The organism is Mesorhizobium sp. IMUNJ 23232 (assembly GCF_044326205.1).
GTDB lineage: Bacteria > Pseudomonadota > Alphaproteobacteria > Rhizobiales > Rhizobiaceae > Kumtagia.
Genome location: NZ_JBIRCY010000020.1, coordinates 56,280 through 109,586 on the forward strand (window position 1 = coordinate 56,280; position 53,307 = coordinate 109,586).

General features: G+C 63.3%; 64 protein-coding genes and 2 pseudogenes (2 of these 66 running past the window's edge). 46 read left to right on the top strand and 20 right to left on the bottom strand.

Annotated features, from left to right (window positions below):
* Positions 1-1,028 carry the 3' portion of a phosphoribosylamine--glycine ligase gene (purD, locus tag ACH196_RS16650; protein ID WP_396648026.1) on the top strand. It extends 247 nt beyond the left edge of the window, so 1,028 of the gene's 1,275 nt are visible here — the last part of the coding sequence; its start codon lies off the left edge, out of view; the stop codon is at positions 1,026-1,028.
* Complete coding sequence (gene arsC, locus ACH196_RS16655) at positions 1,025-1,375, top strand: arsenate reductase (glutaredoxin) (RefSeq protein ID WP_396648027.1); 351 nt, start codon at positions 1,025-1,027, stop codon at positions 1,373-1,375. The genes purD and arsC overlap by 4 nt, the downstream gene beginning before the upstream one ends.
* A gap of 172 nt (positions 1,376-1,547) precedes the next feature.
* Here arsC and ACH196_RS16660 read toward each other — a convergent pair whose 3' ends face one another.
* Both ACH196_RS16660 and ACH196_RS16665 read right to left on the bottom strand, forming a co-directional pair.
* The gene (locus tag ACH196_RS16660; protein WP_396648028.1) at positions 1,548-2,174 is read right to left on the bottom strand and encodes a hypothetical protein; all 627 of its coding nucleotides are present in this window, start codon (positions 2,172-2,174) and stop codon (positions 1,548-1,550) included.
* A 128-nt stretch (positions 2,175-2,302) separates the two neighbouring features.
* The gene (locus ACH196_RS16665) at positions 2,303-2,527 is read right to left on the bottom strand and encodes a hypothetical protein (RefSeq protein WP_396648029.1); all 225 of its coding nucleotides are present in this window, start codon (positions 2,525-2,527) and stop codon (positions 2,303-2,305) included.
* 146 nt (positions 2,528-2,673) lie between these two features.
* Between ACH196_RS16665 and ACH196_RS16670 the strand changes: the two genes are divergently transcribed.
* Together ACH196_RS16670 and ACH196_RS16675 are read left to right on the top strand one after the other, a co-directional pair.
* Positions 2,674-4,446: an acyl-CoA dehydrogenase gene (locus tag ACH196_RS16670; RefSeq protein ID WP_396648030.1), complete on the top strand. Its 1,773-nt coding sequence runs from the start codon at positions 2,674-2,676 to the stop codon at positions 4,444-4,446.
* A 14-nt stretch (positions 4,447-4,460) separates the two neighbouring features.
* Positions 4,461-5,216, top strand: coding sequence for a crotonase/enoyl-CoA hydratase family protein (locus tag ACH196_RS16675; RefSeq protein ID WP_396648031.1), 756 nt, complete (start codon positions 4,461-4,463; stop codon positions 5,214-5,216).
* 113 nt (positions 5,217-5,329) lie between these two features.
* Here ACH196_RS16675 and ACH196_RS16680 read toward each other — a convergent pair whose 3' ends face one another.
* Positions 5,330-5,749 (bottom strand): BA14K family protein, encoded by a 420-nt coding sequence (locus ACH196_RS16680; protein WP_396648032.1) that lies wholly within the window; start codon positions 5,747-5,749, stop codon positions 5,330-5,332.
* Between the two features lie 230 nt (positions 5,750-5,979).
* Here ACH196_RS16680 and ACH196_RS16685 point away from each other — a divergent pair, with 230 nt between their 5' ends.
* Positions 5,980-6,924: an adenylate/guanylate cyclase domain-containing protein gene (locus ACH196_RS16685; RefSeq protein ID WP_396648033.1), complete on the top strand. Its 945-nt coding sequence runs from the start codon at positions 5,980-5,982 to the stop codon at positions 6,922-6,924.
* 71 nt (positions 6,925-6,995) lie between these two features.
* Here ACH196_RS16685 and pdxH read toward each other — a convergent pair whose 3' ends face one another.
* Complete coding sequence (gene pdxH / locus ACH196_RS16690; protein ID WP_396648034.1) at positions 6,996-7,610, bottom strand: pyridoxamine 5'-phosphate oxidase; 615 nt, start codon at positions 7,608-7,610, stop codon at positions 6,996-6,998.
* A 66-nt stretch (positions 7,611-7,676) separates the two neighbouring features.
* Here pdxH and ACH196_RS16695 point away from each other — a divergent pair, with 66 nt between their 5' ends.
* A complete protein-coding gene (locus ACH196_RS16695; RefSeq protein ID WP_396648035.1) occupies positions 7,677-8,114 on the top strand; it encodes an RT0821/Lpp0805 family surface protein in 438 nt (145 codons plus the stop codon).
* Positions 8,115-8,215: 101 nt separating this feature from the next.
* The gene (locus tag ACH196_RS16700) at positions 8,216-9,133 is read left to right on the top strand and encodes a DnaJ C-terminal domain-containing protein (RefSeq protein ID WP_396648036.1); all 918 of its coding nucleotides are present in this window, start codon (positions 8,216-8,218) and stop codon (positions 9,131-9,133) included.
* A gap of 45 nt (positions 9,134-9,178) precedes the next feature.
* Here the strand turns inward: ACH196_RS16700 and ACH196_RS16705 are convergent, their stop codons facing one another.
* Positions 9,179-10,021 carry a TetR/AcrR family transcriptional regulator gene (locus ACH196_RS16705; RefSeq protein ID WP_396648037.1) on the bottom strand — a complete coding sequence of 281 codons (843 nt, stop codon included), beginning with the start codon at positions 10,019-10,021 and terminating at the stop codon, positions 9,179-9,181.
* Positions 10,022-10,196: 175 nt separating this feature from the next.
* Between ACH196_RS16705 and mddA the strand changes: the two genes are divergently transcribed.
* The 4 genes from mddA to ACH196_RS16725 all read left to right on the top strand — a co-directional run bounded on the left by mddA (position 10,197) and on the right by ACH196_RS16725 (position 13,418).
* Complete coding sequence (gene mddA, locus ACH196_RS16710; protein ID WP_396648038.1) at positions 10,197-10,931, top strand: methanethiol S-methyltransferase; 735 nt, start codon at positions 10,197-10,199, stop codon at positions 10,929-10,931.
* A 106-nt stretch (positions 10,932-11,037) separates the two neighbouring features.
* Positions 11,038-11,841 carry a class I SAM-dependent methyltransferase gene (locus ACH196_RS16715; protein ID WP_396648039.1) on the top strand — a complete coding sequence of 268 codons (804 nt, stop codon included), beginning with the start codon at positions 11,038-11,040 and terminating at the stop codon, positions 11,839-11,841.
* A 128-nt stretch (positions 11,842-11,969) separates the two neighbouring features.
* Positions 11,970-12,788: an enoyl-ACP reductase FabI gene (gene fabI, locus ACH196_RS16720; protein ID WP_396648040.1), complete on the top strand. Its 819-nt coding sequence runs from the start codon at positions 11,970-11,972 to the stop codon at positions 12,786-12,788.
* A gap of 42 nt (positions 12,789-12,830) precedes the next feature.
* Positions 12,831-13,418 (top strand): histidine phosphatase family protein, encoded by a 588-nt coding sequence (locus ACH196_RS16725; RefSeq protein WP_396648041.1) that lies wholly within the window; start codon positions 12,831-12,833, stop codon positions 13,416-13,418.
* Positions 13,419-13,466: 48 nt separating this feature from the next.
* Here ACH196_RS16725 and ACH196_RS16730 read toward each other — a convergent pair whose 3' ends face one another.
* Positions 13,467-13,715 carry a DUF1344 domain-containing protein gene (locus ACH196_RS16730; protein ID WP_396648042.1) on the bottom strand — a complete coding sequence of 83 codons (249 nt, stop codon included), beginning with the start codon at positions 13,713-13,715 and terminating at the stop codon, positions 13,467-13,469.
* Positions 13,716-13,876: 161 nt separating this feature from the next.
* Here ACH196_RS16730 and aroC point away from each other — a divergent pair, with 161 nt between their 5' ends.
* From aroC to ACH196_RS16755, 5 genes and pseudogenes are all read left to right on the top strand, one after another.
* Entirely contained in the window at positions 13,877-14,977 is a 1,101-nt protein-coding gene (gene aroC, locus ACH196_RS16735; RefSeq protein ID WP_396648043.1) for a chorismate synthase, read from the top strand.
* Between the two features lie 7 nt (positions 14,978-14,984).
* The gene (locus tag ACH196_RS16740; protein WP_396648044.1) at positions 14,985-15,674 is read left to right on the top strand and encodes a hypothetical protein; all 690 of its coding nucleotides are present in this window, start codon (positions 14,985-14,987) and stop codon (positions 15,672-15,674) included.
* Positions 15,675-15,679: 5 nt separating this feature from the next.
* A complete protein-coding gene (gene ribB / locus ACH196_RS16745) occupies positions 15,680-16,780 on the top strand; it encodes a 3,4-dihydroxy-2-butanone-4-phosphate synthase (protein ID WP_396648045.1) in 1,101 nt (366 codons plus the stop codon).
* 70 nt (positions 16,781-16,850) lie between these two features.
* On the top strand, positions 16,851-17,147 hold the full coding sequence (locus ACH196_RS16750; protein ID WP_396648046.1) for a CopG family ribbon-helix-helix protein: 297 nt from the start codon (positions 16,851-16,853) through the stop codon (positions 17,145-17,147).
* Positions 17,144-17,335, top strand: a pseudogene (locus tag ACH196_RS16755) (type II toxin-antitoxin system RelE/ParE family toxin); the annotation flags it as partial. The gene ACH196_RS16750 and the pseudogene ACH196_RS16755, both read left to right, overlap by 4 nt.
* A gap of 206 nt (positions 17,336-17,541) precedes the next feature.
* Here the strand turns inward: ACH196_RS16755 and ACH196_RS16760 are convergent.
* The gene (locus ACH196_RS16760) at positions 17,542-18,762 is read right to left on the bottom strand and encodes an MFS transporter (RefSeq protein ID WP_396648047.1); all 1,221 of its coding nucleotides are present in this window, start codon (positions 18,760-18,762) and stop codon (positions 17,542-17,544) included.
* 122 nt (positions 18,763-18,884) lie between these two features.
* Between ACH196_RS16760 and ACH196_RS16765 the strand changes: the two genes are divergently transcribed.
* The 8 genes and pseudogenes from ACH196_RS16765 to ACH196_RS16800 all read left to right on the top strand — a co-directional run bounded on the left by ACH196_RS16765 (position 18,885) and on the right by ACH196_RS16800 (position 23,072).
* Positions 18,885-19,514: a TetR/AcrR family transcriptional regulator gene (locus tag ACH196_RS16765; protein WP_396648048.1), complete on the top strand. Its 630-nt coding sequence runs from the start codon at positions 18,885-18,887 to the stop codon at positions 19,512-19,514.
* 95 nt (positions 19,515-19,609) lie between these two features.
* Positions 19,610-20,593 carry a hypothetical protein gene (locus ACH196_RS16770; RefSeq protein ID WP_396648049.1) on the top strand — a complete coding sequence of 328 codons (984 nt, stop codon included), beginning with the start codon at positions 19,610-19,612 and terminating at the stop codon, positions 20,591-20,593.
* A 22-nt stretch (positions 20,594-20,615) separates the two neighbouring features.
* Positions 20,616-20,714: pseudogene (locus tag ACH196_RS16775) on the top strand (NAD(P)-dependent oxidoreductase); the annotation flags it as partial.
* A 91-nt stretch (positions 20,715-20,805) separates the two neighbouring features.
* Positions 20,806-21,732 carry a histone deacetylase family protein gene (locus ACH196_RS16780; RefSeq protein WP_396648097.1) on the top strand — a complete coding sequence of 309 codons (927 nt, stop codon included), beginning with the start codon at positions 20,806-20,808 and terminating at the stop codon, positions 21,730-21,732.
* Between the two features lie 2 nt (positions 21,733-21,734).
* Positions 21,735-21,986, top strand: a complete 252-nt coding sequence (locus ACH196_RS16785) for an exodeoxyribonuclease VII small subunit (RefSeq protein ID WP_308058327.1) — start codon at positions 21,735-21,737, stop codon at positions 21,984-21,986.
* Between the two features lie 85 nt (positions 21,987-22,071).
* Positions 22,072-22,338, top strand: a complete 267-nt coding sequence (locus ACH196_RS16790; protein ID WP_396648050.1) for a type II toxin-antitoxin system Phd/YefM family antitoxin — start codon at positions 22,072-22,074, stop codon at positions 22,336-22,338.
* The gene (locus ACH196_RS16795) at positions 22,322-22,711 is read left to right on the top strand and encodes a type II toxin-antitoxin system VapC family toxin (RefSeq protein ID WP_396648051.1); all 390 of its coding nucleotides are present in this window, start codon (positions 22,322-22,324) and stop codon (positions 22,709-22,711) included. The genes ACH196_RS16790 and ACH196_RS16795 overlap by 17 nt, the downstream gene beginning before the upstream one ends.
* A gap of 70 nt (positions 22,712-22,781) precedes the next feature.
* Entirely contained in the window at positions 22,782-23,072 is a 291-nt protein-coding gene (locus ACH196_RS16800; RefSeq protein WP_396648052.1) for a DUF2277 domain-containing protein, read from the top strand.
* Positions 23,073-23,132: 60 nt separating this feature from the next.
* On the opposite strand, the gene ACH196_RS16805 is transcribed toward ACH196_RS16800, so the two are convergent.
* Positions 23,133-23,369 (bottom strand): type II toxin-antitoxin system RelE/ParE family toxin, encoded by a 237-nt coding sequence (locus ACH196_RS16805; protein WP_396648053.1) that lies wholly within the window; start codon positions 23,367-23,369, stop codon positions 23,133-23,135.
* A 53-nt stretch (positions 23,370-23,422) separates the two neighbouring features.
* Positions 23,423-23,572, bottom strand: a complete 150-nt coding sequence (locus tag ACH196_RS16810) for a hypothetical protein (RefSeq protein WP_396648054.1) — start codon at positions 23,570-23,572, stop codon at positions 23,423-23,425.
* A gap of 132 nt (positions 23,573-23,704) precedes the next feature.
* On the opposite strand from ACH196_RS16810, the gene ACH196_RS16815 reads away from it, so the two are divergent.
* The 6 genes from ACH196_RS16815 (at position 23,705) to ACH196_RS16840 (ending at position 30,214) form a co-directional block, all read left to right on the top strand.
* The gene (locus tag ACH196_RS16815) at positions 23,705-24,625 is read left to right on the top strand and encodes a pirin family protein (protein ID WP_396648055.1); all 921 of its coding nucleotides are present in this window, start codon (positions 23,705-23,707) and stop codon (positions 24,623-24,625) included.
* A gap of 133 nt (positions 24,626-24,758) precedes the next feature.
* Positions 24,759-26,672, top strand: a complete 1,914-nt coding sequence (dxs, locus tag ACH196_RS16820; RefSeq protein ID WP_396648056.1) for a 1-deoxy-D-xylulose-5-phosphate synthase — start codon at positions 24,759-24,761, stop codon at positions 26,670-26,672.
* A gap of 123 nt (positions 26,673-26,795) precedes the next feature.
* Positions 26,796-27,155 carry a hypothetical protein gene (locus tag ACH196_RS16825; protein ID WP_396648057.1) on the top strand — a complete coding sequence of 120 codons (360 nt, stop codon included), beginning with the start codon at positions 26,796-26,798 and terminating at the stop codon, positions 27,153-27,155.
* Between the two features lie 798 nt (positions 27,156-27,953).
* Entirely contained in the window at positions 27,954-28,721 is a 768-nt protein-coding gene (locus ACH196_RS16830) for a TlyA family RNA methyltransferase (RefSeq protein ID WP_396648058.1), read from the top strand.
* Positions 28,718-29,956 carry a class I SAM-dependent RNA methyltransferase gene (locus ACH196_RS16835; RefSeq protein ID WP_396648059.1) on the top strand — a complete coding sequence of 413 codons (1,239 nt, stop codon included), beginning with the start codon at positions 28,718-28,720 and terminating at the stop codon, positions 29,954-29,956. Before ACH196_RS16830 ends, ACH196_RS16835 begins: the two co-directional genes overlap by 4 nt.
* 105 nt (positions 29,957-30,061) lie before the next feature.
* On the top strand, positions 30,062-30,214 hold the full coding sequence (locus ACH196_RS16840) for an antitoxin Xre/MbcA/ParS toxin-binding domain-containing protein (RefSeq protein ID WP_396648060.1): 153 nt from the start codon (positions 30,062-30,064) through the stop codon (positions 30,212-30,214).
* Between the two features lie 13 nt (positions 30,215-30,227).
* Here ACH196_RS16840 and tldD read toward each other — a convergent pair whose 3' ends face one another.
* Positions 30,228-31,643 carry a metalloprotease TldD gene (tldD, locus tag ACH196_RS16845; protein WP_396648061.1) on the bottom strand — a complete coding sequence of 472 codons (1,416 nt, stop codon included), beginning with the start codon at positions 31,641-31,643 and terminating at the stop codon, positions 30,228-30,230.
* Positions 31,644-31,760: 117 nt separating this feature from the next.
* On the opposite strand from tldD, the gene ACH196_RS16850 reads away from it, so the two are divergent.
* The 3 genes from ACH196_RS16850 (at position 31,761) to ACH196_RS16860 (ending at position 32,756) form a co-directional block, all read left to right on the top strand.
* Positions 31,761-32,123 (top strand): VOC family protein, encoded by a 363-nt coding sequence (locus ACH196_RS16850; protein WP_396648062.1) that lies wholly within the window; start codon positions 31,761-31,763, stop codon positions 32,121-32,123.
* Between the two features lie 116 nt (positions 32,124-32,239).
* Complete coding sequence (locus ACH196_RS16855) at positions 32,240-32,485, top strand: type II toxin-antitoxin system Phd/YefM family antitoxin (protein ID WP_396648063.1); 246 nt, start codon at positions 32,240-32,242, stop codon at positions 32,483-32,485.
* Positions 32,475-32,756 carry a type II toxin-antitoxin system RelE/ParE family toxin gene (locus ACH196_RS16860; RefSeq protein WP_396648064.1) on the top strand — a complete coding sequence of 94 codons (282 nt, stop codon included), beginning with the start codon at positions 32,475-32,477 and terminating at the stop codon, positions 32,754-32,756. Before ACH196_RS16855 ends, ACH196_RS16860 begins: the two co-directional genes overlap by 11 nt.
* A 46-nt stretch (positions 32,757-32,802) precedes the next feature.
* Here the strand turns inward: ACH196_RS16860 and fae are convergent, their stop codons facing one another.
* Together fae and ACH196_RS16870 are read right to left on the bottom strand one after the other, a co-directional pair.
* Entirely contained in the window at positions 32,803-33,342 is a 540-nt protein-coding gene (gene fae, locus ACH196_RS16865) for a formaldehyde-activating enzyme (protein WP_396648065.1), read from the bottom strand.
* Positions 33,343-33,449: 107 nt separating this feature from the next.
* Positions 33,450-33,962: an invasion associated locus B family protein gene (locus ACH196_RS16870; RefSeq protein ID WP_349004308.1), complete on the bottom strand. Its 513-nt coding sequence runs from the start codon at positions 33,960-33,962 to the stop codon at positions 33,450-33,452.
* A gap of 268 nt (positions 33,963-34,230) precedes the next feature.
* Between ACH196_RS16870 and coxB the strand changes: the two genes are divergently transcribed.
* From coxB to rnhA, 11 genes are all read left to right on the top strand, one after another.
* On the top strand, positions 34,231-35,100 hold the full coding sequence (coxB, locus tag ACH196_RS16875; protein WP_396648066.1) for a cytochrome c oxidase subunit II: 870 nt from the start codon (positions 34,231-34,233) through the stop codon (positions 35,098-35,100).
* A gap of 44 nt (positions 35,101-35,144) precedes the next feature.
* A complete protein-coding gene (gene ctaD, locus ACH196_RS16880) occupies positions 35,145-36,800 on the top strand; it encodes a cytochrome c oxidase subunit I (RefSeq protein WP_396648067.1) in 1,656 nt (551 codons plus the stop codon).
* Between the two features lie 74 nt (positions 36,801-36,874).
* The gene (locus tag ACH196_RS16885; RefSeq protein WP_396648068.1) at positions 36,875-37,819 is read left to right on the top strand and encodes a heme o synthase; all 945 of its coding nucleotides are present in this window, start codon (positions 36,875-36,877) and stop codon (positions 37,817-37,819) included.
* A 5-nt stretch (positions 37,820-37,824) separates the two neighbouring features.
* Positions 37,825-37,980 carry a hypothetical protein gene (locus ACH196_RS16890; protein ID WP_396648069.1) on the top strand — a complete coding sequence of 52 codons (156 nt, stop codon included), beginning with the start codon at positions 37,825-37,827 and terminating at the stop codon, positions 37,978-37,980.
* A gap of 3 nt (positions 37,981-37,983) precedes the next feature.
* The gene (locus ACH196_RS16895) at positions 37,984-38,607 is read left to right on the top strand and encodes a cytochrome c oxidase assembly protein (protein WP_396648070.1); all 624 of its coding nucleotides are present in this window, start codon (positions 37,984-37,986) and stop codon (positions 38,605-38,607) included.
* Position 38,608: 1 nt separating this feature from the next.
* A complete protein-coding gene (locus tag ACH196_RS16900) occupies positions 38,609-39,499 on the top strand; it encodes a cytochrome c oxidase subunit 3 (protein WP_396648071.1) in 891 nt (296 codons plus the stop codon).
* A 143-nt stretch (positions 39,500-39,642) separates the two neighbouring features.
* Positions 39,643-40,029 (top strand): DUF983 domain-containing protein, encoded by a 387-nt coding sequence (locus ACH196_RS16905; RefSeq protein WP_396648072.1) that lies wholly within the window; start codon positions 39,643-39,645, stop codon positions 40,027-40,029.
* A gap of 2 nt (positions 40,030-40,031) precedes the next feature.
* A complete protein-coding gene (locus tag ACH196_RS16910; RefSeq protein WP_396648073.1) occupies positions 40,032-40,793 on the top strand; it encodes an SURF1 family protein in 762 nt (253 codons plus the stop codon).
* A 43-nt stretch (positions 40,794-40,836) separates the two neighbouring features.
* A complete protein-coding gene (gene ispH, locus ACH196_RS16915; protein ID WP_396648074.1) occupies positions 40,837-41,847 on the top strand; it encodes a 4-hydroxy-3-methylbut-2-enyl diphosphate reductase in 1,011 nt (336 codons plus the stop codon).
* Between the two features lie 3 nt (positions 41,848-41,850).
* Positions 41,851-42,810 carry a homoserine kinase gene (locus tag ACH196_RS16920; protein WP_396648075.1) on the top strand — a complete coding sequence of 320 codons (960 nt, stop codon included), beginning with the start codon at positions 41,851-41,853 and terminating at the stop codon, positions 42,808-42,810.
* Between the two features lie 11 nt (positions 42,811-42,821).
* On the top strand, positions 42,822-43,370 hold the full coding sequence (gene rnhA, locus ACH196_RS16925; protein ID WP_396648098.1) for a ribonuclease HI: 549 nt from the start codon (positions 42,822-42,824) through the stop codon (positions 43,368-43,370).
* Between the two features lie 55 nt (positions 43,371-43,425).
* On the opposite strand, the gene ACH196_RS16930 is transcribed toward rnhA, so the two are convergent.
* From ACH196_RS16930 to ACH196_RS16940, 3 genes are all read right to left on the bottom strand, one after another.
* A complete protein-coding gene (locus tag ACH196_RS16930; RefSeq protein WP_396648076.1) occupies positions 43,426-43,767 on the bottom strand; it encodes a hypothetical protein in 342 nt (113 codons plus the stop codon).
* Positions 43,768-43,793: 26 nt separating this feature from the next.
* Positions 43,794-44,279, bottom strand: a complete 486-nt coding sequence (locus tag ACH196_RS16935; RefSeq protein WP_396648077.1) for a peroxiredoxin — start codon at positions 44,277-44,279, stop codon at positions 43,794-43,796.
* Between the two features lie 108 nt (positions 44,280-44,387).
* Positions 44,388-45,191: a protein-disulfide reductase DsbD domain-containing protein gene (locus ACH196_RS16940; RefSeq protein WP_396648078.1), complete on the bottom strand. Its 804-nt coding sequence runs from the start codon at positions 45,189-45,191 to the stop codon at positions 44,388-44,390.
* Between the two features lie 145 nt (positions 45,192-45,336).
* Here ACH196_RS16940 and ACH196_RS16945 point away from each other — a divergent pair, with 145 nt between their 5' ends.
* The gene (locus ACH196_RS16945; RefSeq protein ID WP_396648079.1) at positions 45,337-45,945 is read left to right on the top strand and encodes a YqgE/AlgH family protein; all 609 of its coding nucleotides are present in this window, start codon (positions 45,337-45,339) and stop codon (positions 45,943-45,945) included.
* On the opposite strand, the gene ACH196_RS16950 is transcribed toward ACH196_RS16945, so the two are convergent.
* Genes ACH196_RS16950 through thrC form a run of 4 tightly spaced genes read right to left on the bottom strand, consistent with a single transcriptional unit; the run spans position 45,936 to position 52,134 of the window.
* A complete protein-coding gene (locus ACH196_RS16950) occupies positions 45,936-48,824 on the bottom strand; it encodes an EAL domain-containing protein (RefSeq protein WP_396648080.1) in 2,889 nt (962 codons plus the stop codon). The two genes, ACH196_RS16945 and ACH196_RS16950, sit on opposite strands and share 10 nt — an antisense overlap.
* Before the next feature lie 3 nt (positions 48,825-48,827).
* Positions 48,828-49,424: a GNAT family N-acetyltransferase gene (locus ACH196_RS16955; protein ID WP_396648081.1), complete on the bottom strand. Its 597-nt coding sequence runs from the start codon at positions 49,422-49,424 to the stop codon at positions 48,828-48,830.
* 8 nt (positions 49,425-49,432) lie between these two features.
* Positions 49,433-50,725, bottom strand: coding sequence for a M16 family metallopeptidase (locus ACH196_RS16960; RefSeq protein ID WP_396648082.1), 1,293 nt, complete (start codon positions 50,723-50,725; stop codon positions 49,433-49,435).
* Between the two features lie 5 nt (positions 50,726-50,730).
* Positions 50,731-52,134: a threonine synthase gene (gene thrC, locus ACH196_RS16965; protein WP_396648083.1), complete on the bottom strand. Its 1,404-nt coding sequence runs from the start codon at positions 52,132-52,134 to the stop codon at positions 50,731-50,733.
* Positions 52,135-52,269: 135 nt separating this feature from the next.
* Between thrC and ACH196_RS16970 the strand changes: the two genes are divergently transcribed.
* Positions 52,270-52,851 carry a hypothetical protein gene (locus tag ACH196_RS16970; protein WP_396648084.1) on the top strand — a complete coding sequence of 194 codons (582 nt, stop codon included), beginning with the start codon at positions 52,270-52,272 and terminating at the stop codon, positions 52,849-52,851.
* 8 nt (positions 52,852-52,859) lie between these two features.
* On the opposite strand, the gene ACH196_RS16975 is transcribed toward ACH196_RS16970, so the two are convergent.
* On the bottom strand, positions 52,860-53,307 hold the 3' portion of the coding sequence (locus tag ACH196_RS16975; protein ID WP_396648085.1) for an HAD family hydrolase. 242 nt of this gene lie beyond the right edge of the window; the window shows 448 of its 690 coding nt (coding positions 243-690); the start codon falls outside the window, past its right edge — the gene reads right to left on this strand; it ends in the stop codon at positions 52,860-52,862.

Below are 53,307 nucleotides of genomic sequence, written 5' to 3' on the forward strand. Positions count from 1 at the left end.
GCGTCGCTGGCATCCGCGTTTTCGGGCCGTCCAAAGTGGCCGCGCGCCTGGAGGGCTCGAAGGGTTTTACAAAAGATCTGTGTGCCCGTTTCAGCATCCCGACCGCGGCCTACGGCCGCTTCACCGACGCCGTGGAAGCCGCAGCCTATGTCCGCAGGCAGGGCGCGCCGATCGTCGTCAAGGCCGACGGACTTGCCGCCGGCAAGGGCGTGACGGTGGCGATGACAGTCGAGGAAGCGCAAGAAGCGGTGGCTGCCTGCTTCGATGGCAGTTTCGGCGCTGCCGGCGCCGAGGTCGTCGTCGAGGAATTTTTGACCGGTGAGGAAGCGAGCTTTTTCTGCCTTTGCGACGGCACGACAGCGTTGCCGTTCGGCACGGCGCAGGATCACAAGCGGGTAGGCGAGGGCGACACCGGACCCAATACGGGCGGCATGGGTGCCTATTCGCCGGCGCCGGTGATGACGCCCGAGATGATTGACCGCACCATGCGCGAGATCATCGAACCAACCATGCGCGGCATGGCCGAACTCGGCTCGCCGTTTTCCGGGGTGCTGTTCGCCGGCCTGATGATCGGCGCCGACGGGCCAAAACTGATCGAATACAATGTCCGCTTCGGCGATCCCGAATGCCAGGTGCTGATGATGCGGCTGAAGGACGATCTGCTGGTGTTGCTTTCGGCGGCGGCGGACGGCCAACTTGCGCATATGTCGGCCCGCTGGCGCGATGAGGCGGCGCTGACGGTCGTCATGGCCGCCAACGGCTATCCGGGCACGCCGGAGCGCGGCGGCGTGATTTCCGGGCTGGACCAGGTGCCCGAAGGGGTCGAAATATTCCATGCGGGAACCGCATTGAAGGACGGCGACATCGTCGCCAGCGGAGGTCGCGTTCTCAATGTCACGGCGGTCGGCAAGACCGTCACTGAGGCGCAGGCGCGCGCCTATTCGGGTGTCGATGCGATCGATTGGCCGCAAGGGTTTTGCCGCCGCGACATCGGCTTCCGGGCCGTCGAAAGGGAGAAGAACGCATGAGCGTCACGATCTACCATCACCCGAAATGCACGTCCTCGCTGCTGGCGCTCGACCTGATCCGGCAGGCCGGGATCGAGCCGACGATCATCGAATATCTGGTCACGCCGCCGACCCGTGAGAAGTTGAAGGAATTGATCAAGGCGCTCGGCATCAAGCCGCGCGGCCTGCTGCGCCAGAACGAGAAGGTCTATGAGAAGCTGAACCTCGCCGACCCGAAATGGAGCGACGATCAGATCATCGACTTCATGCTGAAGAATCCGATCCTGATCAACCGGCCGATCGTGATCACGCCCAAGGGCACAGTGCTGGCGCGGCCGGGCGACAAGGTGAAGCCGTTTCTGCGGTGACCTCTGGCGGCTAGCATCATTCGCCGTAATGCAAACGGTCCTTCAGCACTGCATCCTGCCAACGCAGCGCAACCAAGACGGCGGCGATACCGATGACAGGCACCAGCAGCGGGGGATAATTATGGACGCTCATCGATCCGATCCGTCCCGCAAATCAAGGGAGCCAGTTGGACTATTCATCATAGGGATCAATGAGGGCGCCGGAAGCAACATCCCGCCGCTCACGGCGTATAAGTGTGGCCCGCAATTCCCAATGGGGCATAAACCGGTCAAAACGGAGCGCTTCTCTTAAAGACATTCTCTCAACGAGTTCAACATGGCCAAACCGTTCTGAACGTTCAATCACACCCTCTGCCGCGCTTGAGAGGTCGAAAACTTGGACCTTCCATGTGTTGTCGTCACCCCAAACGCATCCGGCCACAAAGCCGGTCGACAGAGATTGCCACTGGCTTACTGATATTAATTCACGCCAATCGGAGTTCCTGGGCTCGCCATCCTTTTCAAGTGATTCTTCAAACCACCAATCCTCCTTTTCCTCGCCGGTTTCCCTGATTCTCCAAGTCACCTTCTTGTAGATGGGCACATAGAGTTCGACAGGGCAGAAGCCGTGGGATGCAGGCTCTTCCCCACCAATGTCCCTACAGTCAGGCAGGCTCATTATTCGTGTGGCAGTATAGTTTTTCGAGTACAGTGCGTACCAGGAGTCGCCAATCGGAAAAGGCTCAAACGTTGATTTGCCAAAACCGGGATAGTCTCGTTCGTATTCACCAACCTGAGCGCCGCCATCGAATATCTTCACCAACGTAGTTCCAGACCGGCCGCCCTGGCCTGGAATTGCGACCGTCTCCACACAAAACCGCCTGGCGTTCAGGGAAGGTTCCATAAACTGCAACCTTTATTGCAATAGAAAGTTGGTTCGGTTCCCCTTCACCGCCCGAACTCGAACGGGTTCGGCGCCGGCATGGATGGCAATGTCCCCTCCGCCTCGCGCCGTTTAAAATGCGTCAGCGAACACGCCGGCGAGCACAATATGCCTCGATCGGACCAGTAGGCCGGACCGTTCTCGATCTGTCCGTGGTGATAGTTGAAGCCCGGCATGTTGTACGGCAGGCCGCATTCGACGCAGCGGCGGGTTTCGGGTCTGGCGAGCATTTTTCGGCCTCGGGCGATCGAGCAGGAGCGTCCTCTCCCTTAGCGCAGAATGCCGCTGGTGCCGAGCCTCTTCAATTGACGTTTACGTCAAAAGAACCTATCGGAAAGGCAATGGGGCCGCCGCGTCCCGGGAGGAGAGAGTGCCGATGTACCGCGCGCCTGTCGACGAGATCGCCTTCACGCTGAAGCACGTGGCGGGCCTGAAGGCGGCGCTCGATGCGGGCGTGCTCGGCGACCTTTCCGAGGACGTGGCCGATGCGGTGCTGGCCGAGGCGGGCCGATTCGCCACTGAGGAAGTCGCGCCGTTGCGTGCCAACGGCGACCGTCAGGGTGCGGTGCTGGAAGGCGCTTCCGTGCACATGCCCGACGGCTGGAAGGAGCTTTACCGCCGCTGGATCGACGGCGGATGGAACGCGCTCTCCGGTCCGGCCGAGTTCGGCGGCCAGGGCCTGCCCACCATGCTGGCGGTCGCGGCGATCGAAATGTGGAACTCCGGCTCCATGGCCTTCGGCATCGGCCCGACGCTGACCATGGGCGCTGTCGAAGCGCTCCACAAACATGCCTCGCCGGAGTTGCAGGCGATCTATTTGGAAAAGCTGGTGTCGGGCGAGTGGATGGGGACGATGAACCTCACCGAGCCGCAGGCGGGCTCCGATCTGGCGGCATTGCGCACGCGCGCCGAGCGGGCCAGCGACGGTACCTACCGCATCTTCGGCCAGAAAATCTTCATCACCTATGGCGAGCACGATTTTTCGGACAACATCGTGCACCTCGTTTTGGCGCGGCTGCCCGACGCGCCGGCCGGCACGCGCGGCATTTCGCTGTTTCTGGTGCCGAAATTCCTGGTGAACGAGGACGGGTCACTAGGCTCCCGCAACGACGTGTTCTGTTCCTCGCTGGAACACAAGCTCGGCATTCATGCCTCGCCGACCTGCACGATGATCTATGGCGACGGTTTCGCTGAGGATCGCGAACCGGGCGCCGTCGGCTGGCTGGTGGGCGAGGAGAACAAGGGCCTCGCCTGCATGTTCACGATGATGAACAATGCGCGTCTCGCCGTCGGCATGCAGGGCGTCGCGGTTGCCGAGGCGGCGTTCCAGAAGGCGTTGGCCTACGCCAATGAGCGCCGGCAAGGCAAAGCGCCGTCCCATGTGGGTGAAGGCATGGCCCCGATCGTCCACCATCCGGACACCCAGCGCACGCTGCTCACCATGAAGGCGCTGACGCAGGCCGCGCGTTCGATCGCCTATTGCTGCGCGCATGCCATCGACATGGCGCGCGCCGGCGGCGATGAGGCGGCGTTCTGGCAGGAGCGCGCCAATCTGCTGACGCCGGTGGCGAAGGCCTTTTCCACCGATGTCGGCGTCGACGTCGCTTCGCTCGGCGTGCAGGTGCATGGCGGCATGGGTTTCATCGAGGAGACGGGCGCCGCCGCTCTGCTACGCGATGCCCGCATCGCGCCGATCTATGAAGGCACAAACGGCATCCAGGCGATCGACCTCGTCACGCGGAAACTGCCGCAGTCGGGCGGGGAGCATGTTCGCGGCTATGTCACCGAACTGCGCCATGACGCGGAGGCACTTCGAAATTCGAATCTCGCGGGGATGGGGCGCAGCGCCGAAAAGATCGAAGGCGCGCTGGACAACCTGCAAGCCGCGACCGATGCCCTGCTCGCCATGCTGGCGGAGGGTCGCATGCAGGCGGCGTTGGCCGGTGCGACGCCTTATCTCAGGCTGTTCGCGCTCGCCTCGGGCGCCGCCATGCAGGCGCGGGGTGCAGTGAAATCCGGCGCGGCGGAGCGGATCGCGCTCTGCCGCTTCTTCGCCGAAAACCTTGCGGGCGAGACGGGCGCGCTGCGCGACCGCGTCATCAATGGCGGCGAGAGTCTCGAAGCGGCCGCAAAAACCCTGATCGCCTGAACCGGAGGAACAGTGTGAGCGACCATATCATGATCGAACGGCGCGGCGCGGTGCAGGTCATCCGCCTGAACCGGCCGGACAAGAAGAACGCCATCACCCGCGCCATGTATGGCGCGTTGTCGGCGGCTCTCGCCGCCGGCGACGCCGACCCGGCGGTGCGCGTCCATGTCTTCCTCGGCGTGCCCGGCGCTTTTTCCGCCGGCAACGACCTCGCCGACTTCATGGCGGTGGCGATGGGCGGCGATGGCGGCACGGAAGTCTGGGATTTCCTGCTGGCGCTGGCGACGGTGGAAAAGCCGATGATTTCGGGTGTCGATGGCATCGCCGTCGGCATCGGCGCGACGCTCAACCTGCACTGCGACATTACCATCGCCACCACCCGCACCGCGTTCCATACGCCCTTCGTCGATCTGGGGCTGGTTCCGGAGGCGGCGTCCAGCCTGCTGGCGCCGAAACTGCTCGGTCACCAGCGCGCCTTCGCGCTGCTTGGGCTGGGCGAGCCGCTGCCGGCCGAAGGCGCGCTTGCCGCGGGGCTGATCCATGCCATCGCGCCGGAGGACCGGCTGGAGGCCGACACGCTGGCCATGGCGGACAAGATCGCAGCCAAGCCGCCGGAAGCGCTGAAGATTGCCCGCGACCTGATGCGCGGCCCGCGCGATGCGGTCGTCGCGCGCATCAACGAAGAAAACGAGCATTTTCGCGCCCGGCTGAAGTCGGACGAGGCGCGCAACGCCTTCGCCGCCTTCCTATCACGCAAGAAACAGGGTTGACGCCGAAAACCCCCGCCGGCCGCGATTGAACGCGGCCGGCTGCGGGTAACCGATTCGGGTCGGGTTCATGTGGCCGGCTGGCGACGACTTTTCACCCGGTTATGCCTGGATGGTCACACCGGCGCGTAGCAGATGTGCCGGTAGCCGTAACCGTCCCGAAACGTGTTGTTGTAGGGGTTGTAGTTCGCATGGTGCTCGTAGCACCAGCGGACATGCGCATTGCCGGCCGGCGCGACCCGTTCATAGACCGGCGGCGAGGCGAGCGCGTTACCGATGATGGCGCCGGTGACGAAACCGGCCGCCGGCGGAATCCACCAGCCGCCGTAGCCGCCATGGCGATAGTAGCGATGGCCCCAGTCACCGCCGCCATGCCACCCGCCACCGCCATGCCGACCATGATCGTAGCGCACATCAGTGAAGCCGGCTTGATCAGACGCCAGGGAAGGCCCACCCATCGCATAGGCGGGAGCGGTGGAAGCCATTACGGCGAGCGACATTGCCGCCGCGCAGGCAGAGCACAGGAGCTTGTACATTTCGAAACCTCATGAATCATGCGCCCGCTGGGGCCACCGGAATCAACGGCGCGGCAACCGCCAGGTTGCCATTAAATCTTTGTAATCCGTGCCGTTGAAACGCCGGCATCGTGGCTGTGGCCGAACTGTCTGGCGCCAGTTGAATGACGCCGCGTCAACACCTATTTTCGCTAGGGCTGTGCGGATATGGTCACATGGGCGTTGTCGATGCCGGTAGAGGGAAAGAGGCGATGGAGACCGCCAACCGCAAGCTGACCACCGTCTTTTCCGCCGACGTGCAAGGTTTTTCGCGGCTGATGGAAGCCGACGAGGAAGGCACTTTCGCGACCCTAAAGGCCTATCGCGACGCGATGGCTCGCCTGATAGCCGGACATGGTGGGCGCGTCGTCAACACCTGGGGCGACGGCGTGATTGCCGAGTTCCCGAGCGTGGTCGCGGCGGTGCGCGCGGCGGTCGACGTCCAGAACGAACTGGCGACGAACAATGCCGAGCGCCCCGACGGCGAGCGCATGTTCTTCCGCATCGGCATCAATCTCGGCGACGTCATCGTCGACGGCAACGACATCTACGGCGACGGCGTCAACATCGCCGCGCGGCTGCAGGCCGAAGCCAAGGCCGGCGGCATCCTGATCTCCAACACCGTTTACGACCAGGTGCGCAACAAGATGCCGGTCGGCTTCGAGTTTTTGGGCAACCTGTCGGTCAAGAACATCGACGAGGCGATTCCGAGCTACGCGGTGCGCATCGGCGAGCCGGCCGCCGCGCAGGCGGCGAACTGGGGCCGGCAGGCGGCCGAACGGGCGGCGCGGCCAATGCCGGCGATGGCGGAGGAGCACGCTTCCGGGTCACGCCTCAACGTGCTGGGGTTTCGCCTCGACCGCAAGCAGGCGACCCTCGTCGTGATCGGCGTCGCGCTGGTGGCGATCAACCTCATCGCCTCGCCGCAGGTGTTCTGGGCGCGCTGGCCGCTTCTCGTGTTCGCTCTGATTGCCGGCCTCGACTGGGCGCGCCGCACCACACGTTTCGGCCGTACCCATGCGATCCTGCTTGTCATGGGCCTGTTCATCACCGGCATAAACCTGGCGTCGTGGCAGGGCGAGTTCTGGGCCGTCTGGCCGCTGCTCGCCTTTGCGTTTGTCGCCGCGGCGCGCTGGCTGATGCGCAGAAGCGCGTAGCGCGCGGCTATCCTTCGGCCTTTGCCCTGTCGGTTACCGTGCCGGCTGCGTGCTGAACAAAAGAGCGCGAATCACGGATAAAGCCGCGCCTTCGCCCAGCCGTCACCGTCGCGCGTGAAAATCACGCGGTCGTGCAGGCGGAACGGGCGGTCGTGCCAGAACTCCATCGACGACGGCATGATGCGGAATCCCGACCAATATTTTGGGCGCGGGATGCTGCCGATCGGGTATTTCGCCGTGCATTCGGCCACCGCCTTTTCCAGCGCGAAGCGGCTTTCCAGCGGCCGCGACTGCTTCGATGCCCAGGCGCCGATGCGGCTGCCGCGCGGGCGGGTGGCATAGTAGTCATCCGCTTCCGCATCCGAGACGATCTCGACCGGGCCGCGGATGCGCACCTGCCGGCGCAGCGACTTCCAGTGAAAACACATGGCGGCCTTCATGGTGCCAAGAATCTCGCGGCCCTTGGCGCTCTCGAAATTGGTGTAGAAGACAAAACCGCGTTCATCAAAACCCTTCAGCAGCACCATGCGGACATTCGGCATGCCGTCGGCATCGACGGTTGCCAGCGCCACGCCGTTCGGATCGTTGGTTTCGCTCTTCGTCGCGTCCTCCAGCCATTCCGCGAAAAGCCGGAACGGCTCGGTGCTTTCGGTGAAGTCACCGCTTCTTAACGTGTCCTGGTTCATTCTCCGCCTCCATTCCGTCCGGCAGTGCGGGGAGATTGCCGATTGTTGAGAGGCGCGCAAGCCTCAGTGGACGTTCATTGTTGTCCGGCGCGCCGCGCCGGCCTGCTTGCAGCCGTTCTGGCCTCACTGGTTTTGGGTGGATGCGCGTCCGGCGGCTTCAGCCTTTCCAAGGCCGAGACCGATCCGACGATCCTCACGGGCTCCGTTGGCGACGCGCCCGCCGCAACGGCAAGCCCCGAACAGATTTCCGATGAGGCGACGATCCGCAACGCCGTGTCGTCGGCCGACGTCGAATCACTGAAGGGCGCACCGATCCCCTGGGCCAATGCCGATACCGGCGCGCGCGGCGCGATCAGCAGCCTGGTCGAGGACAAAAGCGCCGGCATGCTCTGCCGCCGTTTCGTCACCTCGCGGGAAAGTTTCGACGGGGTGGCGCTCTACAACGGGCAGGTCTGCATGGTCGCGCCCGGCGCTTGGCGAATGGAGCGATTTGGCGCATCCTGACCCGGTGAATCAGCTTGCTTCTTTCGTTCCGCCCTCTGGAATTTGTTCCTAGTGCGACGCATATAAGGGGCGACATCAACCCCATGCCGCAGGCAGTATGAATGCGCGATCCCTATGAGGTGCTGGGCGTTGCGAAGACCGCGACGGCCAAGGACATAAAATCGGCCTACCGAAAGCTGGCCAAGAAATACCACCCGGATCAGAATCCCGACGATCCGAAGGCCAAGGAGCGCTTCAACGCAGCGACCCAGGCCTACGACATCGTCGGCGATGACAAGAACCGCGGGGCCTACGACCGTGGCGAGATCGATGCCGAGGGCAAGCCGAAGTTCCAGGGTTTCGAGGGACATCCCGGCGGGGATCCGTTCGCCGGATTCCGCAGGCAGCAGGGACCGGGCGGGTCGCGTTTCGAGTTCCGCACCGGTGGCGGCGAAGCGGCCGACATTTTCAGCGAGATTTTTGGCCAGGGCGGTTTTCCGGGCGGCGGTCAGGGTTTTCCAGGCGGACGCGGCATGCGCCAGCCTCCGGTCGGGGAGGATCTGAACGCCACGCTCGATGTCAGCATCGAGGAACTCGCAACGGCTGCGAAGGTCAGCGCGATCTTCCCTGACGGCCGCAAGCTGGCGGTGAAACTGCCGGCCTATGTCGAGGAAGGCCAGACGATCAGGCTGAAGGGCCAGGGCGAACAGGGGCCAGGCGGCGCGGGCGACGCGCTGGTCAAAATCCATATCCGCAGGCACGCGCGCTACCGCATCGAGGGTCGCGACCTGCATGTCGACCAGCCGGTTCCGCTGGAAGACGCGGTGCTCGGCGAAAAGGTCGCCGTCGAGACGCCGACCGGCAAGGTGGCCGTCACCGTGCCACCATGGTCGAGCTCCGACAAGGTGCTGCGGCTGAAGGGCAGGGGGCTGCCTGTCAAGACCGGAGGCCATGCCGACCTCTACGTCCACCTGCGCGTCATGCTTCCGGAAACGCCGGATCCCGAGCTGGAGGCGCTGGCGCGCAAGCGGCGCGGCTGAGACGACGCTGCCGGGTTTCGCCCAAAGGCCGCGGAAAGGCGAAGCTCAGGTCTGAATTTTCGAGGAAGCTTCCTCCATCGAAGTCTCCTCGATCTGTCGGATCGTCTCGCCGAAGCGGCGAAGCGCCTGCCTGACGGGGACGTGCCTGCTCTCGATCTCCAGCAGGATCATCGTTTCGCTGCCGAGGAAAACGGCGCTGACGAGGCTGGCCACTTCGGCTGCGGAAAACTGCCCGAGACCGCCGAACTTCCGGGCGGCTTCCTCGGCTAGCCCGGCCAGCAGCTCGAACCAGCCACGCAGATCGCGGCGCACCGCCTTGGCTATTTCAGGGCTCGACCAGCTCGCTGCGATCATTTCGTGCAGGACGCGGACGTAGCCGGACGCGAGATCCTCGTCGAGATGATCGCATGCACGCTCCCAACGGCGCCACAGCGGCATATCAGCGGCGAAAGTCGCGGCCTGGCGCTTTAGCAGGCGTTCGTTCAGATGATCGAGCAAAGCCAGGATCAGGCGCTCCTTGGAGCCGAAATGATAGTGGATCTGGCTCAGCGGAACGCCGGCTTCCTCGGCGACGCGCCGCGTCGACAGCTCGGCATAACCATCGCGGTTCAGACATATCTCGGCGGCTGCCAGCAGGTCGGCCCGCGTGTCACGTCTTGCCCCAGGCGAAGTCCCGGCAGGCGATTGGCGTGAACTGTCTTTCATCAGGTATTCCCGTCGCACGATGGGACACGCTGAGGGCGGGTCATGGCATCTCCTATCCACGGCCGCGCCACCATACTCAGAGCATTTCCCGACGGCCAAGACCTCATTCTGGTTTCTCATCGGGCAAGACGGGATGAGTACTTGCTGAGCGGCCAGGCAAAGCTGTGCGCCGGGCGGGGTCATGGCGCGGGCAGGTCCCCGACGAAACACACTGCCGTCGACATATGAAGAATCGGGCTGTTCTCCGCCTCTTGGTTCGTCGCAAAATCGACAAAGTTGACATTTCCACATTGTTGTGGTTTCTATCACATATCAGTCGGTCGATCGACCGAATTCTGTCGACATTTTGGAGGAGATAATGGCCGGCGCGATAACCCTTATCTACGGCATTGCCACATACCTGATATTCCTGGGCTCGTTCCTCTATGCGATCGGTTTCGTCGGCAACTTCGTCGTTCCGAAGTCGATCGATTCCGGTGTGGCGGGCAGTCCGGTCGAGGCCCTGGTCGTCAATGTCCTGCTGCTCGGTCTCTTCGCCGCGCAGCACAGCATCATGGCGCGGCCGGCGTTCAAGCGATGGTGGACGCGGCATGTGCCGGAGCCGGCGGAACGCAGCACCTATGTGCTGCTCGCCAGCCTCGTCCTGCTGCTGCTTTACTGGCAATGGCGGCCGATGCCCGAGCCCGTCTGGACGATCGTCGATCCGTTCTGGGTCACGGTCATCAACGGCGTATTCTGGCTGGGCTGGGGGATATTGCTGATCAGCACCTTTCTGATCAACCATTTCGAACTGTTCGGGTTACGACAGGTTTTTGCCGGCCTGCACAGGAAGGAATTGCCGGCGCCAGTTTTCAGGACGCCGCTGTTCTACAAATGGGTCCGGCACCCGCTCTATGTCGGCTTTCTGCTGGCTTTTTGGGCGACGCCGTCGATGACATGGGGCCATCTCCTGTTCTCGGTTGGCACCACCGGCTACATCCTGCTCGGCATCTTCCTCGAGGAACGGGATCTCGTCGCGATGTTCGGCGATCAGTATCGCGCCTATCGCAGGCAGGTGGGAATGCTCATCCCCTGGCGCAAAGTCGCCGGATAGGCCGCATCCCCGGTCGTCGGCGGCCGGATGCAAGAGCGCCTCGCAGGAGGCTTGGGACCATTCCGCGTACGGCGAGAATACGGTCCGGTCGATCGAGGAGACAAAGATGAACAAGTCCGCCGAATTCGACGCGTGGAGCGCGGGGCAGAGCTATGACCTTTATATGGGCCGCTGGAGCCGGCAGATGGCCGACAAATTCCTCGACTGGCTGGCGCCACCGCGCGACGCCGCCTGGCTCGACGCTGGCTGCGGCACGGGTGCGCTGACGGCGGCGATCCTCGCAAACTGCGCGCCGCGATCGATCCTGTCGGTCGATCCGTCGGAAGGTTTCCTGGCGCATGCTCGCTCGGCGATCCGCGACGGGCGCGTCCGTTTCGAGACGGCGAGCGCGCTGAACCTTCCGGCCGAGGACGCCAGTGTTGACGTCGCCGCCTCGGCGCTGGTGCTGAATTTCGTCCCTGACATGCAGGCGGCGTTGGCCGAGATGCGCCGGGTTCTGAAGCCGGGCGGGCTGCTGGCTTTCTATGTCTGGGACTATCCCGGCGGCGGTATGGGTTTCATCGATGCCTTCTGGAAAGCGGCGGCCGCGATCGACGAAAATGCAGGCGCGCTGGACGAGGGCAAGCGTTTTCCGTTCTGCACGCACGATGGGCTTGCCGGAATCTGTCATGCGGCGGGTCTGGTTTCACCGGTCGTCGAACCGCTGGAGATCGATACGGTGTTTCCCGATTTCGAGGCGTTCTGGCTGCCGTTCACGCTGGGCGCCGGCCCTGCGCCGGGCTATTGCACGAGCCTGACGCCGGAAAGGCGAGCCGCCTTGAAGGCGCAACTGGCGGCAACGCTTGGAACGGATGGCCCCATACGCCTCGTTGCGCGGGCCTGGGCCGTCAAGGCACGCTGGCCTGAATAACAGCCTCGATGCGCCGATCACCCGCCAAATGTCATCCAGGGGCGAAATCGAACGTGCTGTCGCTGCGCGCTTGATGCGGCGTTTTGCCTGTGCGATAGGGCGGACGCAACCAGTTCGGAGCAGCTTCGATGGCGGGTGGACAGGGCCTGATGGCCGGCAAGCGCGGCCTGATCATGGGCGTCGCCAACAATCGGTCGATCGCCTATGGCATCGCCAAGGCCTGCGCCGACCAGGGCGCGGAGATCGCGCTGACGTATCAGGGCGATGCCTTCAAGAAGCGCGTCGAACCGCTAGCGCAGGAACTTGGCGCACATGTCGTCGGCCATTGCGACGTCACGGATGCTTCGACGCTGGACGCGGTTTTCGGCGCCGTCGAAAAACTCTGGGGCAAGATAGACTTCGTCGTCCATGCCATCGCCTTCTCCGACAAGGAGGAGCTTGACGGCCGCTACGTCGACACCACCCGCGCGAATTTCCAGAAGACGATGGATATCTCCGTCTTTTCCTTCACCGATGTGGCCAAGCGCGCCGAGGCGCTGATGCCGGACGGCGGGTCGCTGCTGACGCTGACCTATTACGGCGCCGAGAAGGTGATGCCGCACTACAACGTCATGGGCGTCGCCAAGGCAGCACTGGAAGCCAGCGTGCGCTATCTCGCCGTCGATCTCGGCGGCAAGAATATTCGCGTCAACGCGATCTCGGCCGGGCCGATGAAGACGCTTGCTGCCTCCGGCATCGGCGACTTCCGCTACATCCTGAAGTGGAACGAATACAATGCGCCGCTGAAGCGTACGGTGACCCCCGAGGAAGTCGGCGATTCCGGCCTGTATTTCCTCTCCGACCTGTCGCGCGGCGTCACCGGCGAGGTGCACCATGTCGATTCGGGCTATCACGTCGTCGGCATGAAGGCGGTCGACGCCCCCGACATCAGCGTCGTCAAGGAGTGACCGGCAACGGCCGGTTGCCGGGTTTGGGGGCTGGCTTCCGGCATGTATCCGCTGATCTATTTCGTCCGGCACGGACAGACCGCCTGGAACAGCGAAGGCCGCCTTCAGGGGCAGGCTGAGAATGACATTACCGAGACCGGGCGCCGGCAGGCCGACCGCAACGGCGAAAAACTGCGCGAACTGATCGCCGATCCTGCCGCCTTCGATTTCGTCGCCAGCCCGATGCGCCGCACTCGCGAGACCATGGAGCGTGCCCGCGTCGCCATGGGGCTGCCCGCCGAGGGTTACCGCACCGACCCGCGCCTGGTCGAGGTCAGCTTCGGCGACTGGCAGGGTTTTACCTTCCTTGAACTGGAAGCGGCTGAGCCGGGCATCACGGCCGCGCGCACGAAAGACAAGTGGAATTTCGTGCCGCCCGGCGAAGGCGCCGAAAGCTACCAGATGCTTTTGGACCGCATCCGCCCTTGGCTCGATGCGGTGACCCGGCCGACCGTCTGCGTGACGCATGGCGGCGTCATGCGCACCATCTTCCGCGTTCTGGAGGACACGGCGCCGAAACGCGCCGCCACGCTGGAGATTTTCCAGGACCGCGTGCTGCGCCTGGAGAATGACCGGCTGGATTGGCTCTGAGATCCAGTCTCAGAGCGATTTCCGGACGGTCATTGAGCGCTGGCGCCGCTACTCCGGCAGTTGCATGTCGGTGATCAGATTCTGGCCTTCGATCTCGTCATAGGCGAGCAGCACCTCCATGCCGGGCTTGATCGAATCCATGTCGAACTCGCCAGGCAATTTGTAGGACTTTCCGTCGTCCAGCGTGATCGTCTGGTTGTCCTGGTCGATCGCCTTGATCTTGCCCTCCGCCTCGGCGGCGAGGGCGGCGGTGGTCATTAGAAATGCTGCGCAAAGGGCGCCGATCAGGGTACGCATATCGATCCTCTTCTTTTATTTGCATCCGCGTGACGCGGTTATTCCCCCGATTCAGGAGACCAGAAACAGGGGGAATGTGTCAAAACTATTTCTGCCCCCGCGCCGATTTGACCCCGTGGGCAAAGGCCAATAGAAGGCACGTCGTCGGTTCGGGCCTGTTCATGTCGCACAACACTTTCGGCCATCTCTTCCGCGTCACCACCTGGGGTGAGAGTCATGGCGCGGCACTCGGCTGCGTGGTCGACGGCTGCCCGCCCGGCATCCGCTTCACCCGCGCCGACATCCAGGCTGATCTCGATCGCCGGCGCCCGGGACAGTCGCGTTTCGTCACCCAGCGCCGCGAACCGGACGAGGTGAAAATCCTGTCGGGCGTCCTCATGGATGACGATGGTGACACGCTGGTGACGACCGGCACGCCGGTATCGATGCTGATCGAGAATGTCGACCAGCGTTCCAAGGACTATGGCGAGATCGCGAAACAGTACCGGCCCGGCCATGCCGACTACACCTACGACGTCAAATACGGCCTGCGCGACGACCGCGGCGGCGGCCGCTCCTCGGCCCGCGAGACGGCGGCGCGCGTCGCCGCCGGCGCTCTGGCCCGCAAGGTCGTGCCGGGCATGGTGGTTCGCGGCGCTTTGGTGTCGGTGGGGGAGAAAGAAATCGACCGCGCCAGTTGGGACTGGGATTTTGTTCACGACGACGAAAACCCGTTCTTCACGCCGGACCGCGCTTCCGTGTCCGTGTTCGCGGATTATCTCGATGGCATCCGCAAGGCCGGCTCGTCGGTCGGCGCGGTCATCGAGATCGTGGCCGAAGGCGTGCCGCCCGGCCTCGGCGCGCCGATCTACGCAAAACTCGACCAGGACATCGCCGGCAACCTGATGTCGATCAACGCCGTCAAAGGCGTCGAGATCGGAGAGGGCTTTGCCGCCGCGAAACTGCGCGGCGAGGAGAACGCCGACGAGATGCGCATGGGCAACGACGGCAAGCCGATCTTCCTGTCCAACCACGCCGGCGGCATTCTGGGTGGCATCTCGACCGGACAGCCGATCGTTGCGCGCTTCGCTGTCAAGCCGACCTCGTCGATCCTGACCCCGCGCCAGTCGATCGACAAGGACGGCCGCAACGTCGACATCCTGACCAAGGGCCGCCACGACCCCTGCGTCGGCATCCGCGCCGTGCCGATCGGCGAGGCGATGGTTGCCTGCGCGATCGCCGATCATTATCTGCGGCATCGGGGGCAGACGGGGAGGGCATAGACCGGCGATGCCGACCAAGTCCGACGACATTGGCAGGGTGATCAGGCATTCAGCAAAATCCCAACTGGCGCCAATGGGATTTTGCCAGATAGGCCGATCACGAACCTGGTATCGGGATCATGGTTTTTGGGCGGCCGTGGTAGAATTCCAGGCGAGTTCCTACTCCAAGGCTAGCTATCTCAACGTTTCTGCATCTTGGCTATGGGCGGACAAGAATTTCTGGGCATTTGACTACGGCGGCAGGGTTGCGAACTTGTTCTTCGAGTTTCAGAACGAAGAGCAGTTTGGACCCTTTGCCGAGGTTCTAGCTGCGAGGGCTGCCGATGAGTCTCGCCGGCTCCAGGTGGAGTTTTCCAGCCTGCCAGCCATTGCTCGGAAATTGACGGGAGAGGCCAATCAATCGATCGCTATCGGCAATCCGTCCATGTGGACGCTTTATCATGCGGCGGTCGTCTCAGCCCTCGTCGACGACGAGCAAGATGCGCAACGATTCTTTGACGAATTGCTCCAAGTGAGCGCCAACGCCGAGTGGCAGAAAAAGCTGCGTGAACAAAGTGTCAACCTGATATCCCACCTGAGAAGCCGAGAACATTTTATCCAGCAGGTCCAAGAGATTGTGGATCGTACCCGGTCGCAGTTGAAATTGCCTCAACTCGACGGTGCGCTATACCTCGCCTTGACCCAAAACCGAGTTTGACAAAAATGCCCTACGATCAGAAAAAAGTCGTCGAAGCGATCCGCGCCTTTGAGCGCGGCGAGATCGTGGTGGTCACCGACGACGACGACCGCGAGAACGAAGGCGATCTGATCGTCGCCGCGGTGCATTGCACGCCGGAGAAGATGGCCTTCATCGTCCGCCATACCTCCGGCATCGTTTGCACGCCGATGACCCGCGAGGACGCCCGTCGGCTGAACCTCGCGCCGATGGTTGCCGACAATGATTCGGCGCATACGACGGCCTTCACCGTTAGCGTCGACTTCAGGCACGGCACCACCACCGGCATCTCCGCCGACGACCGTACGCTGACCGTACGCAACCTCGCCAACGGCAATGCCGGCGCGTCGGATTTTCTGCGCCCCGGCCATATCTTCCCGCTGATCGCGCGGGAGGGCGGCGTGCTGATGCGCTCCGGCCATACGGAGGCGGCGGTCGACCTCTGCAAACTCGCCAACCTGCCGCCGGTCGGCGTCATCTCCGAACTCGTCAATGACGATGGCACGGTCATGCGCGGCCCGCATGTCATGGCCTTCGCGGAAAAGAACAACCTGAAGCAGGTGTCGGTGGCCGACCTGATCGCCTACCGCCAGCGCCAGGAGACCCTTGTCCAGCGGCTTGCCTGTTCCGACATTGAAACGCCCGGCGGCAAGGCACGGGTGTTCACCTATTCCGTGCCGTGGGATGTCATGCACCATCTGGCCGTGGTGTTCGGCGACATACGCGACGGCGAGGACGTCCCGGTACGCTTCCATTCCGAGGATGTCGTCAACGACGTGTTCGGAAAAGGCACGTCACTCAGGGATCTGCTGGCGTCCTTCGGCGAGCGCAAGCGCGGCGTCGTCGTCTATCTGCGCGAGGGCTCGGTCGGCGTCGCTCACACCGGCCGCAACCGGCCGGTCAGCGAGGATCGCGAAGGCCACGAGGAGGCGCGCCGCCGCGAGGCGGAATGGCGCGAGATCGGCCTCGGTGCGCAGATTCTAAAAGACCTCGGGGTGCAATCGATCGATCTCCTCGCCTCGCGCGAGCGTCACTATGTCGGCCTTGAAGGATTTGGCATCAAGATCGTGCGGACGGAGATTTTGTAGCCGTCATCCACTGACGGTCTCCTATCCTTGTATTATGATGTAGTTCGCATGTAACACATCGGGTGCGGTTATGACCGACAGCACGTTTACCTTTCGCGTCGACGATGACCTGAAGACCGCCTTTGCCGAGACCGCCAAGGCGCAGGACCGGACGGCCGCCCAGCTCCTGCGCGTATTGATGCGCGAAGCAGTCGAAGAGTCGCGAGCCAAACGCGAATATGACGAATGGTTCGACGCGGAAATCGACGCCGCGCTTAAGGAGGCCGACGATCCAAATACGGAGTGGGTTCCGCACGAAGTCGTCAAGGAGGACATGGCGAGGCAGCGGGCCGAACTTCTCGCTCGGATTGAGGCAGAGAAGAAGTGAAGGTCGTCTGGCTGACGCGAGCGCGGATCGAACGGCAGAAGGCTATCGACTACATCGCTCGCGACAGTCCCCAGGCAGCGTTGGGCCAGCTTGATGAAATAGAGCGGCAGACCGACATGCTGTTGGACTTTCCCAAAATTGGACGCCCTGGGCGCAGGCGCGGCACGCGCGAACTGGTGATCACGAGCACGCCTTTTCTGGCAGTGTATCGGATCGACGTGAAAGCGGCGGAGGTGCAAATCCTCCGCTGCTCCACGGCGCGCAACGTTGGCCGCCACGCAAACGTTCGGATCGGTGAGCGACACCCCGGCGGCAGAGCGGGCCGGGGGCGGATCGCCGGCAATGAAAAAGCGCTCCGGCGTTCGGCCGGAGCCCCTTTCCGATATGCGTCGCATCACTCCGCAGGTTGCGGCACTGCGGCGGATAAACTCCTGGCTCTTTCGCCGGCCAGCGTCCGCTGGCCGAAGAGCACGGTCAGCAAGGCGATCGTCCCGGACACGACCGACACCCAAAAGCCGTTCTGGGCCCCGAAAGTATCGACCACCCAACCGGCGGCGAAGGCGCCCAGCGCCATGCCGATGCCGATGCCGGTCATCACCCAGGTGACGCCCTCGGTCAGCATGGTTTCCGGCACCCGCCGCTCGATCAGGCCGAAGGCGGTGATGAAGGTCGGCGAGATCGCCACGCCGCTGGCGAAGACGGCCAGCGCCAGCATCGGCACCGTGTCGGCGACCAGCAGCGGCAGTGTGGTCAGCGCGATGACGGCGACGGCGATGGCGAGCTGCCGCTGCAGCGGCATTTTCAGGTTCAGCGCGCCGACGATCAGGCCGACGACGAACGAGCCGACCGCATAGACGCCGATGACCAGGCTGGCGGCGCTCGGCTGCCCGAGTTCCCTGGTAATCGCCACCGCGCTGACTTCGGCGGTCGCGAAGATCGCGCCGATGAAGATCAGGGCGAAGGTGACGATCTGCACCGGCCGCTGCCGGATCGCCGAGCCGTTCGCGCCTTGCTCGACTGGCCTGACCCGCGGCTCGGTCGAGCGCTGCAGAATGAAGGCAGCCGTGCCGAACGCAAGAAACAGCGTGCTCACCAGCATTCCCGCCTCGGGGAACAAGGCCACGCTGAGGCCGACCGAGAGCGACGCGCCGGCGATATAGACCAGCTCGTCCGCCGCCGATTCGAAGGCAAAGGCCGTGTTGAGTTCGGGGCGGTCGCGAAAGATCTCGCTCCAGCGCGCCCGGAGCAGCGCCGGAATGCTGGGCATGACGGCGGCCGCGAGCGCCGACACGAACAGCGTCCAGATCGGCCAATCTTGATGCGCGGCGGCGATCATCAGGGCGAAGGCGATGACGGAGATGATGGTGGTGGGAACGACGACACGCGACTGGCCGACACGGTCGATCAGCCGCGAGATTTGGGGTGCGGCGAAGGCGTTGGTCAGCGCGTAAGTCGCCGACACGGCGCCGGCCAGCCAGTATTCGCCGTAGGTCTGCGACAGCATGGCAACGATGCCGATCGGGGCCATGGCGATGGGCAGCCGGGCGAAGAAGCCGGCCGAGGCAAAACCTTTGGCTCCCGGCGCGCGGAAAATTTCCTTATACGGATTGGCCATCTTCATCTTCCTCGACAAGGGGTGGGCCGTAAACTACATACGTGGCGTATGAGTTTTAGATAGTTCATACGTTGCGTATGTCAATTGGCATACGCAACGTATGTGAATAGGGCCAGACGACGATGCACAGACCGCGCAAGGAGATGATTGCCGAGACCCGCGCCAAGCTGATCGAGGCAGCCCGCCGTGCCTTCGGCACTGTGGGGTATGCAGAGGCCTCGATGGATGACTTCACCGCCGAGGCCGGGCTGACGCGCGGCGCGCTTTACCATCATTTCGGCGACAAGAAGGGACTGCTGCAGGCGGTGATCGCCGAGATCGACGCCGAGATGAACGCGCGGCTCTGCGCCATCTCCGCTAGCGCGCCCAACCGCTGGCAGGGTTTTGTCGACGAAACCGTCGCCTATATCGAGATGGCGCTGGAGCCTGAAATCCAACGCATCGTGCTGCGCGATGGGCCGGCGGTGCTCGGCGACCCGTCGCGATGGCCGAACGCCAACGCGTGCGTCTCGTCGATGACAAAAAACCTGACGCTTCTCAAGGAACAGGGCGTTATCGTCGATGTCGACCCGGAAGCGGCCGGACGCCTGGTCAGCGGCGCCTCCCTCTACGCCGCGCAATGGATTGCCAATTCCGACGATCCAGAGGCGACGTCGGAAAAGGCGGTCAAGGCGTTCCGGGCGATGCTTGACGGTTTTCTTGTTCCGGCGAAAGTTGCCGAAACTCGGTCCATTCAGCCCGCTGGAGCCTGACGGTCGGTTGATTCCGGCGCGAAGCCGCTGCCGTGGCAGGGGCGGCGCGTTCGACTATAGTTCGGGCGAACGCTTGGCTGGGGGCGATTCGCCAGATGTGGGATTTCGAGATCGGCAGGACCATCGGCATCGTGCTGCGCACCTGGCCGTTCGTCGTCTTTCGCATGATCGTCTATTTCGGCATCACGCTGGCCTTCATCGTCGTGACGGCGACGGGCGCCGGCGTTGGATATGGCGCCGGCCACATCTTTGATGACGCCGGTGGTCCGCTTGGCCTCGGCCTTTGGGGCGGCGTCGCCGGCTTCACGTTGGTTTCAGCGGTGCTTTATTGGGCGCGAGAGTACATTCTCTACATCGTCAAGGCGGGCCACATCGCCGTCATGGTGCATCTGATCGACGGGCATGAGGTGCCTGGCGGACAGGGCCAGATAGCCTATGCCCGGCAGGTGGTCACCGCCCATTTCGGCGAGGCGAACACGCTGTTCGTGCTCGACCAGTTGATCAAGGGTGCGATCCTGGCGATCACCGGCCTGATCGGCGGTATAACCGCCTTCATCCCCATACCGGGCCTGAGCACGCTGGTAAGTTTCGTCAACTCCGTCATCCGCATGTCGATGACTTATGTCGACGAGATCATCCTCGGCTATAACATCCGCCAGGACAGTACGGAGCCCTTCGACACCGCCTGCCGGGCGGTCGTGCTCTATGCGCAGAATGGCAAGGCGATGATCAAGAACGCGCTGTGGCTGACCATCTTCATGTGGGTCATCGCCATCGTCGTCTTCCTGTCGACCCTCGCCCCCGCCGCAGCGGTTCTCTATTACATGCCCGGCCAGCTTGCCGGCTGGGGTTTCGTGTTGGCCATCATCTTCACCTGGGCTTTCTCGTCCGCCTTCATCGAGCCCTTCTGCATCGCCGCACTGATGCAGGTCTATTTCCGCCGCATCGAGGGCCAGGCACCCGATCCGGAATGGGACCGGCGCCTGTCGGACGCATCGAAAAAGTTCCGCGAGTTGAAGGAAAAGGCTGGCGCTTCGGTCGGCGGAGCCGCCTGGGGCAGGGCGCCGGGCACTGCCTGATTTTTGCCATGCCTGAGAGACCTATGGCGGACAGGCGCAATCGACTGCCGTCGCGCGCCTCCTGGAGGATGCACTTGGCACCGACCTACGCGCGCCAAGCTTTCCGTCGCGGCTTGAATAGCATGTCTCTGACGGCGCGAATCTGTTGATGCCGCCGTCCGGTATCGTTGCAAGACGTGGTCTTTCCCGTCCCGCGCGCCTATATCGGGTGCATGGCCACCAAGCTCTACACACATCCCGTCTTCCTCGAACATTTGACGCCGCCCAGCCATCCCGAACGGCCGGATCGGCTTCGCGCCATTGAGCGGGTGCTGGAGGAAGACGCCTTTGCCGACCTGGTCCGTGTCGAGGCGCCCGAGGCCGACGAACAGGCGCTGACTTACGCCCATCCCGAGCGCCACGTCGACAAGATCCGCGCCGCGATCCCCGAGACGGGCATCCGCTCGATCGATGCCGACACCTCCGTCAGCCCGAAGAGCTGGGAGGCGGCGATCCGCGCCGTCGGCGCGGCCAACTCTGCCGTCGACGACGTTTTCGGTGGCAAGGCTGACAATGTCTTCGTCGCGGCCCGCCCGCCTGGCCATCACGCGGAAAAAACCACCGCGATGGGTTTCTGCCTGTTCAACACGGCGGCCATCGCCGCCCGCCATGCGCAGAAAAAACATGGCGCCGAGCGCGTCGCCATTGTCGACTGGGACGTGCACCACGGCAACGGCACGCAGGACATCTTTTGGGACGATCCCAGCGTCCTCTACTGCTCGACGCACCAGATGCCCCTCTATCCCGGCACCGGCGCCAGGGACGAGACCGGCGTGGGCAACATCGTCAATGCGCCGCTGTCGCCGCGCACCGGAAGTGACCTTTTCCGCGAGGCGTTCCGCGCCCGCGTGCTGCCGGCGCTCGACAATTTTGCGCCGGACCTGATCATCATTTCGGCCGGATTCGACGCCCACCACCGCGACCCACTGGCGGAGATCTATCTTACCGAAGAAGACTTCGACTGGGCGACTGGCCAGTTGCTCGACCGCGCCGGAAAGAGCGCCGGCAACCGCCTGGTTAGCCTGCTGGAAGGCGGTTACGACCTGGAAGGCCTATCCTCCTCCGTCGCCGCCCATGTCAGCCGCATGATGAGAGGATGAGAATGGCCGAGGAACCGAACGCCGACATCAAGGCCATGAGCTTCGAGCAGGCGCTCGACGCGCTGGAAAAGATCGTCGACGATCTGGAGCGCGGCGACGTGCCGCTCGACCAGTCGATCCGTATCTACGAGCGCGGCGAGGCGCTGAAATCCCACTGCGACCGTTTGTTGAAGTCCGCCGAGGACAAGGTTGAAAAGATTCGCCTTTCCCGCGAGGGCAAGCCGGTGGGCGTGGAGCCGCTGGATGGGGAGTGACGCGCAAGGGAATCAAGGCGTCGTTTTGGATTGCTCTCTTCCTGTACAGTCACTACATTAGCCCGACTTAGCTAAGGAGGTGACAATGCCTGTCGTGAACATGCATGAAGCCAAATCCTCGCTCTCGCGGCTGGTGGAGGCTGTTGCATCCGGCGAAGAGGACGAGATCGTGATTGCCCGCAACGGCAAGCCAGCAGCGAAGCTTCTGCCGATTGAAGGGAGCCGCAAAGGTGGTGTGAGGTTGGGTCTGGCCGCCGGAAAGTACCGTTCCATATCGCTTGAGGAATTCAACTCCACCGACGATACAATTGCCGCCATGTTTGACGGGTCCGAAGTTGAACCTTCTCGTTGACACGCATGTTGCGATCTGGCTGGTTTCTTCACCCGAGCGCCTGCCTGACAAAATAACCAGCCTGCTTGTCGACGAGGCCAATAGGGTGTTCGTTTCCGCAATTTCTATTTGGGAAACCTCCATCAAGTTTGCGCTGCACAAGCCGTCCAGCCCGCCATTTCCGGGTCGCGAACTATTGCGGTTGGCCGTCGCGTCCGGTTGCGAGATGTTGGTCGTGAAGGAAGCGCACGCAAGTGCCGTGGACGATCTGCCTCTGCTGCATGGCGATCCGTTCGACCGGCTACTCATAGCCCAAGCACTCAGCGAGCCTATGCGGCTGATTTCCGCGGACCGTCAGGTTGCGGCCTACAGCGATACGGTGATCTCTTGGTAGCGAAGCTCAGGTCGGTTTGAACAGTGCCGGCACGTCCACTACATTGGGATTGCCTCGAAAGGATCGAGCCATGTGCCGCAACATCAAGACGCTGTTCAATTTCGATCCGCCGGCGACCGACGAAGAGATCCATGACGCCGCACTGCAATTTGTCCGAAAACTGAGCGGGGCGAACAAGCCGTCGAAGCGCAACGAGGACGTTTTCAACCTCGCGGTCGAACGGATTGCCGCCGCCGCGAAGGAACTGCTCGTGTCGCTCGAGACCACCCAGCCGCCGAAAGACCGCGAGGAAGAGACTGTAAAGGCGCGCGCCAGATCGGCTCACCGTTTCGCCAAACAGCCGGAGATCGTTTTCGAATAAGCTTCTTTCGGGAAACGACCCGCACCCATCCTATAGCGATTGCAGGCCTATCGGAATTCTCTATTCGTCTTCGTATTCGCGCTCCTGTGCCGGGTGCTTGACGCTCAGCACAACGACCGTATCGTCCGCTTCGTCCACGGCGTAGTAGATCAAATAGGCATATTGGGTCGTCACCAGTTTCCGCACGCCCTCCGTGGATTGTCGGCGACCAGCGAAGGGGAATGCTGTAAGCAACTGAAAAGACGCAAAAATACTTGCCCGGACGCGTCGCGCCGCTTGCGGGCTGCGCGCTTTCAACTAGTCGGCGCTGCTTGTGAGATTGTCGTTGGCGCGGCGTGTCAGCCGCAGCTTCATGCGCCGAACCGGCGGAAGGTGGCCTCGACCTCCGCTTCTGTGGCGAATTCACCGCGGCGCATCTGCGCGAGTCCTTCCAGCACGTCCGGCAGATGCGCGACATCGATATCCTCGGCAGCATCGCTCTCGGCGATCGCGAGCATCATGCGCGCGACTTCCTCCTGATCAGCATCAGGCAGGCGCCGTACCGCCTCGACGGCTTTCCTCAAAAGTTCGTTCATGACCGTCAGAATACGCTAGAAGGGAGGATCGCGAAAGCCGAGACGAACAGGTGCCCCATGAGCTTTTTCCCCGGAAACGACCCCCAGCCAGGCGATGCCTTCGCCTGCGACGCGATCGAACTGATGGTCATCCCCAACGCCAAGGATCTCGGCGGCTTCGAGGTCCGGCGCGCCCTGCCGACGGCAAAACGCCGGCTGGTCGGCCCGTTCATCTTCTTCGACCGCATGGGGCCAGCCATCCTGCGCTCGGACCAGGCGATGGACGTGCGCCCGCATCCGCATATCGGGCTGGCCACCGTCACCTACCTTTTCGACGGCAAGATCAGGCACCGCGACTCGCTCGGCACCGAGATGGTGATCGAGCCCGGCGACGTGAACCTGATGACGGCCGGCCGCGGCATCGTCCATTCCGAGCGCACGCCGGAGGAGCTTCGCGGCGCGCCTATGTCGATGTCCGGCCTGCAGACCTGGATCGCGCTACCCGAGGACAAGGAGGAAACGGCGCCGTCATTCGAAAACACCGGCCGCGCCGTCCTGCCCGTCTTCGACGATGCCGGCGTTTCCGGCCGCGTTGTCATCGGCGGTTTTTCCGGCCTGAAATCCCCCGTGCGCACGGCAAGCGACACGCTTTACGCCGACATCTCGCTCGCCGCCGGCGCCAGCGTCGCTGTCCCTGCCGAGGCCGAGGAGCGCGCCATCTATGTGCTCGAGGGCGAGGTCGACATTTCCGGCGACCGCTTTCCATCCGACCGCCTGCTTGTCTTCCGTCCCGGCGACGAGATCGTCGTGTCGTCGGAGCGCGGCGCGCATTTCATGCTGTTCGGCGGCGCTTCACTCGGTTCGCCGCGCCACATCTGGTGGAATTTTGTCTCATCCTCCAAGGAACGCATCGAGCAGGCCAAGAATGAATGGAAGACCGGCCGTTTCGACATCGTGCCGGGCGACGCGGAAGAGTTCATCCCGCTGCCCGAAGGGTAGGGCGCGTCAACCCTTCGCATTTACAGGGCACGCTTTAGTCATTATCTCCGATCAGGATAATTGAGACCGAGGGTCCGTCCGACCTGAACACCGACGATATCCAGGCCAAAACCTGGTCGCAGGCGTAAAGCAATTGAACCAACCGCCCAAAACCCCGCTTCTCGACAGGGTTCGCCTACCCTCGGACCTGCGCGCCCTGCCGGAAAGCGACCTGCCGCTACTGGCGGATGAGCTTCGCGCCGAACTGATCGACGCCGTCTCGATCACCGGCGGGCATCTGGGCGCGGGTCTCGGCGTCGTCGAGCTGACGGTCGCGCTCCACTACGTCTTCGACACGCCTGCCGACCGTGTGATCTGGGACGTCGGCCACCAGGCCTATCCGCACAAGATTTTGACCGGCCGCCGCGACCGCATCCGCACGCTGCGCACCGAACACGGCCTGTCCGGCTTCACCCGGCGCGCCGAGAGCGAATACGATCCCTTCGGCGCGGCGCATTCCTCGACCTCGATTTCCGCCGGCCTCGGCATGGCGGTGGCGCGCGACCTGAAGGGTGGGCGCAACAATGTGATTGCCGTGATCGGCGATGGCGCCATGTCGGCTGGCATGGCCTATGAAGCGATGAACAATGCCGGCGCGCTGAACGCGCGGCTGATCGTCATACTCAACGACAACGACATGTCGATCGCCCCGCCAACCGGTGCCATGAGCGCCTATCTGGCGCGGCTGGCCTCCGGCCGCACCTATATGGGTTTCCGCGATTTCGGCAAGAAACTGACGTCCTATCTCGGCAAGCGCGTCGACCGCGCCGTCACCCGCGCCGTCGAGCATGCCCGCGGCTACGTCACCGGCGGTACGATGTTCGAGGAACTTGGTTTCTACCACATCGGTCCGATCGACGGGCACAACCTCGATCATCTGGTCCCGGTGCTGAAGAACGTCCGAGACAATGGCGACGGGCCGGTGTTGATCCACGTCGTCACGCAGAAGGGCAAAGGCTACGGACCTGCCGAGGCGGCCAGCGACAAATATCACGGCGTCAACAAGTTCGACGTGATCACCGGCGCGCAGGCGAAAGCGCCAGCGAATGCACCGAGTTACACGAAAGTCTTCGCCGACAGCCTCATCCAGGAGGCCCGAGAGGACGACAGGATCGTGGCGATCACCGCGGCGATGCCGTCCGGCACCGGCCTCGATTTCTTCGGCGAGGTCTTTCCGTCGCGTACTTTCGATGTCGGCATTGCCGAGCAGCACGCGGTCACCTTCGCTGCCGGTCTTGCCTCCGAGGGGCTGAAACCCTTCGCCACGATTTATTCCACCTTCCTGCAGCGCGCCTACGACCAGGTCGTGCATGATGTGGCGATCCAGAAGTTGCCGGTGCGGTTTCCCATCGACCGCGCCGGCTTCGTCGGCGCCGACGGCCCGACGCATTGCGGCGCCTTCGACACGACCTATCTCGCCAGCCTGCCCGGTTTCGTCGTCATGGCGGCGGCAGACGAGGCCGAACTGCGCCACATGGTCCGCACCGCGGCCGCCTATGACGAAGGCCCGATCGCCTTCCGCTATCCGCGCGGCAACGGGGTCGGCGTCGACATGCCGGAGCGTGGCAGCGTTCTGGAAATCGGTAAGGGCCGTATTCTTCGCGAAGGCACCAAGGTGGCCCTATTGTCCTTCGGCACGAGGCTGCAGGATTGCCTGCTCGCTGCCGAGGAACTGGGCGCATTGGGCCTTTCGACGACGGTGGCCGACGCGCGGTTCGCCAAACCGCTCGACGAGGATCTTGTGCGCCGCCTGGCGACCGGGCACGAAGTGCTGATCACCGTCGAGGAGAACGCGATCGGCGGCTTCGCTACCCAAATTCTGCATTTCCTGGCGCGGGAAGGTCTGCTGGACCAAGGCCTCAAGATACGGCCGCTTATCCTGCCGGATGTTTTTGTCGAGCATGCCAAGCCGGAAAAAATGTATGCCGATGCCGGGCTGGACAGTGCCGGCATTGTCGGGGCGGTTTTCCAGGCGCTGGGCCGGCCGGCGCAATCGGCTTCGGCCTAGACCCCGCTCAGGTCAGCCACGAAGCGTTAACCAACGCGACGCCGATTTGTCTTTTGATTACCGTGTTTTTTGGCCGCTTGTTCACGCGCTTCGCCGATAGTGCCGCCCGGCGAGAGGGCAACTATGGCGTGCAGGACCATCCTTTTCGGCGCGGCGATCATGCCGGCGCTGACGGCGGCGGCTATCGCGCAGCCGAAATACGACGCGAAGCTTGAGCAGGCTGCGATGCAGGTGATAGCCGGAAAGATCGGCGATATCCGGCCGGGTTTTCGCTACGACCAGAATCCGGCCTTCGTCGTGTCGCAGGAACCGTCCGCGCCGAACGTCCAGGACCGTACGGCGTCGTGGCAGATCGTGCCCTCCGATCACCGGGCGCAGACCGGTTCGACCGGATCGATCCAGATGTTCTCCGACGATTCGGTGCCGAAGGCGGAAGAGCGCGAGGAAATGTCGAGGGCGGTTTCACGCGTCATCAAGTTCTGAAACAAGTCGCAACCCGATGCGGGGGACGGCTTTTCTTTTCTCGCGGAAAGATTGGAGTGCTCCGTTGGCGATCGGACAGGTCGGATTGGTGAATCTGACAATGTCCAACTGCAAACCCCATTCGCGATGTTTTTGGCGCCGCGGCGGGAATTTTGCGCCTTAAGTTCTGAAAAAAGGGGATGGGAATCGACGGTTTTTTTGTAAATTTCTTGCAAGCCTTTGATATCATTGGTGCCAGAAATTTTTCTGCTCGTTTTCCATCCCCACTTCTTCCCCCTGCTTTATGCTTTGCCCTATCGCTCTCGCGGGAAACCTGGTGCGCACCGGGTATCAGGGGAGAGCGTCGGCGCCGGGGTGGCTGCGTAACGGTGCGCGGCTTGGCGGGAGCCTTGAGACCCGGGCCCCAGATCGCGACGACAAGCCTCGGATTGAGCCGGGGCGGTATCAGCGGTCGGGCAAGCACGCCGGCGGGGCGCAAAAGTCGCGCCACGTATTGTTATTTTGAGAGGCTCGGCCTCGCGCCCCGCTTCCCGACTACTCCCCAAAAAGGGAGCGTTCTTTGAAATGGCCAGGGCGGATTTCCGCAGCGTGGCGGTGAGGAGTGTTGGCTGGAGGCCAAGAAAAGCCGATGCTTCGGCTCTTCTAACAACGAACGGTGAAATGCCGGTTCGCCCATCGGGCGAATTGAAAGGTCCAGTGGACCTTTCAAAGGCATTGAACGCCCGAAGGGCAGGGAGCCATAGCGAAGGTCAGAAAGGCTGGCTTGTCTTCGCCACCAGCATTCGGCAAGGGAACGGGATGATGGCAGAAAAGACGATGGACACGAAAATGCGGCTGGACGAGTTGCTCGTCCGGCGTGGCCTTTTCCCCAGCCGGTCGCGCGCCAGGGATGCGGTCGAGCGGGCGACCGTGAAGGTCGCGGGCCTCGTCGCGAGGAAGCCCGGTGCAATCGTTGCCGAAGGTGCACGGATCGAGGTCGACGACCCGGCCAGCGCCTATGTGTCCCGGGCGGCGCTGAAGCTTGTCGCCGGGCTTGAGCATTTCGGTTTCGACCCGGCGGGAGCGGTGGCGCTCGACATCGGCGCTTCCACCGGCGGTTTCACGCAGGTGCTGCTGCAACGAGGAGTCAGGACGGTCTTTGCGATCGATGTCGGCCATGGCCAGATCGACGCGTCCTTGCGCGCCGATCCTCGCGTGAAAATCCGCGAAGGGCTCAATGCTCGTGGGTTGACTGCAGATGATATTGACGGGGAGGCGCCGGATTTCCTGGTCTGCGACGTGAGTTTCATTTCGTTGAAACTTGCCTTGCCGCCGGCGCTTTCGCTGGCTGCGCCCGGCGCGAAAGGACTGTTCCTGGTCAAGCCGCAATTCGAGGCTGGCCGCGAGGCGATCGGCAAGGGGGGCATCCTCAGGAATCCCGAAGATGGCCCGCGGGTCGCCGGGACGATTGCGGCATGGCTGGACGGCGTGCCGGGATGGCGGGTGCTCGGCCTTTACGACTCCCCCATAGCCGGCGGCGACGGCAACCGCGAACTCCTGCTCGGCGCGATCAAGGACAGGCCATGACGAACCTCGTGATCAACCGCCTCGGCGGGCAGGGAGACGGCGTGGTCGACACCGCGCAAGGGCCGATTTATGTGCCGTTCGCGCTACCGGGCGAGCGTATCAATGCGGCGGTCGAGGGCAGCAAGGGCGCGCTGATGGCCTTGCTGGAGGCCTCGCCGGACCGGGTAGAGCCGGCGTGCCGGCATTTCACCGATTGCGGCGGCTGCGCGATCCAGCATCTGGCGCCGGCACCCTATCGCGCCTGGAAGCGCGACAAGGTGGTCCAGGCGCTGGCTTCGCGCGGTATCGATGTCCCGGTCGCCGACATCGTGCCAGCCGAGCCGCGCTCGCGCCGGCGAACCGTCTTTTCGGCCCGGCGCACGGAGAAAGGGGCGGTTCTCGGCTACAATCGCGCGGCCTCGCACACGATCATCGACATCGAGGAATGCCCGATCATCTTGCCGGAGATCGAATCTTCGCTCAGCATGTTGCGCTCGCTCGCGGCGTTCGTCGCGAGCACGCGCGACCCATTCCATGTCATGGCGACGCACACCGCGTCGGGGCTCGATATCGCCATCGACGGCGCCGGGCCGATCTCCGAGGCGACGCGGCGGCAGGCGGCGGATTTTGCGATCCGCGAAAAGCTCGCACGGCTGTCGGTCGATGGCGAGGTCGTCATCGAGCCCAGGAAACCGGCGGTGCAATTCGGGACGGCGACCGTTGCTCCGCCGCCCGGCGGCTTTCTGCAGGCGATCGAGGCGGCCGAGGAGGCGATGGCCGGCATGGCCGTCGCGCATCTGAAGCGTGCGAAGAAGGTCGCGGACCTGTTTGCCGGCGCCGGAGCTTTCGCGCTGCGGCTGGCGAAAACCGCCGATGTCCACGCGGTCGAGGGCGACGCAGCCGCCCTTGTGGCGCTGGATCGCGGCTTTCGCTCGACGCCCGGCTTGCGCCGCGTGACGGTGGAGAAGCGCGATCTGTTCCGCCGGCCGCTGACCTTCAAGGAGTTGAACGCCTATGACGGCGTGCTGTTCGATCCGCCGCGCGCCGGCGCCGAGGACCAGTCGAAGCAGATCGCCCGGTCCGACGTGCCCTACGTCGTCGCGGTCTCATGCAATCCGGCGACGCTTGCCCGAGACCTGCGTATTCTGATCGACGGCGGCTATGCGCTGAAATCAGTCACGCCGGTCGATCAGTTTTTGTGGTCCCCGCATGTGGAGGCGGTGGCGCTGCTGGAGAAGCCGAGGCGAAGACGATGATGGGCACCTTTCGATCCCGCGCACTTCCGTCTATTCTTCGGCTGCACATCGGGACAGCGCCACGATGGTCGACAAAGAAAAGCAAATCCTGGATTGGCAGCGGAGATGGCGGGCAGCGAGGAAGCTGCGGCACTCTGGTTCAGGAACCAGCCGATACCCGGCTGGAACGGAAAGACTGCGCGGGACCTCGTGCGTCAAGGCAAGCTGGAAACTGTGCTTGCCTATCTCCTCGCCGTGCGCAATGGGATATTCGCTTAGCCGGTCGGATCGCCTAAACCCGCGTCCCGCCCAGCGTCATCTGGTTCATCCTGAGATGCGGCTGGCCGACGCCGACCGGCACGCCCTGACCGGCCTTGCCGCACATGCCGATGCCGGTGTCGAGCTTCATGTCGTTGCCGACCATCGACACCCGGTGCATGGCGTCCGGCCCGTTGCCGATCAGCATGGCGCCCTTGATCGGCCGCGTCACCTTGCCGTCCTCGATCATGTAGGCCTCGGTGCAGCCGAACACGAATTTGCCGCTGGTGATGTCGACCTGTCCGCCGCCGAAGGAGACGGCGTAGACGCCGTTCTTCACCGAGGCGATGATTTCTTCCGGCGTATGGTCGCCTGCGGTCATATAGGTGTTGGTCATGCGCGGCATCGGCTGGTGGGCGTAGCTCTCGCGCCTGCCGTTTCCGGTGGCGGCCATGCCCATCAGCCGGGCATTCTGCCGGTCCTGCATGTAGCCGACCAGTTTTCCGTCCTCGATCAGCACCGTGCGGTTGGTCGGCGTGCCCTCGTCATCGACGGTCAGCGAGCCGCGCCGTTCGGAAATCGTGCCGTCGTCGACGACGGTGACGCCCTTGGCCGCCACTTGCTGGCCCATCAGGCCGGCGAAAGCAGAAGTCTTCTTGCGGTTGAAATCGCCTTCCAGCCCGTGGCCCACCGCCTCGTGCAGCATGACGCCCGGCCAGCCGGAGGACAGCACGATGTCGAAGGTTCCGGCCGGCGCGGGGACCGCCTCCAGATTGACCAGTGCCTGGCGCAGCGCCTCCTTGGCGGCGTGCTTCCAGGAATCCTCGACCAGGAACTCGCCAAATCCTTTCCGGCCACCCATGCCGTAGGAGCCGGATTCCTGGCGGTCGCCGTCTCCGACCACGACCGAGACGTTCATGCGCACCAGCGGCCTGATGTCGCGCACCATCTGCCCGTCGGCGCGCACGATCTCGATCTGCTGCCAGGACGAGACGAGTGAAGCCGTCACCTGGCGGACGCGCGGATCCTCGGCGCGCAGCCAGGCGTCGATCTCCTGCAGCAGCTTCGCCTTGCCTTCGAAGGAGGGCGAGCCGGTAGGGTTCTCCTCACCATAGAGATGCCGGTTGGTGCGCGGCGGCGCATCGGCCAGCGTGCCGGAATAGCCGCCCTTGACCGCCGAGACGGCGTCGGAGGCGCGCAGAAGGGCAGCGTGCGACAGCTCGCTCGAATGCGCATAGCCAGTCGCTTCGCCCGCCACCGCGCGCAGGCCGAATCCCTCGCCGGTGTTGAAATTGGCCGTCTTCAGCCGGCCATTGTCGAACATCAGCGCTTCGCTTTCGCTGTATTCAAGGAAAAGCTCGCCGTCGTCCGCGCCCGCGATCGTATCGGCGACGATCTCCTTCAGGCGGCTCTCGGGGATGTCGAATTTTTGGGTCAGCGGAGTGGGCATTCTGGGGTCTCGCTTTGCGAAGGACTTGATCTAGTCTCTCCGAGCGCCACTTTCCAGCGCGTAGGGCATGGCAAATGCATCTGGGCGCGGTTCGGTTACGATCGAGGAGCGAATGTTATGGTTACCGTGCGCTATCTGGTCAGCAATGTCGAAGCGGCTGCCGCCTTCTACACGCAGCATCTGGGTTTCGCGGTGAAGCAGCAGTTTCCCGCGATAGCGATCTTGACGCGGGACGGCCTTACGCTTTGGCTCGCCGGTCCGACCGCCTCCGCCGCAAGGCCGATGCTGGATGGCCGCACGCCGGAGCCGGGCGGCTGGAATCGCTTCGTCCTGGAAGTCGAGGATATTGCCCGATTCAGCGCCACGTTGCGGGAGCAGGGCGTGCGGTTTCGCAATGACATCGTGGATGGGCCGGGCGGCAAACAGATACTCTGCGAAGACCCCTCGGGCAACGTCGTGGAACTGTTCGAACCGAAGTAGGTGATTGATTCAGACCGAAGGCGTCTTGCCTTTTCCACCTCGAAAAGATACGAAATTTCACACCTAATTTCGGATTTAATGTGGTATTATATTAACGGTCTTTACAGGATTGTCGCATGCAGCGCATTGAAGCCACTCTTAGCGCATCCATCTCTGATTTGAAAAAGAGCCCATCCTCAGTGATGGAGGCTGCGAACGGCGAGGCTGTTGCCATCCTCAATCACAACCGCGTCATGGCCTACATCGTGCCAGCGGAAACTTATGAGTCCATGCTGGATCGCCTGGACGACCTTGCCCTTGTGGAAATCGCCAAGGCGCGTGCCGGCGAGAAAGGCGTGCCGGTCGATATCGATGCCCTATAGGCTGGAGTTTCTCCCCTCCGCGCGGAAGGAATGGGACAAGCTAGGAGCAACGATACGCCAGCAGTTCGTCAAGAAGCTTCGCGAGCGTCTCGAACACCCGCGCATTCCGGCTTCGGCCCTCCACGGAATGCCCGATCACTACAAGATCAAGTTGCGCCAGTCAGGCTATCGCCTCGTCTACCGTGTGCACGACGAGACCGTCACAGTTACCGTTGTCGCGGTCGGAAAGCGCGAGCGCGGCGAAGTCTACGATGAGGCCAGGAAGCGCTGAAAAATTGCGCTAACGGCACCACGTTCACTCGCAGCTTCTGCTCAACTCAATAATCGATCACGCCGTCCAGCGCGTAGTGTTTCACCGTCTTGCGGTTGGCGATCAGTTCCTCGACCGTCGGCTCACCCTTCATGGCGCGGGCGATTGCCAACTTCGTGGCTTCGTAATTGGTCCGGTAGAGATCCTTGCGGTCGAGATTCTCGTCCTCCGCGCAGCGCGGATCGAGCCAGACCGTGATGATCATGCAAAGATCGTCCACCTGGTCGCGCGGGAGGATGTCTTCGGCGAGGCAATCGACGATGGCGTCGCCCATCGCAGCCTGCACCACGCCGCCGAGGAGTTCGGCATAGGCCATGCTCTTGATGGTGACCTTGGTGGTCATCATCGTCGGCGGCTTGACCGCCTGGTTGAGGTCGCGCACCACGAACATGCGGGTGTGGCCCTTGACCTGTCCCATCATGGAAGCGAAGGCCTGGCCGACCGGTCCCCGGATCGAGCCGACCACGACTTCGGGCATGGCGTCGGTGGCCTGGCCTTCCGCCGCCAACACGGTCGCTTCGCCTGTGCGCAGCCAGATGTCGGTCATGAATTTTTTCTCGATTGCTGGTTGTGGATCATTCGAGGCAGCCGGAAACCGGCGTGCCCTACGGTCGGAAATCAGGGTGGCGGGGCCAAGTACTTACGGCAGCGCGCTCAAGGCAGCGCGGCAAAACCCTCGCCGAATCCCGAAAGATCGACCGGAATGCCGATGCCTTCCTCGGGTGTCTGGAAGACGATGAAGGTCGCGGCCTTGCCGGTCTTCAGCGTGTCGAGCAGCGGCTTTTCGAGGATGACCTCGGCGTAGCAGCCGTCGCCGAAGCAGCGCACGAAATAGGCGCGGCCGATGTCCTTGCCATCGACGTTCAAACCGAGCCCGTTGGGCAGCAGCACGCCGAGCGGAGCCAGCACGCGCAGGATCTCGGCCTTGTTGTCGGCGGTGCGCAGCACGACGACGGACAGGCCCATCTCGGGACGGTCCTCGGCGATGACGTTCTGCATCATCACGCATTGCTCGGCGGTGGCGCCGGCCGGCGTGTCGCAGATGATCGACCAGGCGCCATGGGTTTCCTTCACCTTGCCGCTCTGCTGGGCAGAAGCGGGCAGGGCGATAAAAAGGGTCGCGGCACCCAGAAGGGTGGCCAGGGCTTTTGAAAGGCCGGGTCTCATGGAGGCTCCGTTGCGAATCAAGGCGCTTTCCGCCGCAATGATGGCAACTATAGGACAAGTGTTGGGTCCGACCAGCCCCGACGCCGTTTTGAACGGATTTCGCCATTCCCGCGTCGAGCGGCGCGCGCAAAAATGCCGCAGACTGCCCCGCCCTCCTTCCTTGCGGTCGGAAACAGAGTATGGTTTGAACCACCAAAACCGGCGCTCGGGATTCCGTCCCGGGACCATGTCGATGCGCGACGGGCATCGAAGGGAGTTGAAGAGGGTGATGAAGAGAATCCTGACCGGCGCCGGCGCTTCGGCACTCATCCTTGGATCGGCTGCGGCTGCTATGGCCGACCAGCCGCACCCTTGGCAGTGGCGTTTCCAGGAAGCGGCAACGCCCATCATGGAACAGATCGAATGGTTCGAGCGCTACACGCTGTGGTTTATTGTTCCGATTACGCTGCTGGTGCTGGCGCTTCTGGCTTACTGTATCGTGAAATTCCGGGCGAGCGTGAACCCTACCCCGTCGCGGACCAGCCACAACACGCTGATCGAGGTCATCTGGACCGTCGGCCCTGTGGTCGTGCTGCTGGCGCTGGCGGTCCCTTCGTTCCAGTTGCTCACGGCCCAGTATAATCCGCCGGAAGAAGCCAAGCTCACCATCAAGGCGACCGGTAACCAGTGGAACTGGGACTACGAATATCAGGTTGAGCAGCCGCTTTCCTTCAATGCGGCGATCTTGCAGGACGGCGACCGCGCCGCCGCCGGCAAGGAGGACAAGGCGAAATATCCGCGCCTGCTCGCCGTCGACAACGAGGTTGTCGTGCCGGTCAAGACCACAGTCCGCGTGCTGGTGACGGCATCCGATGTCATCCATGCCTTCGCAATGCCGGCCTTCGGTATCAAGACCGACGCCGTGCCGGGCCGCATCAACGAGGTCTGGTTCAATGCCGAGAAGGAAGGCCTCTATTACGGCCAGTGCTCCGAACTCTGTGGCAAGGACCATGCCTTCATGCCGATCGCCATCCGCGTCGTCTCGGATGCGCAGTACAATACGTGGCTGACCGCCGCCCGTACTGACCTGAACGGTGCCAATAAGGCGCTGATGGCGCAGGTCGACGAGCCGCAGGCGGTTTCGGTCGCCGGAAACTGACGCAAGGCGCGGCAAGTACCAAGGATTAGGGAACGGAGCGGAACATGGCAGGCGCTGCAGCTCACGACGACCATCATGCTGAACACAAGCCGCATGGCTGGGTCCGCTGGGTCTATTCGACCAATCATAAGGACATCGGCACGCTCTACCTGATCTTCGCGATCATGGCCGGCATCGTCGGCGGTTTCCTGTCTGTGATGATGCGCTGGGAGCTGGCCGAGCCGGGCATCCAGATCTTCACCGGCCTCGCCGAGATGGTCTATGGCGTGACTGGAGACGCGGCGGTCGACGGCGGCAAGAGCATGTACAACGCCTTCACCACCGCGCACGCGCTGATCATGATCTTCTTCATGGTCATGCCGGCCCTCATCGGCGGCTTCGCCAACTGGATGGTGCCGATCATGATTGGCGCGCCGGACATGGCATTCCCGCGCATGAACAACATCTCGTTCTGGTTGCTGCCGCCCGCCTTCATCTTGCTCATCCTCTCGGCCTTCGTGCCGAGCGCGGCCGGTGCCTACGGTGTCGGCGGTGGCTGGACGATCTATCCGCCGCTGTCGACCTCCGGCCAGCCCGGTCCGGCCATGGATCTGGCGATTCTCTCGCTGCATATCGCCGGGGCGTCCTCGATTCTCGGCGCGATCAATTTCATCACCACTATCTTCAACATGCGCGCCCCGGGCATGACGCTGCACAAGATGCCGCTGTTTGCCTGGTCGGTGCTGATCACCGCCTTCCTGCTGCTGCTGTCGCTGCCGGTGCTGGCGGGCGGCATCACCATGCTGCTTACCGACCGCAACTTCGGCACGACTTTCTTCGATCCGGCCGGCGGCGGCGATCCGATCCTGTTCCAGCACCTGTTCTGGTTCTTCGGTCACCCCGAGGTCTACATCCTGATCCTCCCCGGCTTCGGCATCGTCAGCCACATCATCTCGACCTTCTCCAGGAAGCCGGTGTTCGGCTATCTCGGCATGGCCTACGCCATGGTCGCGATCGGCGCGGTCGGTTTTGTCGTGTGGGCGCACCACATGTACACGACCGGCATCTCGCTCGACACGCAGCGTTATTTCGTCTTCGCCACGATGGTCATCGCGGTGCCGACGGGCGTGAAGATATTCTCCTGGATCGCCACCATGTGGGGCGGCTCGATCTCCATGCGCACGCCGATGCTGTGGGCGATCGGCTTCATCTTCCTGTTCACCGTCGGCGGCGTGACGGGCGTCCAGCTCGCCAATGCCGGTCTCGACCGCTCGCTGCACGACACCTACTACGTGGTCGCCCACTTCCACTACGTGCTGTCGCTGGGCGCGGTGTTCGCCATCTTCGCCGGATGGTACTACTGGTTCCCGAAGATGACCGGCTACATGTATTCCCCGTTCATCGCGCGGACCCATTTTTGGATCACCTTCGTCGGCGTCAACTTGGTGTTCTTCCCGCAGCATTTCCTCGGCCTCGCCGGCATGCCGCGCCGCTACATCGACTATCCGGATGCCTTCGCCGGCTGGAACATGGTGTCGTCCTACGGCTCGTATTTGTCGTTCATCGGCGTGTTCGTGTTCCTCTATGGTATCTTCGAGGCATTCTCGAAGAAGCGCATCGCCGGCGCCAATCCGTGGGGAGAGGGCGCTACCACGCTGGAATGGCAGCTCTCGTCGCCTCCGCCCTACCATCAGTGGTCGGAACTGCCCAGGATCAAGTGACGGCCGCTTGAAAGACCGCTGACCGCCGGCGAAGAACCGGCGGTCGCAGCCAAACGGAAAAGAACTTCTTACGCATGGCTTTCGTCGGAAAAACAGCTTTGGAGGAAGGCAACGCCGGTATGTCGGAAGCGACGGCCAGCGATTTCTTCGCGCTGCTCAAGCCGCGCGTGATGTCGCTGGTGGTGTTCACTGCTTTCGTCGGCCTTGTTTCCGCGCCGGTCTCCGTCAACCCGCTCATCGCGATGACCGCGATCCTGTCGATTGCCATCGGCGCCGGCGCGTCAGGCGCGCTCAACATGTGGTATGACGCCGACATCGATGCGCTGATGAAGCGCACCGCCGGCCGGCCCGTTCCCGCTGGCCGCGTCCGGCCGGGCGAGGCGCTCGCCTTCGGCCTTGTGCTCTCGGCCCTCTCCGTCATGGCGCTCGGCGTGCTGGTCGATTGGCTGGCGGCGTCGCTGCTGGCCTTCACCATTTTCTTCTATGCCGTCGTCTACACCATGTGGCTGAAGCGCTGGACGCCGCAGAACATCGTCATCGGCGGCGCGGCCGGCGCCTTCCCGCCGATCATCGGCTGGGTTGCCGCGACCGGTTCCGTAAGCCTTGAGCCGATCGTTCTTTTCCTGATCATCTTCCTGTGGACGCCGCCGCATTTCTGGGCGCTGGCTTTGTTCAAGGCGGACGAATATGGGCGCGCCGGCATCCCGATGATGCCTAACGTGGCGGGCGTGGCCTCCACCCGCCGTCAGATCTTCGCCTATTCGGTGGTGGTCGCCATGGTCGGTGTGCTGCCCTGGGTTCTGGGCTATGTGGGCGCTGGTTATGGCGTCGTTGCCGCGATCCTCGGGGCTGGTTTCGTCTGGTACGCCTGGCAGGTGTTGCGCATGGCCGACGCCGACCGCGTGATGCGGCCGGCAAAAATGCTGTTCGCCTATTCGCTGCTCTATCTGTTCGCGATCTTCGCCGCCTATCTGGCCGACAAGCTCATCGAGCGCGCGCTGGCGATGCCTGGAGTATAGCGGACATGGAACTCGAGACCGTCAAGCCGACCGAAGCACAGCTCAAGGCACGTCGCAGCCGATCGCTCGCGATTGCGCTGGCGCTCGGCGCTTTCGTCCTCGTCGTCTATGCGGTCAGCATAGTACGCCTGGGGCCAGCGGTCATCGAGCGGAGCTTCTGAACGATGACTGGCGCGACGCCCACCCTCGACGTCAGGACGCAACGCTCGAACCGCATGGTCGCGGCGGTCTGCATCGCGTTCTTCGCAGGCATGGTGGGCGCTGCCTATGCCGCGGTGCCGCTCTATGCGATGTTCTGCCAACTGACCGGTTATGGCGGGACGACCCAGCGGGTCACGCAGTATTCCGACCGTATTCTCGACCGCCAGATCACGGTGCGTTTCGACGCCAATGTCGCGGGCGGGGTGCCGTGGGACTTCCAGCCGGTGCAGCGCGACGTCACCATGAAGATCGGCGAGACGACTGAGATCGCCTACCAGGCAACCAATTTGTTTGACCGGCCGTCGGCGGGCCGCGCGACCTTCAACGTCACGCCGGAACTGGCCGGCGCCTATTTCAACAAGGTCGAATGCTTCTGTTTCACCGACACGACGCTGAAGGGCGGCGAGACGCTGAAGATGCCGGTTGTGTTTTACGTTGATCCGGCGATAGACGACGTGCCGGAACTGAAGAACATGAAGACGATCACCCTTTCCTACACCCTCTTCCCGGTCGAGCCGGCGCCCGCGAAGGCGGTGGACGCGACCAGCAAGACCGGTAAAACTGCCGACGAAAATATCGGGGGCTGACATGGCAGACGCGCACGCGAAACCGAACCACGACTACCACATCATCGACCCCAGCCCGTGGCCGTTCATCGGCTCAGTCGGTGCGCTGCTCATGGCGGTCGGCGGCGTTGCCTGGATGCAGTACATGAAGGGCGGCAGCCTGCATCTGTTCGGGCTCGAGCTTTCCAGTGCCCGTTACTTCATCTTCGCGATCGGGCTCCTAGTGGTGCTCTACACCATGTTCTCCTGGTGGTCGGACACGATCAAGGAAGCGCATGAGGGTCACCACACCCGCGTCGTGTCGCTGCATCTGCGCTACGGCATGATCATGTTCATCGCCTCGGAGGTGATGTTCTTCGTCGCCTGGTTCTGGGCTTTCTTCGACGCCAGCCTGTTCCCCAACGAGGTGCATCAATATGCCCGCGCCGAGTTCACCGGCGGGGTCTGGCCGCCGAAGGGCATCGAGGTGCTCGATCCCTTCCACCTGCCGCTCTACAACACGATCATCCTGCTGCTGTCGGGCACGACGGTGACCTGGGCGCACCACGCGCTCATCCACGGTGACCGCAAGGGCCTGGTCAACGGCCTCGTTCTCACCGTGGCGCTCGGCCTGCTGTTCTCCTTCGTGCAGGCCTACGAATACATACACGCGCCGTTCGGCTTCAAGGATTCGATCTACGGCGCGACCTTCTTCATGGCGACCGGCTTCCACGGCTTCCATGTCATCATCGGCACGATTTTCCTGCTGGTCTGCCTGCTCCGGGCGATGCGGGGCGATTTCACGCCGAAGCAGCATTTCGGCTTCGAGGCGGCTGCCTGGTACTGGCATTTCGTCGACGTGGTCTGGCTGTTTCTGTTCGCCAGCATCTATGTCTGGGCGTCGACCGGAGCGACCATCGCGCACGGGCATTGAGCCTCTGGTGATAAAGACGAGGGCGGTCATGGAAACATGGCCGCCCTTTGGCTTTTTGGAGATATGAAAGTCGAAAACTTTTCGGCGAACGGTAAGATAGCCAAAGGCGCCAATCTGTCTGGCGAGGCGAAGGAGATTTGGAGGTGTCAGAAGACAAGGCACACTGGCCGCCCGTTGACCCTATCGGCGCTGGTCTGAAGGGCCGCTGCCCGCGCTGCGGCGAGGGGCGGCTGTTCTCCGGCTTCCTTACCATCGCGCCGCGCTGCGGCGTTTGCCGCCTGGACTATTCCTTCGCGGATGCCGGCGACGGGCCGGCGGTGTTCGTCATCCTCATCATCGGCTTCGTCGTCGTCGGCCTGGCGCTGTGGATGGAGGTCACGCTCAATCCGCCGCTCTGGCTGCATTTCATCCTTTGGATTCCGTTGACCATCGCCCTATGTCTCACGGCGCTTCGCCTCATCAAGGGTGTCCTGATCACCTTGCAATATCGCAACAAGGCGGCGGAAGGCCGGCTCGACCGGCCGGAGTGAAGATGGCCGCAAAGACAAAGCGTGCCGACAGGCCGGTCCCGTGGTTGCTGATGGTGTTGGCGCTGATTGCCTTCGCCGCGCTCGTCGCCCTTGGCAGTTGGCAATTGCAGCGGCTGCAATGGAAGGACGGGCTGATCGCCACCATCCAGCAGCGCGTCTCGTCTCCGCCGTCCTCGGTCGATGCGATCGATGCCCAGTTCCGGAGGGGCGGCGATGTCGATTACTGGCCGGTCGAGGTGCGCGGCACCTTCGTCAACGGCGCCGAGCGGCACTTCTTCGCGACCTACGAAGGGCGCTCCGGCTTCTACATCTACACACCGCTGAGGCTGCCCTATGGACGCTTCGTTTTCGTCAATCGCGGTTTCGTGCCGTATGAGTTGAAGGAGCCAGCCACGCGGCCCGCTTCGGCGATCGAAGGTGAGGTGACCGTGAAGGGTCTGTCCCGCAATCCACTGGATGGAAAGCCGTCATATCTGGTCCCCGACAACGACCCGGCAAAGAACATCTTCTACTGGAAAGATCTGGACGTCATGGCGGCAACGGCGGGCCTACCGCGCCGGGCGACAGTGCTTCCCTTCTTCATCGACGCCGATTCGACGCCGAACCCCGGCGGCCTGCCGATCGGCGGCGTGACCATGATCGACCTGCCCAACAACCATCTGCAATATGCGCTTACCTGGTACGGGCTTGCGGCAGCACTCGTCGGCGTCGTCTTCCTGTGGCTCTATGGCCGCCGCAAGCCACGCGACGCCGCGATGCCTTGACAGGGCAGGGGTCGACCCTTCAAGTCGGCGCCGGAAAACAACCATGCTCGCACCCGCCATCAAGCCCCCATTGACGATCCGGCTCTGCCAGCCGCGCGGTTTTTGCGCGGGCGTGGATCGTGCCATTCAGATCGTCGTGCTGGCGCTGAAGAAGTATGGCGCGCCGGTCTATGTCCGCCACGAGATCGTGCACAACCGCTACGTCGTGGAAGGGCTCCAGCAACTCGGCGCGGTGTTCATCGAGGAACTGCATGAGATCCCGGCGGAGCATCGCGACGCGCCGGTCGTCTTTTCTGCGCATGGTGTGCCGAAGTCGGTGCCTGCGGACGCGGTGGAGCGCAATCTGTTCTATCTCGACGCGACCTGCCCGCTGGTCTCCAAAGTCCACAAGCAGGCCATGCGCCACCAGCGTCTCGGCCGCCATGTACTGCTGATCGGCCATGCCGGTCATCCGGAGGTCATCGGCACAATGGGCCAGTTGCCGGAGGGCGCCGTCACGCTGATCGAGACGGAGGCTGACGTGGCAGCCCTGGAGCCTGCTGACCCTTCGGCGCTGGGCTTTGTCACCCAGACGACGCTGTCGGTCGAGGATACCGCCGGCCTGATCCGCGCGCTTCAGGAGCGCTTTCCGGAGCTTCATGCGGCGGCGGCCGAATCGATCTGCTACGCGACGACCAATCGCCAGGAAGCGGTAAAGGAAGCCGCCCCCGGCTCCGATCTTTTCCTCGTCGTCGGTGCGCCGAACTCATCCAATTCCAAGCGGCTGGTCGAAGTGGCCGAGCGCGCCGGTGCAAAGATGTCGCTTCTTGTCCAGCGTGCCTCTGAAATTCCGTGGGACGAGATCGGCGAAATCTCGACGCTCGGCCTGTCGGCAGGCGCGTCGGCGCCGGAGATCATCGTCGACGAGATCATCGACGCTTTCCGGGCGCGCTTCGACGTGACGGTCGATCTCGCCATCACGGCGACGGAACTCGAGAACTTTCCGGTTATGCGGGCGCTCCGCGACGTGGAACTGACAGCGGCCGACATGGCCTTCGTGAACGGAAACAGATAGAGAATGGCCGTCTACACCGATGTTTCGGAAGGAGAACTCCAGGCCTTCCTCGCGCATTACGACGTCGGTGAACTCCTTTCCTACAAAGGGATCGCCGAGGGCTCGGAGAACTCCAACTATCTGCTGCACACTTCGACCGGCGCCTACATCCTGACGCTCTATGAGAAGCGGGTGGAGCGGGATGATCTGCCGTTCTTCCTCGGCCTGATGGACCATCTGGCTAGGAAGGGCATCGTCTGCCCCTTGCCGGTGCATCGCAGGGACGGCGCCGTCATCTGCGAGGTTGCGGGCCGCGCGGCGGCGCTCATCACGTTCCTTGAAGGCATGTGGATGCGCCGGCCAACCGTTGCCCAATGCCGCGAGGTCGGCAAGGCGTTGGCGGCGCTGCATGTCGCCGGTGCCGACTTCCCGCTGACAAGGCCGAACGCCTTGCAGATCGACGGCTGGCGGAAACTCTGGGCCGGTGCGCGCGACCGTGCCGACGAAGTTGAGCCGGGGCTGGTCGCCGAGGTGGACAAGGACTTTTTCGAGCTGACGCGCGACTGGCCGAAGGAGTTGCCGTCGGGGGTCATCCATGCCGACCTTTTCCCGGACAACGTGTTCTTCCTCGGCCAGAAACTGTCGGGGCTGATCGACTTCTACTTCGCCTGCAACGATTTTTATGCCTACGACCTAGCCACCTGCCTGAATGCCTGGTGCTTCGAGAAGGACCAATCCTACAACATCACCAAGAGTACGGCGCTGCTGGCTGGCTACCGAAGCGTGCGGCCGCTCGAAGGAGCCGAGGTCGACGCTCTGCCGTTGCTGGCGCGGGGCTCGGCCTTGCGTTTCATGCTGACGCGCCTCTACGACTGGCTTACCATCCCCGACGGCGCGCTGGTGCAGAAGCGCGACCCCCACGAATTCATCCGCCGACTGCGTTTCCACCGGCAGATCCGCTCGGCGACGGAGTACGGCTTGTGAAGCAGATCGAGATGTTCACCGATGGCGCGTGCTCCGGTAATCCCGGTCCGGGTGGCTGGGGTGCGATTCTGCGCTTCAATGGCACGGTGAAGGAACTGTCCGGCGGTGAGGCGGAGACGACCAACAACCGCATGGAGCTGATGGCCGCGATCGAAGGCCTGAATGCCCTCAAGGAGCCATGCACGGTCGATCTTTACACGGACAGCAATTATGTCCGCGACGGCATATCGAGCTGGATCCATGGCTGGAAGAAGAACGGCTGGAAGACCGCCTCGAAACAGCCTGTGAAGAATGCCGAACTGTGGCAGGCGCTGGACGAGGCGACCCGCCGCCACAAGGTGGTCTGGCACTGGGTCAAGGGTCACGCCGGCCATGTCGAGAACGAACGGGCGGACGAACTTGCCCGCATGGGCATGGCACCGTTCAAGAAGAAATCGTCGCGCCTGCCAGAGGTCGCGCTTGCTTCAGCGCCCGCAAAGCCGCGTCCGGCTGCTGTCTCGGCAGGTTCACCGACCAAGCCGGCGCCGCGAAAGCCGCGGCGCTCGACCCAGAGTTATTGAGCGTATCGACTTACACTGCGGACCCATAAATCAACAGCCTGTCGATCGACATCCTTCAGCGGCTCAACTGCTTCAAATAAGACAGGATGTCTTTCGACATCGGTGCCGACGTTACGACTGTAAGTTTCGCACCGACGCCAGCTACCTCGTAGGACAAGCCAAGCTCAATTTCATTTTCTGCGATCACCTTGAACTCAGCCAACCCGTCATAGCAACCGAAAAACTGACCCTTGAGCTCGACATAGTGATCATGACCATCGAAGAGGCCGCGCTGGGCAGTGGAGTCGCGAGGCCGATCGATCAGCAAATAATCGGCCTTGCTGCCAGAAAGGTCGAACGCCAGTCGAACAATTCCGTCCTCTATTGAGAGTATCTGGGCTAGGCTCGCGACCCGCATGGGCACAGGATTGGCGGATCGCGGTCTCAGAGCTGTTCGAGCAGCCGCGCAGCGCCCGAAGTCACCGCCTGGCCGGGAGCGTCCTCGATGTTGAGCGCCTCGACCTTGCCGTCATTGACGATCATCGAAAAACGCTTGGAGCGCAGGCCGAGGCCGCCGGCGCTGAGATCCAGGTCGAGGCCGATCGCCTTGACGAAATCGCCATTGCCGTCCGCCAGGAACAGGATCTTGCCTTCGGCGCCGGTGAAGCGCGCCCAGGCGGCCATGACATGATGATCGTTGACGGCAAGCACCGCGATTGCGTCGACACCGCGCCCCAATATGGCGTCATGGTTCTCGAGATAGCCCGGCAGGTGGTTGTTGCTGCAGGTCGGCGTGAAGGCGCCGGGAACGGCGAAAAGCACGACCTTCTTGCCGGAGAACACTTCGGACGTGGTCAGCGTCTTGGCGCCGTCCGCGGTCAGGACCTTGAAGCTTGCCTCGGGCAGTTTGTCGCCAACGGATATCGTCATGGTTTCCTCGATCTTGTTTCTGGGAAGACCGCGCCGGATTACGCGGTCTCGGGTTTTTCCGCAATCCGCGACATTCGTAGCCCGCCCGGCCGTTTGAAAGGTGATCGCTCAGAAATACGGAAGAATGCCACTCACCGCGCCCGCGTCCGTCACCAGCGTGTAATGCAGCCCGCCGGATGACGGATGTGTGTCGGGCCGTGTCGCCTCCATGGTGAAATAGGTCCGGCCATCCTTCTGCGATCGTTTCGGTTCCTCGAAGGAATACCCTTCTTCCGCGGCGATGAAGACATCGGCATTCTTGCCGACGTCGGGAGAGACCGCTTCGACGATCAGCTTGCCGTCTTCGACCCTCACGATCCGAAGGCCGAAATCCGCTGTTGCCGGCGCGGGGAGACTGGCCAATGCGGCCGACACTGTTGTCGCATCATCCGGGTTGTCGGGATCGGCGGCCGGATCGATCGCGATGTCGGCCTTCACCGGCACGCAGATCGTCTCGCAGACGCCGAGGAAGATGCTTGCCCGGACCGACACAGGCTTGGTTGCGTCCTCCAACCTGAAGCTGACCGGCAGGCTGACCGGCCGGTCGTAACCCGCCCAAGAAAAATCGCCCTCGTCGTGGCGTTCGGGAGCGGGGAAATCCAGGTCGGCGCTTTTGATGTTCGTGCTTGCCGTCACGTCGATCATCGGCGGCACACCCGCGTCGCCTGGATCGCGCCAATACGTCTTCCACCCCGGTACGAGATTGATTTCGAGCGCCCCGCGCAGCACGCCGTCGTTATCAGGATTGCCGCTGGTAACCAACCGGACGCGCGCGCCCTGCACGTCGATCCAGGGACTGGACGATGCCGAGGCCGCACCTGCAAGGCCGGCCATGATCGCCGCTGAGGCGAGGGAGATATGCCAGAAAATCATGTGCGTGGTTTGCCGCCGCCAAACCGCTTTTGCAACGTGGCGCCGTCCGGCGCCGGTCATATTTGCGTGACAGCATCTGAATTGTCGATGTCGCGCCGCACAAAGCCGTCTTTCAAGCGGGCAAAAAAAACGCTACCTTACGGGCATGGACCTTCTCAAGCACAAAGCCGCCGCGGGCAAGCGGGGGTTCCTGGACGGGCACTTCCTGATCGCCATGCCTGGCATGAAGGATGACCGCTTCACGCGTTCGGTCATCTATATCTGTGCCCACAGCGAGGAAGGCGCCATGGGGCTGATCATCAACCAGGCCCAGCAGATGCTGTTCCCGGATCTCCTCGTCCAGCTCGGTATTATGGACGAGAAGGAAGTGATCCGCCTTCCCGATTCCGCGCGCAATTTCGTCGTGCGCAATGGCGGGCCGGTCGACCGCAGCCGTGGCTTCGTGCTGCACAGTGGCGACTACAAGGTGGAATCCTCGCTGCCGGTGTCGACGGACATCTGCCTGACGGCCACCATCGACATCTTGCGCGCCATCTCCAAGGGCAGGGGGCCGAGCAAGGCGCTGATGGCGCTTGGCTATTCCGGTTGGGGCGCCGGCCAGCTTGAACGGGAAATCCAGGAGAACGGCTGGCTCACCTGCCCGGCGCTCCCTGACCTGCTCTTCGACGCCGACATGGACCGTAAATACGACCGCGTCATCGCCTCGCTCGGCATCGATCTGGCGCATCTGAGCCCGGTCGCCGGTCACGCCTGAGCGACGGGGTACTGCTCCTTCAGCATCCTCAGCACGGCGTCGGCCTGGATCGGCGCGCCGAACATGTAGCTCTGCACATATTCGCAGCCCATCTGCCTGAGTTCCAGCGCGTCGCGCTCGTCCGATATGCCCTCGGCCACCACCGACATGCCGAGTTCGTGGGCCATGTTGACCATGGATTTCAAGAGCACGGCGCGCTTCGGCGAGGGATCGTCGAGAAAGCTCTTGTCGATCTTGATCGTGTCAAACGGAAAACGGGTCAGGTAGGAAAGCGACGAATATCCCGTGCCGAAGTCGTCGATCGACAGGCCGATGCCGAGCTTCTTCAGCTTGTTGAGCACATGCGCGCTCTGCTCGGGATTGTCCATCACCAGTGACTCGGTGAGTTCAAGACGGAAGCAGATCGGCTTGATGTTGGCGCGCGCCACTACCGACTTCACGTCGCTGACAAGGTCGCGCCGCAAGAGCTGCCGGCTGGACAGGTTGACCGAGACCGACAGCGGCGTGTCGCCGATCTGCTTCTGCCAGCCCGCCAGATCCTCGGCGGCGCGCTGCATGGCGAAAAGGCCGAGTTGGACGATCAGTCCGCTGGTTTCCGCGACCGGAATAAAGTCAGACGGGGGAATGGCGCCCCGGCGCGGGTGATCCCAGCGCAGCAGGGCCTCGAAGCCGGCGACCGAGCGGTCCTCAAGCCGCACGATCGGCTGGTAGACCAAGGTCAGTTCCTTGCGCTCGACGGCGCGGTGCAGGTCGGATTCGAGCTGGACACGATCTGTGCCGACGGATCGGAAGGCCGGGCGGAAGGGCTCGATGCGGTCACCGCCGAAGCGTTTGGCTTGCTGCATGGCGAGTTCGGCGTCCTTGACCATGTCGGTCGCGGCCCCTTGCGCGGCGGTCCAGCTCACCAGGCCGATAGAGGCAGTCAGCACGATCTCGCGCTTGGCGAAATTCACAGGCGCGCGGATCGCCTGCTTGATTGCGTCGGCGAAGGCGGCGATGCGTGCCGGGTCCTGTTCGGAAAGCAGCATGAAGGCGAACTGGTCGCCGGAAAACCGCGAAAGCGAGTCCGAGGGCTTGATCAGGCGATGGAGGCGGCGGGCGATGGTCAGCAGGATCGTATCGCCGGCGGAAATCCCCAGCCCGTCATTGACCTGCTTGAAGCGGTCGATATCGATGATCAGCACGGTGGGGCGCACGGCCTGCTCGGTCTTGGCGACCGAGATGATGGCGTCGAGGCGGGTCAGGAATAATTCGCGGTTGGGCAGGCCGGTGAGATTGTCGTGCACGGCGTCGTGCAGCAGCCGCTCCTCGGATTTCTTCTGCTCGGTGACGTCGACCAGCGTGCCGACGCAGCGGATCACCTCGCCGTCCGAGCCGACCACCGGCCGCGCCCGCAGCGAGAACCAGTGATAGTGGCCGTCGGCGCCGCGCAGACGGAAATTCTGGATAACGCGGCCGCGCCGGTGCTCCAGCACGACGTCCAGCGTTGTGCGAAAACTGTCGCGATCGTCGGCGTGCAGCACCGGCAACCAGTTGCGCGCCGGCCCGCCGAGGCTGTTCGGTGGCAGGCCGAGCTGGGTGCTGACATCAGGGCGGGTCGTCACCCGGTCGCGCAGCACGTCCCAGTCCCAGACTATGTCACCTGAGCCGACCACCGCCAGCGCCTGGCGTTCGAGATCGCTGAACAGGCCTTGATGCAGCGCCCCGCCCGCGAAGGCGTGCTGGATGACGGTGAAGCCGATCAGAAGGATGATGAGGATGAGGCCGCCGCCGAGCGCCGGCTGGACGATGTCGTTGTTCAGCACGCCGGTGATCGCCATCCATGAGGCGGTGAGCCAGGCCAGCACCATCACCCAACTCGGCACCAGCATGATCGCCCGGTCATAACCGCGGAAGCCAAGCATGATGATCAGGCCGAGGCCGACCACGGCAGTCGCCGCGAACGATACGCGCGCTATTCCCGCCGCGACCGCCGGATCGACGACGGCGACGCCGGCGATCAGCAACAGCCCGGCGATCCACAGCAGCGCTCCATAGCTGAAATGGCCGTGCCAGCGGTTGAGGTTGAGATAGGCGAACAGGAAGACGACAAAGGTCGCGGCCAGCGCCACCTCGGTGCCAGCCCTCCAGATTTGCTGGTTGCCGGGTGCAATGTCGATGACCTCGTTCACGAAGCCGAAGTCGACGCAGATATAGGCGAGCACCGCCCAGGACAGCGCTGCCGTGGCCGGGAACATCGACGTTCCCTTGACCACGAACAAGATGGTGAGGAACAGCGCGAGCAGCCCGGCGATGCCGATGACGATGCCCCGGTAGAGCGTGTAGGAATTGACGGAGTCCTTGTAGGCTTCCGGCGCCCACAGATAGACCTGCGGCAGGCGCGGCGAGGCCAGCTCAGCGATGAACGTGACCACGGCGCCAGGGTCGAGCGTCACCTGGAACACGTCTGCATCCTGGCTCACCTGGCGGTCGAGCGCAAAACCTTCGCTAGGGGTGATCGCGGCGATGCGGCTCGATCCCAAGTCGGGCCAGAACAGGCCGGAATTTACCAGCCGGAAATGCGGCGCGACGATGAGCCTGTCGATCTGCTGGTCGGTGGTGTTGGCAAGCGCGAACACGCCCCAGTCGCCGCTGGAACGTGCGTCGTTGGCCTCGACCTCGATACGGCGCACGATGCCGTCAGGGCCGGGAGCCGTGGAAACCTGAAAATTCTGACCCTGGTTGCGGTAGATCTGCACCGCGCCCGAAAGGTCCAGCGCCACGTCGTCGCGCGCGATCTTGATGGGCTCGATCGCATAGCCGGGCGAAACCGCAGGCAGGCCGAGCAGGAACGCGGCGATGAGCGCGATCAGGGGACCTGTTCGTAGAGAAAAACGCAAAAATCAGTCCTTCGCGGTGGTCATGCCGGGATCATCCGCGATCAAGGCATAAAGATAGTGGTCGTGCCAGATGCCATTGATCCTGAGATAGGATCGCAGCAGTCCCTCGCGCCGGAATCCGGCTTTTTCAAGCACGCGTATGGAGCGCGAGTTGTCGGGGATACAGGCTGCCTCCATGCGGTGCAACCTGAGCGTATCGAAGGCGTAGTGGGCGACGAGGCGAAGCGCCTCCGGCATGTAGCCCAGGCCGGCGTAACGCTCGCCGATCCAGTAGCCGATCTGCCCGCTCTGGGCGACGCCATAGCGGACATTGCCAATGGTGATGCCGCCCATCAGCCTGCCCGAAACGATTTCGAAGATGAAGAACGCCGCGCCGGTACCCTGATTGAAATCATCGCGGTAGCGCGCTAGGCGCTGGCGCCAGGCCGGCCATTCCAGTTCATCGGAGGCCCAGCGTGGCTCCCACGGTTCGAGGAACCGGCGGCTCTCTGCTCTCAGTGCGGCCCATTCGCGATAGTCGCCGGCAACCGGCATCCTCAGCGCGACGCGTTCACCTCTCAGCGACGGCAGGTCGCGGCGGAAGAACGGGAGCGCGATCATGCATCAGATCAAACCGCGAGCTTCCGCAGCACGGGAGCGCTGCCGGCAAGCGAGTCGCGGATCTGGTCGTAGGAGGCGAGCGTGCCGACCGGCCCGACGCCGGTCACCGTCGGCACGGTGGAGAACATGCGGGCGGAAAGGTCGGTAAGCCGCTCGACGGTCAGCGCCGACAGCCGGCCCATCAGTTCTTCCTTGGCGATCGGCCGGCCGAACAAGAGGATCTGGCGGGCGATCTGCGAGGCGCGGCTGGCGGCGCTCTCGGCCGACATGATCAGCCCGGCCCGATACTGGGCGCGCGCCCGGTCGAGTTCCGACTGCTCGATCTGTTCGCCGGCCCTCTGCAATTCCTCGATGATGACCGGCACCAGCTTGCCGATATCGCTCAAGCCGGTGGCGGCATGGATCCCGAAGATGCCGGTGTCGGAAAAACCCCAGTGGAACGCATAGACCGAATAGCAGAGGCCGCGTTTCTCGCGCACTTCCTGGAACAGGCGCGACGACATGCCGCCGCCGAGGATCATCGACAGGACCTGCGAGGCGTAGAAATCGCGCACATGATAGGCGCGGCCCTCGAAGCCGAGCACCACCTGCGCATCCATCAGGTCGCGTTCCTCGCGGTAATCGCCGCCGACATAATTCGCCGCCTGGGGCACGGTGCTTTCCGATTTGGGACGAAAGCCGCCGAGCTTTTTCTCGACGTCGCGCACGAAAACGTCGTGCTTGATGTCGCCGGCGGCCACCACAACCATGTCCTCAGCGTTGTACTGCCGGTCCATGAAACCGCGCAGTTGCTGCGAGGTGAAGGACTGCACCGTTTCGGGCGTGCCCAGGATCGAGCGGCCGATCGTCTGGTTGCGGTAGGCGGTTTCGGTGAAATGGTCGAAGACGATGTCGTCGGGTGTGTCGTGGGCGGCGCCGATCTCCTGGAGGATGACGTTCTGCTCGCGCTCCAGTTCGTCGGGATCGAAGCTCGAATCCTGCAATATGTCGGCAAGGATATCGACGGCCAGCGGCACGTCGTCCGCGAGCACGCGGGCGTAGAAGGACGTCGTCTCGACGCTGGTCGCCGCGTTGATCTCGCCCCCGACATTCTCGATCTCTGAAGCGATCTGGAAGGCGCTGCGGCCACCGGTGCCCTTGAACGCCATGTGCTCCAGAAGGTGCGCCATGCCGTGTTCCTCGGCTCGCTCGTTGCGGGCGCCGGACTTGACCCAAATGCCTAAAGCTGTGGTTTCGATGCTTGGAAGAGTTTCGGTCGCGACTGTCAGGCCGTTCGACAGACGGCTCACCTCAACATCCATGTAGCTCAGACTCCCTGACGCGCCGCCCGTGCAAGACGGCTAACATGATCTTCCACCATTTTGAGGTCGGAGGGAAGTACCGTGTATTTTTCCTCCGCTTCCATCAGTCCGGAGAGCCAGTCGGGCAAAGCGGGCATCACGCCGGATGCCGCCTTGACCGCGTCGGGAAATTTCGCCGGATGCGCCGTGCCGAGCACGATCATCGGGCTGTCGGTCGCCTGCTTCGACGCGACGTGGACGGCGGTGGCCGTATGCGGGTCGAGAAGATAGCCGGCGGACTTCAATGTCCCGGCAATGGTCCGCGCCGTCTCGTCCATCGAAGATCGCCCGGCGTTGAAATCCGCGCGGATCGCGGCCAACGCGCCTGCGCCGATGGAAAAGCCACCGGACTGTTTTAGCCCGTTCATGTTGCGCACGACCTCCGCACTGTCCCGGCCGCAGGCCTCGTAGAGCAGGCGCTCGAAATTCGAAGACACCTGGATGTCCATCGACGGCGAAGCGGTGGCGACTACCCCGCGCGTCCGGTATTCGCCAGACGACAGGGTGCGCGCGAGGATGTCGTTGTCGTTGGTGGCGATCACCAGCCGGTCGATCGGCAGGCCCATCTTCTTGGCGACGTAGCCGGCGAAGATATCGCCGAAATTGCCGGTCGGCACGGTGAAGGAGACCGGCCGGTCGGGCGCGCCGAGCGACAGCGCCGAGGTGAAATAATAGACGATCTGGGCCATGATTCGCGCCCAGTTGATCGAGTTCACCCCCGACAGCGAGACGCCGTCGCGGAACCGGTGGTCGTTGAACATGTCCTTCACTAGGCCCTGGCAGTCGTCGAAATTGCCTTCGATCGACAGCGCATGGACGTTCGTCGCCTTGGAAGTGGTCATCTGTCGCTGCTGCACCGGCGAGACGCGGCCGTGCGGGAACAGCACGAAGATGTCGGTGCGGTCGCGGCCCGCGAAGGCCTCGATTGCCGCGCCGCCGGTGTCGCCGGAGGTCGCAGCGGTGATCGTTGCGCGCTCGCCGCGCTCGGCGAGGATGTGGTCCATCAACCGCGCCAGAAGCTGCATCGCCACGTCCTTGAAGGCCAGCGTCGGGCCGTGGAAAAGCTCGAGGACGAAAGTGTTGCCGCCGGTCTGGACGAGGGGGCAAACGGCGTCGTGACGGAACGTGGCATAGGCTTCGCGCACGATCTTCTCGAAGGTCGGCCCGTCGATCTCGCCGCCGAGATAGGGCGTCAGCAGCCTGATGGCGATGTCGGCATAGGGGCGTCCGCGCAGCGAGCGGATTTCTTTTGCCGACAGCGTCGGCCATTCGGCGGGAACGTAGAGGCCGCCGTCGCGCGCCAGGCCGGAAAGGACCGCGTCGGAGAACCCGAGGTCCGGCGCGTTTCCGCGGGTGCTGACATATCTCATCGTTCACATGCTCCTGCCGCTGTCCCGGTTCGGGCCGGTTTGTGCAAAATGCCGCTCTGCCGGTCGCATTTCGGACGCGCGGTTGCTATAGAGCAACTGCTTCGCGGGTGGGAAGAGCAGCTTATGGAGTTTCGTTTGGCTGACCGTCATATCGTGCCGGGCCTGATGCTTGCCGGCTTTATGCTTGCCGTCGCCGGCTGCCAGTCCGGCGACAGCGGCTCGGTGCTTGGAGGCGGCAACAAGGACGCGCCGAAGCCGCCGACGGAGAAGGTTTTGGAAAGCGAGTTGCGCGGCTATTGCCCGCTGGTCAATCTGCGCGACGGGACTGCCTATTTCAACACCTATGCCAAGGGCGGGCAGGACGACCCGGCCAAGCTGCTCTACCAGGCGTCGATCGCCGATGTGACCAGGAGTTGCACACGCTCCAACGGCATGCTGAACCTCGACGTTGCCGTCGCCGGCAAGGTCGTCCCCGGGCCTGCCGGTGCGCCGGGCACCCTCACCATGCCGGTTCGCGTGGTCGTCATGCAGGGCGAGACCATCGTTTATTCCGAACTGAAGAAGCATCAGGTTGCCGTCACCGACGCCACGGCCGCCACGCAGTTCGTCGTCAACGACCCGAACATCAGCCTGCCCGACCCGACGGTCCGCAACATCCGCATCTATGCCGGCTTTGACGAAGGCCCGCCGAAGAAGAAGGCGGCGGACACCGAATAAGCGGCCGGTCAAACCTCCGACCACTCCGACAGCGCCGCAACCACGCCTTTGAAATCCGCCCAGCGGCGGATGACGGTTTCCGCGCCGGCGTCGGTCAGCACGTCCGCGTGGCCCGGATAGGAATGCGCGGCACCGGTGAAGCCGATGACCCGCATCCCGGCGGCCTTTGCGGCGTGGATGCCATGCACCGAATCCTCGATGACAAAGGTGTTGGCCGGATCGGCGCCGTAGTGCTTCGCCGCATGGAGAAAGACGTCGGGCGCGGGCTTGGGTTTGCCGCTTGGCGTGCTGAGCGCCGAGAACACGTCGTCCTTGCCGAAGAACCTGTCCAGCCCGGTCTTTTCCAGCATGAACAGGATCCGCTCCGTGCGCGAATTGGAGCAGATGCACTTGGCCGTCTCGACGCCGGCGACAGCGCCTCGGGCGCCATCGATCGCCCGCACGTCGGCGCGCAGG

Bases quoted from the DNA above. Each gene is read 5' to 3' on its own strand.
- arsC (WP_396648027.1), top strand. From the start codon at position 1,025: ATGAGCGTCACGATCTACCATCACCCGAAATGCACGTCCTCGCTGCTG.
- ACH196_RS16665 (WP_396648029.1), bottom strand. From the start codon at position 2,527: ATGCTCGCCAGACCCGAAACCCGCCGCTGCGTCGAATGCGGCCTGCCG.
- ACH196_RS16670 (WP_396648030.1), top strand. From the start codon at position 2,674: ATGTACCGCGCGCCTGTCGACGAGATCGCCTTCACGCTGAAGCACGTG.
- ACH196_RS16680 (WP_396648032.1), bottom strand. From the start codon at position 5,749: ATGTACAAGCTCCTGTGCTCTGCCTGCGCGGCGGCAATGTCGCTCGCC.
- ACH196_RS16685 (WP_396648033.1), top strand. From the start codon at position 5,980: ATGGAGACCGCCAACCGCAAGCTGACCACCGTCTTTTCCGCCGACGTG.
- pdxH (WP_396648034.1), bottom strand. From the start codon at position 7,610: ATGAACCAGGACACGTTAAGAAGCGGTGACTTCACCGAAAGCACCGAG.
- ACH196_RS16700 (WP_396648036.1), top strand. From the start codon at position 8,216: ATGCGCGATCCCTATGAGGTGCTGGGCGTTGCGAAGACCGCGACGGCC.
- ACH196_RS16705 (WP_396648037.1), bottom strand. From the start codon at position 10,021: ATGACCCCGCCCGGCGCACAGCTTTGCCTGGCCGCTCAGCAAGTACTC.
- mddA (WP_396648038.1), top strand. From the start codon at position 10,197: ATGGCCGGCGCGATAACCCTTATCTACGGCATTGCCACATACCTGATA.
- ACH196_RS16715 (WP_396648039.1), top strand. From the start codon at position 11,038: ATGAACAAGTCCGCCGAATTCGACGCGTGGAGCGCGGGGCAGAGCTAT.
- fabI (WP_396648040.1), top strand. From the start codon at position 11,970: ATGGCGGGTGGACAGGGCCTGATGGCCGGCAAGCGCGGCCTGATCATG.
- ACH196_RS16725 (WP_396648041.1), top strand. From the start codon at position 12,831: ATGTATCCGCTGATCTATTTCGTCCGGCACGGACAGACCGCCTGGAAC.
- ACH196_RS16730 (WP_396648042.1), bottom strand. From the start codon at position 13,715: ATGCGTACCCTGATCGGCGCCCTTTGCGCAGCATTTCTAATGACCACC.
- aroC (WP_396648043.1), top strand. From the start codon at position 13,877: ATGTCGCACAACACTTTCGGCCATCTCTTCCGCGTCACCACCTGGGGT.
- ACH196_RS16740 (WP_396648044.1), top strand. From the start codon at position 14,985: ATGCCGACCAAGTCCGACGACATTGGCAGGGTGATCAGGCATTCAGCA.
- ribB (WP_396648045.1), top strand. From the start codon at position 15,680: ATGCCCTACGATCAGAAAAAAGTCGTCGAAGCGATCCGCGCCTTTGAG.
- ACH196_RS16750 (WP_396648046.1), top strand. From the start codon at position 16,851: ATGACCGACAGCACGTTTACCTTTCGCGTCGACGATGACCTGAAGACC.
- ACH196_RS16760 (WP_396648047.1), bottom strand. From the start codon at position 18,762: ATGGCCAATCCGTATAAGGAAATTTTCCGCGCGCCGGGAGCCAAAGGT.
- ACH196_RS16765 (WP_396648048.1), top strand. From the start codon at position 18,885: ATGCACAGACCGCGCAAGGAGATGATTGCCGAGACCCGCGCCAAGCTG.
- ACH196_RS16770 (WP_396648049.1), top strand. From the start codon at position 19,610: ATGTGGGATTTCGAGATCGGCAGGACCATCGGCATCGTGCTGCGCACC.
- ACH196_RS16780 (WP_396648097.1), top strand. From the start codon at position 20,806: ATGGCCACCAAGCTCTACACACATCCCGTCTTCCTCGAACATTTGACG.
- ACH196_RS16785 (WP_308058327.1), top strand. From the start codon at position 21,735: ATGGCCGAGGAACCGAACGCCGACATCAAGGCCATGAGCTTCGAGCAG.
- ACH196_RS16790 (WP_396648050.1), top strand. From the start codon at position 22,072: ATGCCTGTCGTGAACATGCATGAAGCCAAATCCTCGCTCTCGCGGCTG.
- ACH196_RS16800 (WP_396648052.1), top strand. From the start codon at position 22,782: ATGTGCCGCAACATCAAGACGCTGTTCAATTTCGATCCGCCGGCGACC.
- ACH196_RS16810 (WP_396648054.1), bottom strand. From the start codon at position 23,572: ATGATGCTCGCGATCGCCGAGAGCGATGCTGCCGAGGATATCGATGTC.
- ACH196_RS16815 (WP_396648055.1), top strand. From the start codon at position 23,705: ATGAGCTTTTTCCCCGGAAACGACCCCCAGCCAGGCGATGCCTTCGCC.
- ACH196_RS16825 (WP_396648057.1), top strand. From the start codon at position 26,796: ATGGCGTGCAGGACCATCCTTTTCGGCGCGGCGATCATGCCGGCGCTG.
- ACH196_RS16830 (WP_396648058.1), top strand. From the start codon at position 27,954: ATGATGGCAGAAAAGACGATGGACACGAAAATGCGGCTGGACGAGTTG.
- ACH196_RS16835 (WP_396648059.1), top strand. From the start codon at position 28,718: ATGACGAACCTCGTGATCAACCGCCTCGGCGGGCAGGGAGACGGCGTG.
- ACH196_RS16840 (WP_396648060.1), top strand. From the start codon at position 30,062: ATGGCGGGCAGCGAGGAAGCTGCGGCACTCTGGTTCAGGAACCAGCCG.
- tldD (WP_396648061.1), bottom strand. From the start codon at position 31,643: ATGCCCACTCCGCTGACCCAAAAATTCGACATCCCCGAGAGCCGCCTG.
- ACH196_RS16850 (WP_396648062.1), top strand. From the start codon at position 31,761: ATGGTTACCGTGCGCTATCTGGTCAGCAATGTCGAAGCGGCTGCCGCC.
- ACH196_RS16855 (WP_396648063.1), top strand. From the start codon at position 32,240: ATGCAGCGCATTGAAGCCACTCTTAGCGCATCCATCTCTGATTTGAAA.
- ACH196_RS16860 (WP_396648064.1), top strand. From the start codon at position 32,475: ATGCCCTATAGGCTGGAGTTTCTCCCCTCCGCGCGGAAGGAATGGGAC.
- fae (WP_396648065.1), bottom strand. From the start codon at position 33,342: ATGACCGACATCTGGCTGCGCACAGGCGAAGCGACCGTGTTGGCGGCG.
- ACH196_RS16870 (WP_349004308.1), bottom strand. From the start codon at position 33,962: ATGAGACCCGGCCTTTCAAAAGCCCTGGCCACCCTTCTGGGTGCCGCG.
- coxB (WP_396648066.1), top strand. From the start codon at position 34,231: ATGAAGAGAATCCTGACCGGCGCCGGCGCTTCGGCACTCATCCTTGGA.
- ctaD (WP_396648067.1), top strand. From the start codon at position 35,145: ATGGCAGGCGCTGCAGCTCACGACGACCATCATGCTGAACACAAGCCG.
- ACH196_RS16885 (WP_396648068.1), top strand. From the start codon at position 36,875: ATGGCTTTCGTCGGAAAAACAGCTTTGGAGGAAGGCAACGCCGGTATG.
- ACH196_RS16890 (WP_396648069.1), top strand. From the start codon at position 37,825: ATGGAACTCGAGACCGTCAAGCCGACCGAAGCACAGCTCAAGGCACGT.
- ACH196_RS16895 (WP_396648070.1), top strand. From the start codon at position 37,984: ATGACTGGCGCGACGCCCACCCTCGACGTCAGGACGCAACGCTCGAAC.
- ACH196_RS16900 (WP_396648071.1), top strand. From the start codon at position 38,609: ATGGCAGACGCGCACGCGAAACCGAACCACGACTACCACATCATCGAC.
- ACH196_RS16910 (WP_396648073.1), top strand. From the start codon at position 40,032: ATGGCCGCAAAGACAAAGCGTGCCGACAGGCCGGTCCCGTGGTTGCTG.
- ispH (WP_396648074.1), top strand. From the start codon at position 40,837: ATGCTCGCACCCGCCATCAAGCCCCCATTGACGATCCGGCTCTGCCAG.
- ACH196_RS16920 (WP_396648075.1), top strand. From the start codon at position 41,851: ATGGCCGTCTACACCGATGTTTCGGAAGGAGAACTCCAGGCCTTCCTC.
- rnhA (WP_396648098.1), top strand. From the start codon at position 42,822: ATGTTCACCGATGGCGCGTGCTCCGGTAATCCCGGTCCGGGTGGCTGG.
- ACH196_RS16930 (WP_396648076.1), bottom strand. From the start codon at position 43,767: ATGCGGGTCGCGAGCCTAGCCCAGATACTCTCAATAGAGGACGGAATT.
- ACH196_RS16935 (WP_396648077.1), bottom strand. From the start codon at position 44,279: ATGACGATATCCGTTGGCGACAAACTGCCCGAGGCAAGCTTCAAGGTC.
- ACH196_RS16940 (WP_396648078.1), bottom strand. From the start codon at position 45,191: ATGATTTTCTGGCATATCTCCCTCGCCTCAGCGGCGATCATGGCCGGC.
- ACH196_RS16945 (WP_396648079.1), top strand. From the start codon at position 45,337: ATGGACCTTCTCAAGCACAAAGCCGCCGCGGGCAAGCGGGGGTTCCTG.
- ACH196_RS16955 (WP_396648081.1), bottom strand. From the start codon at position 49,424: ATGATCGCGCTCCCGTTCTTCCGCCGCGACCTGCCGTCGCTGAGAGGT.
- ACH196_RS16960 (WP_396648082.1), bottom strand. From the start codon at position 50,725: ATGGATGTTGAGGTGAGCCGTCTGTCGAACGGCCTGACAGTCGCGACC.
- thrC (WP_396648083.1), bottom strand. From the start codon at position 52,134: ATGAGATATGTCAGCACCCGCGGAAACGCGCCGGACCTCGGGTTCTCC.